This window comes from Streptomyces purpurogeneiscleroticus, assembly GCF_020024005.1.
In the GTDB taxonomy this organism is placed as follows: domain Bacteria; phylum Actinomycetota; class Actinomycetes; order Streptomycetales; family Streptomycetaceae; genus Streptomyces; species Streptomyces purpurogeneiscleroticus.
This window is the reverse complement of sequence record NZ_NHSG01000196.1, coordinates 1-47,485: the sequence shown is the minus strand read 5'-3', so window position 1 is coordinate 47,485 and position 47,485 is coordinate 1. Positions and strand designations below refer to the sequence as shown.

Annotated in this window: 44 protein-coding genes and 1 pseudogene; 21 read left to right on the top strand and 24 right to left on the bottom strand. The window is 70.3% G+C overall.

Annotation, left to right across the window (positions count from 1 at the left end):
* On the top strand, nucleotides 1–432 hold a 432-nt coding region (locus CCS38_RS12800; RefSeq protein ID WP_223733361.1), incomplete at its 5' end, for a zinc-binding dehydrogenase.
* 225 nt (nucleotides 433–657) lie between these two features.
* Here the strand turns inward: CCS38_RS12800 and CCS38_RS12795 are convergent.
* Nucleotides 658–1,101 (bottom strand): cytochrome P450, encoded by a 444-nt coding sequence (locus CCS38_RS12795; protein WP_223733363.1) that lies wholly within the window; start codon nucleotides 1,099–1,101, stop codon nucleotides 658–660.
* Between CCS38_RS12795 and CCS38_RS12790 the strand changes: the two are divergent.
* Nucleotides 1,084–1,254 (top strand): annotated as a pseudogene (locus CCS38_RS12790) (XdhC family protein); the annotation flags it as partial. The gene CCS38_RS12795 and the pseudogene CCS38_RS12790 overlap by 18 nt on opposite strands.
* A 60-nt stretch (nucleotides 1,255–1,314) precedes the next feature.
* Here the strand turns inward: CCS38_RS12790 and CCS38_RS12785 are convergent.
* The 11 genes from CCS38_RS12785 to CCS38_RS12735 form a co-directional block, all read right to left on the bottom strand.
* Nucleotides 1,315–2,286, bottom strand: coding sequence for a cyclase family protein (locus CCS38_RS12785; protein ID WP_223733360.1), 972 nt, complete (start codon nucleotides 2,284–2,286; stop codon nucleotides 1,315–1,317).
* A gap of 14 nt (nucleotides 2,287–2,300) precedes the next feature.
* Nucleotides 2,301–3,053, bottom strand: coding sequence for an IclR family transcriptional regulator (locus CCS38_RS12780; RefSeq protein ID WP_223733359.1), 753 nt, complete (start codon nucleotides 3,051–3,053; stop codon nucleotides 2,301–2,303).
* 125 nt (nucleotides 3,054–3,178) lie between these two features.
* A complete protein-coding gene (locus CCS38_RS12775; protein WP_223733358.1) occupies nucleotides 3,179–3,454 on the bottom strand; it encodes a hypothetical protein in 276 nt (91 codons plus the stop codon).
* Nucleotides 3,455–3,478: 24 nt separating this feature from the next.
* Nucleotides 3,479–4,816, bottom strand: a complete 1,338-nt coding sequence (locus tag CCS38_RS12770; protein WP_223733357.1) for a TRAP transporter large permease subunit — start codon at nucleotides 4,814–4,816, stop codon at nucleotides 3,479–3,481.
* Complete coding sequence (locus tag CCS38_RS12765) at nucleotides 4,813–6,201, bottom strand: RraA family protein (RefSeq protein ID WP_223733356.1); 1,389 nt, start codon at nucleotides 6,199–6,201, stop codon at nucleotides 4,813–4,815. Before CCS38_RS12765 ends, CCS38_RS12770 begins: the two co-directional genes overlap by 4 nt.
* 483 nt (nucleotides 6,202–6,684) lie before the next feature.
* Complete coding sequence (gene dgoD / locus CCS38_RS12760) at nucleotides 6,685–7,830, bottom strand: galactonate dehydratase (protein ID WP_223733355.1); 1,146 nt, start codon at nucleotides 7,828–7,830, stop codon at nucleotides 6,685–6,687.
* Nucleotides 7,827–8,456 carry a bifunctional 4-hydroxy-2-oxoglutarate aldolase/2-dehydro-3-deoxy-phosphogluconate aldolase gene (locus tag CCS38_RS12755; RefSeq protein ID WP_223733354.1) on the bottom strand — a complete coding sequence of 210 codons (630 nt, stop codon included), beginning with the start codon at nucleotides 8,454–8,456 and terminating at the stop codon, nucleotides 7,827–7,829. Before CCS38_RS12755 ends, dgoD begins: the two co-directional genes overlap by 4 nt.
* A gap of 56 nt (nucleotides 8,457–8,512) precedes the next feature.
* A complete protein-coding gene (locus CCS38_RS12750; protein WP_223733353.1) occupies nucleotides 8,513–9,256 on the bottom strand; it encodes an IclR family transcriptional regulator in 744 nt (247 codons plus the stop codon).
* Entirely contained in the window at nucleotides 9,253–10,179 is a 927-nt protein-coding gene (locus tag CCS38_RS12745) for a sugar kinase (protein WP_223733352.1), read from the bottom strand. Before CCS38_RS12745 ends, CCS38_RS12750 begins: the two co-directional genes overlap by 4 nt.
* A gap of 6 nt (nucleotides 10,180–10,185) precedes the next feature.
* Nucleotides 10,186–11,568 (bottom strand): MFS transporter, encoded by a 1,383-nt coding sequence (locus tag CCS38_RS12740; RefSeq protein WP_223733351.1) that lies wholly within the window; start codon nucleotides 11,566–11,568, stop codon nucleotides 10,186–10,188.
* Between the two features lie 192 nt (nucleotides 11,569–11,760).
* Nucleotides 11,761–12,927 carry an ROK family transcriptional regulator gene (locus CCS38_RS12735; protein ID WP_223733350.1) on the bottom strand — a complete coding sequence of 389 codons (1,167 nt, stop codon included), beginning with the start codon at nucleotides 12,925–12,927 and terminating at the stop codon, nucleotides 11,761–11,763.
* 247 nt (nucleotides 12,928–13,174) lie between these two features.
* On the opposite strand from CCS38_RS12735, the gene CCS38_RS12730 reads away from it, so the two are divergent.
* From CCS38_RS12730 to CCS38_RS12715, 4 genes are all read left to right on the top strand, one after another.
* A complete protein-coding gene (locus CCS38_RS12730) occupies nucleotides 13,175–15,373 on the top strand; it encodes an alpha-galactosidase (RefSeq protein ID WP_223733349.1) in 2,199 nt (732 codons plus the stop codon).
* 135 nt (nucleotides 15,374–15,508) lie between these two features.
* The gene (locus tag CCS38_RS12725) at nucleotides 15,509–16,657 is read left to right on the top strand and encodes an ABC transporter substrate-binding protein (protein ID WP_223733348.1); all 1,149 of its coding nucleotides are present in this window, start codon (nucleotides 15,509–15,511) and stop codon (nucleotides 16,655–16,657) included.
* 125 nt (nucleotides 16,658–16,782) lie between these two features.
* The gene (locus tag CCS38_RS12720) at nucleotides 16,783–17,616 is read left to right on the top strand and encodes a carbohydrate ABC transporter permease (protein WP_223733347.1); all 834 of its coding nucleotides are present in this window, start codon (nucleotides 16,783–16,785) and stop codon (nucleotides 17,614–17,616) included.
* Nucleotides 17,616–18,476, top strand: coding sequence for a carbohydrate ABC transporter permease (locus tag CCS38_RS12715; protein ID WP_223733346.1), 861 nt, complete (start codon nucleotides 17,616–17,618; stop codon nucleotides 18,474–18,476). The genes CCS38_RS12720 and CCS38_RS12715 overlap by 1 nt, the downstream gene beginning before the upstream one ends.
* 30 nt (nucleotides 18,477–18,506) lie before the next feature.
* Here the strand turns inward: CCS38_RS12715 and CCS38_RS12710 are convergent, their stop codons facing one another.
* Nucleotides 18,507–18,935: an ATP-binding protein gene (locus CCS38_RS12710; RefSeq protein ID WP_223733345.1), complete on the bottom strand. Its 429-nt coding sequence runs from the start codon at nucleotides 18,933–18,935 to the stop codon at nucleotides 18,507–18,509.
* Between the two features lie 337 nt (nucleotides 18,936–19,272).
* Nucleotides 19,273–19,965, bottom strand: a complete 693-nt coding sequence (locus CCS38_RS12705) for a GntR family transcriptional regulator (RefSeq protein ID WP_223733344.1) — start codon at nucleotides 19,963–19,965, stop codon at nucleotides 19,273–19,275.
* Nucleotides 19,966–20,126: 161 nt separating this feature from the next.
* Here CCS38_RS12705 and CCS38_RS12700 point away from each other — a divergent pair, with 161 nt between their 5' ends.
* Genes CCS38_RS12700 through CCS38_RS12690 form a run of 3 tightly spaced genes read left to right on the top strand, consistent with a single transcriptional unit; the run spans nucleotide 20,127 to nucleotide 23,594 of the window.
* A complete protein-coding gene (locus CCS38_RS12700) occupies nucleotides 20,127–21,455 on the top strand; it encodes an MFS transporter (RefSeq protein WP_223733343.1) in 1,329 nt (442 codons plus the stop codon).
* On the top strand, nucleotides 21,452–22,648 hold the full coding sequence (locus CCS38_RS12695; RefSeq protein WP_223733342.1) for a maleate cis-trans isomerase family protein: 1,197 nt from the start codon (nucleotides 21,452–21,454) through the stop codon (nucleotides 22,646–22,648). Before CCS38_RS12700 ends, CCS38_RS12695 begins: the two co-directional genes overlap by 4 nt.
* A gap of 22 nt (nucleotides 22,649–22,670) precedes the next feature.
* On the top strand, nucleotides 22,671–23,594 hold the full coding sequence (locus CCS38_RS12690; RefSeq protein WP_223733341.1) for a polysaccharide deacetylase family protein: 924 nt from the start codon (nucleotides 22,671–22,673) through the stop codon (nucleotides 23,592–23,594).
* Between the two features lie 113 nt (nucleotides 23,595–23,707).
* Here CCS38_RS12690 and CCS38_RS12685 read toward each other — a convergent pair whose 3' ends face one another.
* Nucleotides 23,708–24,313 (bottom strand): class I SAM-dependent methyltransferase, encoded by a 606-nt coding sequence (locus CCS38_RS12685; RefSeq protein ID WP_223733340.1) that lies wholly within the window; start codon nucleotides 24,311–24,313, stop codon nucleotides 23,708–23,710.
* 150 nt (nucleotides 24,314–24,463) lie between these two features.
* Here CCS38_RS12685 and CCS38_RS12680 point away from each other — a divergent pair, with 150 nt between their 5' ends.
* Nucleotides 24,464–24,682, top strand: a complete 219-nt coding sequence (locus CCS38_RS12680) for an EF-hand domain-containing protein (protein ID WP_223733339.1) — start codon at nucleotides 24,464–24,466, stop codon at nucleotides 24,680–24,682.
* Between the two features lie 81 nt (nucleotides 24,683–24,763).
* On the opposite strand, the gene CCS38_RS12675 is transcribed toward CCS38_RS12680, so the two are convergent.
* From CCS38_RS12675 to CCS38_RS12655, 5 genes are all read right to left on the bottom strand, one after another.
* Complete coding sequence (locus CCS38_RS12675; RefSeq protein WP_223733338.1) at nucleotides 24,764–25,255, bottom strand: hypothetical protein; 492 nt, start codon at nucleotides 25,253–25,255, stop codon at nucleotides 24,764–24,766.
* 171 nt (nucleotides 25,256–25,426) lie between these two features.
* Nucleotides 25,427–25,693 (bottom strand): hypothetical protein, encoded by a 267-nt coding sequence (locus CCS38_RS12670; protein ID WP_223733337.1) that lies wholly within the window; start codon nucleotides 25,691–25,693, stop codon nucleotides 25,427–25,429.
* Nucleotides 25,694–25,904: 211 nt separating this feature from the next.
* Nucleotides 25,905–26,801 (bottom strand): geranyl diphosphate 2-C-methyltransferase, encoded by an 897-nt coding sequence (locus tag CCS38_RS12665; RefSeq protein ID WP_223733336.1) that lies wholly within the window; start codon nucleotides 26,799–26,801, stop codon nucleotides 25,905–25,907.
* 5 nt (nucleotides 26,802–26,806) lie between these two features.
* The gene (locus CCS38_RS12660) at nucleotides 26,807–28,084 is read right to left on the bottom strand and encodes a family 2 encapsulin nanocompartment cargo protein terpene cyclase (protein WP_223733335.1); all 1,278 of its coding nucleotides are present in this window, start codon (nucleotides 28,082–28,084) and stop codon (nucleotides 26,807–26,809) included.
* 1,135 nt (nucleotides 28,085–29,219) lie between these two features.
* Nucleotides 29,220–30,464: an AfsR/SARP family transcriptional regulator gene (locus CCS38_RS12655; protein WP_223733334.1), complete on the bottom strand. Its 1,245-nt coding sequence runs from the start codon at nucleotides 30,462–30,464 to the stop codon at nucleotides 29,220–29,222.
* 329 nt (nucleotides 30,465–30,793) lie between these two features.
* Between CCS38_RS12655 and CCS38_RS12650 the strand changes: the two genes are divergently transcribed.
* The 3 genes from CCS38_RS12650 to CCS38_RS12640 are packed head-to-tail and all read left to right on the top strand — an operon-like array spanning nucleotide 30,794 to nucleotide 34,116.
* Nucleotides 30,794–32,044: an iron-containing alcohol dehydrogenase gene (locus CCS38_RS12650; protein WP_223733333.1), complete on the top strand. Its 1,251-nt coding sequence runs from the start codon at nucleotides 30,794–30,796 to the stop codon at nucleotides 32,042–32,044.
* Between the two features lie 19 nt (nucleotides 32,045–32,063).
* Nucleotides 32,064–33,443 (top strand): MadS family sensor histidine kinase, encoded by a 1,380-nt coding sequence (locus tag CCS38_RS12645; RefSeq protein WP_223733362.1) that lies wholly within the window; start codon nucleotides 32,064–32,066, stop codon nucleotides 33,441–33,443.
* Nucleotides 33,433–34,116 (top strand): MadR family response regulator transcription factor, encoded by a 684-nt coding sequence (locus tag CCS38_RS12640; protein WP_223733332.1) that lies wholly within the window; start codon nucleotides 33,433–33,435, stop codon nucleotides 34,114–34,116. Before CCS38_RS12645 ends, CCS38_RS12640 begins: the two co-directional genes overlap by 11 nt.
* Nucleotides 34,117–34,128: 12 nt before the next feature.
* On the opposite strand, the gene mftM is transcribed toward CCS38_RS12640, so the two are convergent.
* The 4 genes from mftM to mdo all read right to left on the bottom strand — a co-directional run bounded on the left by mftM (nucleotide 34,129) and on the right by mdo (nucleotide 39,243).
* Nucleotides 34,129–35,073 carry a mycofactocin oligosaccharide methyltransferase MftM gene (gene mftM, locus CCS38_RS12635; RefSeq protein WP_223733331.1) on the bottom strand — a complete coding sequence of 315 codons (945 nt, stop codon included), beginning with the start codon at nucleotides 35,071–35,073 and terminating at the stop codon, nucleotides 34,129–34,131.
* Nucleotides 35,070–36,617 carry a VWA domain-containing protein gene (locus CCS38_RS12630; protein ID WP_223733330.1) on the bottom strand — a complete coding sequence of 516 codons (1,548 nt, stop codon included), beginning with the start codon at nucleotides 36,615–36,617 and terminating at the stop codon, nucleotides 35,070–35,072. The genes mftM and CCS38_RS12630 overlap by 4 nt, the downstream gene beginning before the upstream one ends.
* A 15-nt stretch (nucleotides 36,618–36,632) precedes the next feature.
* Nucleotides 36,633–37,871 (bottom strand): AAA family ATPase, encoded by a 1,239-nt coding sequence (locus tag CCS38_RS12625; protein WP_308050794.1) that lies wholly within the window; start codon nucleotides 37,869–37,871, stop codon nucleotides 36,633–36,635.
* 79 nt (nucleotides 37,872–37,950) lie between these two features.
* On the bottom strand, nucleotides 37,951–39,243 hold the full coding sequence (gene mdo, locus CCS38_RS12620) for an NDMA-dependent methanol dehydrogenase (protein ID WP_223733329.1): 1,293 nt from the start codon (nucleotides 39,241–39,243) through the stop codon (nucleotides 37,951–37,953).
* A 252-nt stretch (nucleotides 39,244–39,495) separates the two neighbouring features.
* Between mdo and mftA the strand changes: the two genes are divergently transcribed.
* From mftA to acs, 8 genes are all read left to right on the top strand, one after another.
* On the top strand, nucleotides 39,496–39,618 hold the full coding sequence (gene mftA / locus CCS38_RS12615) for a mycofactocin precursor MftA (protein ID WP_223733328.1): 123 nt from the start codon (nucleotides 39,496–39,498) through the stop codon (nucleotides 39,616–39,618).
* A gap of 10 nt (nucleotides 39,619–39,628) precedes the next feature.
* Nucleotides 39,629–39,928 (top strand): mycofactocin biosynthesis chaperone MftB, encoded by a 300-nt coding sequence (gene mftB / locus CCS38_RS12610; RefSeq protein WP_223733327.1) that lies wholly within the window; start codon nucleotides 39,629–39,631, stop codon nucleotides 39,926–39,928.
* A 35-nt stretch (nucleotides 39,929–39,963) separates the two neighbouring features.
* Nucleotides 39,964–41,136 (top strand): mycofactocin radical SAM maturase, encoded by a 1,173-nt coding sequence (mftC, locus tag CCS38_RS12605; protein ID WP_223733326.1) that lies wholly within the window; start codon nucleotides 39,964–39,966, stop codon nucleotides 41,134–41,136.
* A 52-nt stretch (nucleotides 41,137–41,188) separates the two neighbouring features.
* Nucleotides 41,189–42,358, top strand: coding sequence for a pre-mycofactocin synthase MftD (gene mftD / locus CCS38_RS12600; protein WP_223733325.1), 1,170 nt, complete (start codon nucleotides 41,189–41,191; stop codon nucleotides 42,356–42,358).
* A gap of 53 nt (nucleotides 42,359–42,411) precedes the next feature.
* A complete protein-coding gene (gene mftE / locus CCS38_RS12595; protein ID WP_223733324.1) occupies nucleotides 42,412–43,140 on the top strand; it encodes a mycofactocin biosynthesis peptidyl-dipeptidase MftE in 729 nt (242 codons plus the stop codon).
* Nucleotides 43,137–43,922, top strand: coding sequence for a mycofactocin-coupled SDR family oxidoreductase (locus tag CCS38_RS12590; RefSeq protein WP_223733323.1), 786 nt, complete (start codon nucleotides 43,137–43,139; stop codon nucleotides 43,920–43,922). The genes mftE and CCS38_RS12590 overlap by 4 nt, the downstream gene beginning before the upstream one ends.
* Nucleotides 43,919–45,460, top strand: coding sequence for a mycofactocin biosynthesis glycosyltransferase MftF (mftF, locus tag CCS38_RS12585; RefSeq protein WP_223733322.1), 1,542 nt, complete (start codon nucleotides 43,919–43,921; stop codon nucleotides 45,458–45,460). The genes CCS38_RS12590 and mftF overlap by 4 nt, the downstream gene beginning before the upstream one ends.
* Before the next feature lie 69 nt (nucleotides 45,461–45,529).
* Nucleotides 45,530–47,449: an acetate--CoA ligase gene (acs, locus tag CCS38_RS12580; RefSeq protein ID WP_223733321.1), complete on the top strand. Its 1,920-nt coding sequence runs from the start codon at nucleotides 45,530–45,532 to the stop codon at nucleotides 47,447–47,449.
* Nucleotides 47,450–47,485: the final 36 nt, after the last annotated feature.

Sequence of the window (47,485 nt, the reverse complement as noted above, 5' to 3'; positions counted from 1 at the left end):
CGCCCCGCGAAACTGCCGCACGTACCCGACGCCGCCAAGGCCCAGCTCGCCTCCGACCTCACCGAAGAAACGCTCGGCGGCAAGGTCGACGTCCTGATCGACACGGTCGGCGGCACCATCCTGCGCACCGCCCTCACCCTCGTCCGCCCGCGCGGCCGGGCCGCCCTCCTCGGCTACACCGCCGGCCGCGAACTCACCCTCGACCTCACAGACTTCTTCCTCGCCGACGTCTCCCTCCTCCCGGTCAACATGATCTCCCGCGGCCAGGAAGTCGCCCCCGAGGTCCTACGCCTCCTGCCCGACCTGTCCTCCGGCGCACTGTCACTGCCCTACGAGCGCTACGCAATGAACGCCCTCGGCGAAGCGGTCGAGCACCTGCGCACGGGCACGGTGGTCGGCAAGATCGTCCTCGACATGGGCGACGCGGAGTAGCGAACCCAGGCCCTCGCAGGAACAGAGCCGGACCGGACTGCGCCGATGCCCGGTTGTTCCGTGACCGGGTCGTCGGCTCGTACTTGTCGACGGCGCCGTTGCCGTCGACAAATACGCCCCGGACGGCCGGCCACTCCGCGGCCCCCTGGCCGCCGGATCCGACACAGGCGGCCTGTGGCACCGCAAAGGTCGTGAAAGACCTCGACCGCTGCCTCTCGGGCTGAGTTAGAGGTCCGTGCGCATGCGGATGGGGAGAGACGCCCAGGAGCGCAGGGTGTTGTTGGGGTGGCGTTGCGGCTCTCCGGCGAGTTCGATGCCGGTGACGCGTCGGGCCAGGGCGGCCAGCAGCGTCTCGGCCTCGAGGCGGGCGACGTGCTGGCCGATGCACTGATGGATGCCCATCCCGAAGCCGACGTGCCCCGAGGGGTCACGTGTCAGGTCGAAGCGGTCGGGGTTCTCCCAGCGGTCGGGGTCCCGGTTGGCCGAGCCGAGGAACATCAGGATTTTGGTCTCCTTGGGGATGACCGTCCCGGCGATGTCGACGTCGGCGGTGGCCGTACGGAAGAAGGTCTGCACCGGCGACTGCCAGTCCACCGCCTCGTCGAACGCCGCCCGGGCCAGTTCCGGTCGTTCCCGCAGCCCCCACGGAACCCGGTCGACTGGCCCCACCGCTATCTGGAGCGCACGACGGTGGACGCCCGAACGGCGGTCTGCGTCCTCACCCACGGCACCGAATTCGACATACCCCTGCTGCGCCTCGCGCTCGACCTGTCCGTCGGCTACGTCGGTGCGATGGGCTCCCTCCGCACGCATCAGGCACGCGGCTGCCCCTGTCCCTGAGCACCGGCCCGATCCATCGGCTGGGCGCACCGGCCTCGGGGCTCAGCGGAGTGCGGTGGCGTTGGCCGGTGATCCCACGCCGCCGGTGAGGTGGAGCGGTTTCACTGTGACAAGGCTGTCCCAGCGGCCGGTGGACCGGCAGTCGGCGGCCAGGGCGGTCAGGTTCCACAACTCGCCCAGGGGGAGGCCGAGTTTGGCGATCAGCTCTTGGTGCATCATCCCGGCGTCCTCGGGAGCGCTGTCGTGGAAGGCGCTGTCGCGCAGGACGGGGAGTACTTCGACGGCGAAGGTGTCGGTGGCCATGAGGGCGATGCGGTGGTCCCAGCACCAGGCGGCGAACTCGCGGGTCTGGGCGAATCCGGTGGCGCGCCGTGCGGCCCGGACTTCGTTCTGCAGGGCGGTGTCCGCGTTGAGGTACCAGTGGGCCCAGCCGGTGTGGACGAGTACCAGGTCGCCCTCCTCGATATGGCACCCCTGCGCGGCCAGCGCCTCGTCGAGGTCCGCCGGGGTGAGGGCGGGGCCGGCGGCATGGTCGAGTGGGGTGCCGCGTTCGCGCAGGAGCCCTTCGACGTCGATGAGCAGTCCGCGCCCGGCCAGCGGCGTCTCGGCCCACAGCTGGACTCCCAGGCGTGGGCTGCGCGGTGTGATGTCGTCGTCGGGTACGCCGTTGTAGAAACCGTGGCCCGAGGCGCGCCGGTGGCGCAGCCCGTCGATCTGGGTGCTGGCCTGGAGGTGGAAGCCGTCCAGGACATCGTCGCGGGCCTGGGCGTGTTTGGCGGTGATGCGGTGTTGGGGAATGCCGCGTGCTCTGGACATGGGTGGGTCGAACGCATCGAGGGGGTAGTCCAGGTTCACGGCGTGGCCGTTGCGGACGCACTGTGCGGCGCGCAGGACCTGGCGCGGGCCGGCGAAGTTGGCCATGCCGCGTTCGGGCTCGTGGGGGAAGAGGTGCCAGCTGGATCCGGGCGGTGCGTCGGTGCGCTGGAGGAGTTCCCGGTAGGTGGGCAGGGGCACGGGCTGTCTTTCGGTCAGGCGCAGCGGACGGCGATGGCGTCCGCCGCGCGTCGGACTTCGGTGATGAGGTGGGGGTGTTCGGTCTCGGGAAGGTCGCTGCTGGGGCCGGCAACACTGAGTGCGCCGAGGAGCCTTTCGCCGTGGAGGATGGGAGCGCTGATCGAGGTGACGTCCAGGACGCGTTCGCCATGGGCGAGGGCGTAGCCGTCCTCCTTCACACGCCGCAGTTCGGCGGTCAGGCCGTCGGCGGTGGTCTGCTCGCCGGAGGCGAGGGTGAAGGGGGTCACGGTGTCGGTGTAGGCCGCTTGTTCCTCCTCGGGCAGCCAGGCCAGCAGGGCTTTGCCCGCGCCCAGGTGCAGCGGGAGCTTGTCGCCGATGGGCAGTTGGTAGCGCAGCGGGTTGCGGCCTTCGACGCGGGCGATCGGTACCCGTGCGCGGCCTACCCGTACGAACAGGGTCGGGGTGAGGCCGGTGGTGGCTGCCAGCTCCTGGAGGATCGGCAGGGCGACCTGGCTGAGTCGGTTGTTGACCAGGAAGGCGTGGGCGGTGGCGACAGCCGCGGGCCCGGCGACGTATCCGGCCTCCTCCTTGGCCGCGTAGCCGCGGTCGATGAGGACGTTCAGGATGCGCTGTGCGGTGGCCACGTGCAGTTCCGCGCGGCGGGCGACGTCGCTCAGACGCAGCGGTTGGCGGGCGTCTTCGAGGACGCCCAGGACGTCGAAGGCCCTGTCGAGCGAGCGCATGGGGGTGGCGGAGGAAGTGGCCATGAGCAGTGGACTCCTGGAGGTTCGGCGTGGCACGCGGTTGTTCCGTACTCCGATAAGAGTTATCAGAACGCGCGCGCCTGGGGGATCACCCGATCGCCGAATGCGTCCAGGCTGCCGGCCCTCTCCTACTGCGGCCCGGGTCCTGCGGCCGATTGCGGCGCGGGATGCGCGGCGGGCGCGCCGGTCTTCTCGTCCTTGAGGTAGGAGAGGACGAAGGCGAGCAGTCCGCTGATGCCGGCGGAGATGAAGGTCGACGGGCCGGCGTCCTCCTCGACGGCCGCGACCCAGCCGGCGTCGCCCAGGGCGATACCCAGAGCCTGACCGGTGACGATGACCAAGCCTCCGGCCAAGAAGGCGATGATGCTGAGGCGGAAGAGGAACTGAAGGGATCGGACGGGCATGGTGGGGCCTTTCGGTCGGCCGGGTCAGACGGGCAGGACGCCGGTGGCCACGGCGGCCCCGATGAACAGGATGGGGATGCAGTAGTAGGTGAGCAGTGGCACGAAGGTGCGGGAGGGGTCGACGCCCGCGATGCCGCTGGCGACGAAGATCGGTGCTCCCGAGGGAGGCGAGGCACCCTCGGTGGAGGCGAAGATCAGTACGGCGACGCAGGCGGTGGCCGGGGAGACTCCGGCGCCGATCAGTGCGGAGACCGCGACGGGGCCGATGGCGGCCATGGTCGCACTGGCGGTGAGCGGGACGGCGACGCCGACGACGAGGACACCGACGACCAGAGCCATGGCCCACAGCGGTGCTTCGACCCCGGCGAGCAGATCGGTCAGTTGCCGGGGCAGGCCGAGTTCGCCCAGGGCGTTGGCGGCGGAGAAGGCGGCGATGATGGTGACGCCGAGGACACCGAATTGCGGCGCGGCGCCACCGAGCAGCTCCCACCAGGCACGTCCGGTGTGCGGCAGATGCCGTCGGCCGAGCAGCAGCACGATGGCGATCATGAGGACCGGTATCCAGGTGATCAGGCTGATCGCGTCCGACATCGTGGCCCCCACATAGCGGCCGAGGTCGCCGGCGAGCGGCCCGCGGGTCAGCAGCAGGGGGATCGCGATACCGCCGAACAGGAGCAGGCTGGTCCAGCCCGCGCCCAGTGTGCGGCGCAGCGGCTGCAGCTCGGAGGTGTCCACCGGCCGGATGCCGTAGCGACGGACCATGACGAACGCCGCGAGCAGGCGGTATCCCAGGCACCACAGGCCGCCGAGGAACAGCGGGAGCACGATCTCGTCGGTGGATACGACCGAGGCGACGCCTGCCGAGCCCATGAGGATGAACATGGTGGAGCTGAACGGGAAAGTGACGCCCATGCCGGCGCCGCCCGCCGCGACGGTGGCCGCGATCTCGCCGCTCACGTTCGAGCGCTTCATCCACGGAATGGTCACCGAACCGACCGCCGCGGTGATCGCGGCGCCCACGTGGGCAATGGCGCCGAAGACGCCGGAGGCGACGGTGGAGGTGTAGATGGGGCCGCCGCGCAACCGTCCGAGCAGTGAGTTGAGGATGTCCAGGAGGTGGTCCAGGACCGGAGTGCGGGCCAGCAGGTAGCTCATGAAGACGAAGGCGAGGGCGGCGAAGGTGACCTCTTCCTGCATTGCCTCGGCGAAGCTGCTCCACATCACGTGGCCGATGTCGCCGCCCGCGAACAGACCGGTGACCAGGAACCCCACGAGCAGCGCCTCGCCGATGTTCCGTCTGAGGACTGAGTTCCACACGATGATGGCTGCGATGTAGCAGCCCAGCGCCCATACTGCGATCACGATGCGCCTCCTGTTCCGGCCGCGGCGGCACGGATGGAGGCGCGGCGTCCTGCTTCGTCGGCCTCGACCGCGCGGGCGGCAGCGAGCACCGACTCTGCCCGGTCGGCGGGGACGACGGCGACTCCGTCGCTGTCCGCCACGACCAGATCCCCCGGTCGGCAGACGAGCCCGCCCACCGCGACGGGCACATTGACGTGCCCGGGACCGAACTTGTACGGGCCTGCCGGAGTCACCGCGCGCGCCCAGACGGGGAAGCCGATCTCGGCGAGCACGTCGATGTCACGGGCCGCGCCGTCCAGGACCATGCCCACCACGCCGCGGGACTTGGCGCGTTCGGCGATCAGCTCGCCGATCAGCGCTCGGGAGGTGTCGCCCTCCCCGTTGACGACGATGAAGTCACCGGGCACCGCGGCCTTGACGGCCTCGTGGATGGCACGGTTGTCACCCGCGCGGGTCCACACGGTCAGCGCCCGCCCGATGGCCCGCGCCCCCTGCCACATCGGCCGGATCCCCGAGTCCAGCAGGCCGAGCCGGTCCACCGCGTCACCGATGTTGGCGGTGGCGATGTCGCGATGCGCGGCGAGCAGCTCGTCGGAGACAAGCGGCATGTCGTGCAGCCGCTCTGGGCGGGCCGCCAACGTGTGCACGCGACCGACCGCGCGGGCGAGCTCGGCATCCAGGTCGAGGTCGGCCAGCAGATCCGCGGCGGCGGAGAGCTCGAACGCCCGGCGCAGGCCGTGCTTGGTGGTACCCGCGTACAGCCGCTGCAGAGTGTTCTCACCACCGGCGAGTTCCGCGGCAATCTGCTCCCGTACCCAGGGCTCGTCACCAGCTGCCCGGCCCGCCTCCACAGCCTGCACGATGACTGCGCCCAAGCCCTTCATGAACACACTGCGCAGCAGCTTGCGGGCCGAGGCCGCCCCCGGCTCCCCGCCCAGGTCCTCCACCGGGGCTCCCAACGCGCCGAAGTAGTCGGCGACCACCGTGGCGCCGGGACCACTGGTCACCAGGGCGGTGCGGTGGCGGTTGGCGGGAACCGAGCCGATGACCGACACGTCCGCGAAGACGGCCCCCGACGAGGCACTCACCACCTCCGCGATGCGCTGCTTCAGTCCCGGAGCGCCTGCGTTCATGTCCGCGTACACGGCGGCGGCACCCAAATGCGGGGCGGCCTGCTGAGCCACCTCAAGGGCCACCCTCGCGCCGGTCAGTCCGAGTACCAAGTCACATCCCCGCACCGCGGCCTCGACGCTCCCGGCACGCTCCACCCCGTTGGGAGTGGGCACCTCCCCCGGGTCGTATCCCACCACCGACCAGCCGCTCTCCAGGAACCCCGTCGCATACAGGGCTCCCGCCTCGCCCAGTCCGAGCACTCCGACACGCATGAGTGGCCTCCTCGCCATCCATCAGGGATTATCATTGCGTGATAAGGTTTATCGCTTAGTGATGATGGATGTTGCCCTTGCGTGAAGCGCGCGTCAAGAGCCGGAGAATGATCGATCAAACGAGCCCGCCACTGATGAGCGAGGGGGCATCGCGCTCAGAGCTTGGAGGATCCTCGACGCAATCGGCGTCGAGGGCGACTTGAGCGGCTTTTCTTCTGCTGCGGCAGACTCACCGCATGCGGTGACGTCCCGTGGGCACGCTGTGGCGGAAGAGCCGTTGCCAGGTGAGGCGACGACGACGGCGCGGTCCTGGTGCGCGCCGTGTCGTCGGTCGGCAGAGAGGTCGAGCGATTCGCCCGGACCGTCGGGCACGTAAGGGAGTTGGCCTTCGACGGTATCCACGACGTGCCGGGCCCCCGCCTCAGGAGCCCGGCCTGCGGGCCCGGAAGAGCAGACCCGAAAGAGTAGAGGAGAGTGCAGGTCCTACCACTCGGCCAAGGAGCCGTCGGCCTGGCGCCATACCGGGTTGCGCCAGCGCTGGCCTGCCTCGGCGGCCCGGCGTACGGCGGCTTCGTCGATCTCGATGCCCAGGCCGGGGCCGGTGGGCCGGGCGATGTGGCTGTCGGTGAAGTCGAAGACGCTGGTGTCGACGAGGTAGTCCAGCAGGTCGTTGTCGGCGTTGTAATGGATGCCGAGGCTCGTCTCCTGAATGAGGGCGTTGGGAGTGGCGAAGTCGATCTGCAGGGAGGCCGCGAAGGCGATCGGCCCGAGCGGGCAGTGCGGGGCGAGGGAGACGCCGTGCGCCTCGGCCATCGCTGCGATCCTGCGGACCTCCGAGATGCCGCCCGCGTGGGACAGGTCGGGCTGGGCGACGGCGATGCCGGAGCGGAGCACCTCGCGGAAGTCCCAGCGCGAGTACAGCCGTTCACCGGTGGCGATCGGGACGACGGTGGAGGCGCAGATGCGCTCGAAGTCGCCGGTCAGCTCGGGCACGATCGGCTCTTCGACGAAGAGCGGGTGCAGCGGCTCCAGCAGACGGCATGCCTCGCGGGCCAGGGCCGGGGAAACGCGCCCGTGGAAGTCGATGGCGATGTCGGCCTCGTCACCGATGGCCTCGCGCACGGCGGCGACGCGGCCCACCAGCATGTCGAGTTCGGCCTTGGACTCCAGGGCGCGAACCCTGCCGGTGCCGTTCATCTTGACAGCGTCGAAGCCCTGCGCCATCCGCTCGCGGGCGTGCTCGGCGACCCGGTCCGGCTCGTCGCCGGCGATCCAGGAGTAGGTCCGCATGCGGTCGCGCACCGCACCGCCCAGCAACTCGTAAACGGGCACGCCGAGGGCCTTGCCCTTGATGTCCCACAGTGCCTGGTCGATGCCGGCCACCGCGCTGGAGAGGATCGGACCGCCGCGGTAGAAGCCGCCCTTGGTGAGTACCTGCCAGTGGTCTTCGATGCGGTACGGGTCCTCGCCGACGAGGTAGTCCGAGAGCTCTTCGACGGCGGCCGCGACGGTGGCCGAGCGGCCTTCGATCACCGGTTCGCCCCAGCCGGTGATTCCCTCATCGGTACGGATGGCCAGGAACAGCCAGCGCGGTGCGACGGAGAACGTCTCCAGTGCTGTGATCTTCATCGGTGTCCCTTTCGGTTGAGTTCTTCCATCAGCTCGGGGAGCCGCTCGAACTGGGCGGGATCGGCCAGAGCCGACCCCAGGGAGACGGCGGCGGCTCCGGCGTCGAGGAATTCCACAGTGTTGTGCAGGCCCATGCCACCGGTCGCCACGAAGCGCGCCTCGGGGAACGGCCCCGCCATCGCGGTGATCCAGCCGGACCCGAGATCGGCTGCGGGGAAGGCTTTGAGCCAGGTCAGGCCGAGTGCCTGGGCCTGCTGGATCTCGGTGGCGGTCGCCACGCCCGGCAGATGCGGCAGGCCCGCGGCGAGCGAAGCCTCCGCGACCTCGCGGGAGAACCCGGGGGCAACGGTGAAGCGTGCCCCCGCTGCCACGGCCTGCTCCACGCGTTCGAGGGTGGTTACCGTGCCGGCGCCCACCACGGCGCCGCGCTCCTCACCGGCTGCCACCGCCGCCCGCAGCGCCGTCACCGCGGCATCGCTCTGGACGGGTACTTCGACGAGCCGGATGCCGACATCCCAGGCCCGGCGGCTCACCTCCACGGTGCGTTGCGGGTCGAAGCCGCGCAGAATCGCCATGAGGGGGAGGTCGTCGAACGCCTCCTGGAACAGTCGGTCGTGTTCGGTCATGTGGCGCGTCACCGTTGGGTCCGTCGTCATTGGGTCCGGCGTCATTGGGTCCGGCGTCATTGGGTCCAGCCAAGTGCTCGGGAGATGGTGTGGGCGGTGGTCCGGATCGTCGGCAGCAACTCTTGCAGCCGGGCGAGGTCCACCTGTGCCTTGAGCGCCGTGACGGACAGGGCGGTGCGCACCGCGCCCGTGCCGTCCCGGACCGGAACGGCAACGCAGTTGATGAAGTGCTCGTACTCTCCGTCGTCCGCCGCCCAGCCGCGCTCGCGGATCTCGCTCAACTGCGCGGCGAAGTCGTCGGCAGTCGTCACCGTCGCGTCGGTGAACCGCTCGTAGGAGTAGCCCGCCAGGACTTGGGCGCGCTCCTCCGGAGACATATAGGCCAGGATCACCTTGCCGACGCCGGAGGTGTGCAGCACGACTGCCTTGCCGATCTGCGAGTACAGCCGTACTCCACCCTGCGGGTCGATCTTGTCGACGTAGAAGACGCGGCCTTCCTCGACGGTGGCGATGTGCACGGTGAGGCGGAGCTTGCGCCCCAGTTCCAGCAGGTACGGGTGGGCAATGGTGCGCAGGTCGAACTGTTCCAGTGCGGACTGCGCCAGGCCGGCCAGTCGGTAGCCGACGGCGAACGAGCCGTCCTCCCGCTTGCGGGCGAGCCCGCCTCGGCACAGGTCCTGCAACAAACGCAACGCCGTGGTCCGGTGGACGCCCAGGCTTTCGGCGACGTCCGTCGGATGCTGGGGGCTCTCGCTGATCATTTCCAGGACACAGATGGCGCGTTCCACGGTCTGGCTCATCGGGCGGCCTCCGTCGTACGCAGAACGGTGGCATCCGCGTGGTCCTCGACCGCGCCCAGGGCGAAGGCGGCCAGCCGGTGGCCGAGCCGCAGTCGGTCGGCCGGCTCGGCGCCGCGCAGCCAGGCGGAGAGGTAACCGGCCGCGAAGGCGTCCCCCGCGCCGACGGGTTCGACCACCTCGACCGGGTTCGCGGGGACGAAGACGGCCGGGCCGTCCCCGGGCGGGAAGTGCGTAGCGCCGACATCCGCGTTTTTCACCACGAGGTGCCTTTCGGGCCCGACCAGCTCACGAACCTGTTCCGCGGTCTCGGCCCCCCAGACGTGCTGGGCCTCGTCGAGGCCGACGAAGACGACGTCCGCCTGGCGTGCCAGGGCGAGGAGCGGTCCGGCGGCTTGCTGCGTACTCCACAGGGCGGAGCGGTAGTTGACGTCGAACGAGCAGATCTTCCCGGCCGCACGTGCGCGTTCGAAGAGAGCCGTCGATGTCGCAGCACAGCCGTCCGAGAGGGCAGGTGTCACTCCGGACAGGTGCACCAGGCGCGCCGTGGAGAGCGGGAGGCCGTCGAGGTAGGCAGGCGTCATCCTGGAGGCGGCCGAGCCGGCCCGGTAGTAGTGCACCCGTGTGCCCTCCGGGCCGGGGTCCTTGAAGTACACACCGGTCGGTGCCGAGCGGTCCCGCTCGACGTGGCCGACATCGACGCCCGTGCGCGCGATCGCGGCCAGTACCTGCTCCCCCAGCGGGTCGGCGCCCACTCGGCTCGCCCACGCGGTCCGGTGGCCGAGGTCGCTGAGGTACTGCGCGACCGTCGACTCGGCTCCGGCGACCCGGATGGCCGCACTGCGTGCGGTGGCGAGACGCTCGCCCGGCGCGGGGGCCACCAGGACCATCGCCTCACCGAGGCACAGCACTTCGGGTTCTGACACTCTTCCTCACACCTCTGCGTATTCGATGTCGTTCTGCGTGCGGCCGTCGCCGGCGCCGCCCTTGAGCTCCTTGCGGCGCAGCACACGAGGCGCGGTCTCCGGCAGCAGCAGCACCGACACGGCGGTGACGATCCCCGACAGGGCCATGTACCCGGCGAGCAGCCACGGACTTCCGCCGCCCGCGTGTACCAGCAGGGTGGCGATGAACGGCGCCGTGCCGGAGAACAGTACGGCGGTGGTTTCGCGGGCCAGGACCAGACCGGTGTAGCGCACCTCGGTGGGCAGCAGCTCGGAGAAGAACGAACCCGCCGGGCCGAAGATCATCGAATTGAGCATGACGGCGAACCCGAGGGTCACGGCCATCACGATCAGTGGCGTCGACTTCGTGCCCACCAGGAGCCAGAACGGTCCGGCGAACACGGCGATGGCCAGACCGCCCGCGATCATCAGCGGGCGTCGGCCGATCCGGTCGCACAGCCAGCCGCAGACCGGCACGCCGAAGATGGAGACGGCGGAGGCCACGGTGATGGCGATGACGGCCACGTTGTCCGGCAGCCCGAGCTGCTGGGTGGTGTAGGCGGGCAGATAGCCCTGGATCGAGTACGAGGCGATCGCGGTGGCACAGCCCGCGCCGATCATGAGCAGAATCCGCCGGCCGTGGTGGCGGACCGCCTTCACCAGTGGGGCCTTCTCCGTCCTGCCCTCGGCCACGGCGTCCTTGAAGCTCTCGCTCTCCTCGGAGGTGTACCGCAGGACGATGCCGCCGATCACCACGAGCACCGAGGCGAGGTAGGGCAGCCGCCATCCCCAGCTGAGGAACTGTTCCTGCGGCAGCGAGGAGACCACTGCCATGGATCCGGACGCGCACAACACGCCCAGGAACTCGCCGGCGCCGGGCAGCGACGCGTAGAAGCCGCGATTGCCGGGCTTGGCGCTCTCGGTGGTCCACACATAGGCGCCACCGAGTTCGGCACCGACACCGAGACCCTGCAGGATCCGGCAGACGACAAGCAGCGCCGGCGCCCACAGACCTATCTGTTCATAGGTCGGCAGCACACCGATGGCCAGGGTGCCGAAGCCCATCATCAGCAGCGTCACCATCAGCACCGGTTTGCGTCCCCAACGGTCACCGAAGTGCGCCAGGATCAGCCCGCCCACGGGACGTGCGGCGAAACCGACGGCGAAGGTGGCGAACGAGGCGAGAGTGGCGGCGAACTCGGATTCACCCGAGAAGTAGATCTTGTTGAACACCAGCGCCGCGGAGGTGCTGAACAAAAAGAAGTCGTACCACTCCAGGACGGATCCGACCACTGCGGCCATGGCATTGCGACGCCGTGTTCTGCGCTGGGGATCATGACCGGCCGTCTCGGCCACAGGGCTGTCCGGCATGCGTGCTCCTTTGCACGGCAGGTGTGCTGCCACGAGGTTTCGGCCCAGTTAACCTCCCGTTGAGCGATGTACACACGAGGTGTGCGCATGTTGCACAGCCGGACGCGACAGGTGTCCCCCACCCGAGTCGCGCCTCTTTTCCCTGATCAGTCGTACGGCCGTGGTCACCGGCGGCAGCCGGGACGGGCGGCCTCAGTCCGCCGCGGGTGTCTCCTCCAGGACGTACGACTGGATGGCGGTGGCCGCGGCGCCACGGGCCCAGTACGTGAAGTCGCTGTGCTGCACGTCGAGTTCGAGCGGGGCGGTACTGGGGTCGCGGTCGGCTCGTACGGCCTCGTCGACTGCACTACGGGCCACCTCGGCCAGGCGCACCCCCTCCCCCGTGAGCACGACCTTCTCCACCAGGGTGAAGTTGGCGACCGCGGCGAGGAGGCGGCCGAGGGCACGGCCGGCCGCGGTGATGACTGGTGCGGCGACCGGGTCACCGTACGCGGCGAGGTCGAGGCACTCGTCGTACGTCACCGGACGGCGCAGTCCGACGGAGACAGCGGCGCAGATGGAGGGCCGCGACAGCATGGCCGTGGCGCAGCCCCGGTGCCCGCTCGGGCAGAGCGGGCCCATCGGGTCGAGGGGACAGTGCTCCAGCAGTCCGACGCCGACGTCCGGGCTGTCGACGATGGTGTCGTGCATGACCAGGCCGTAACCCACGCCGGCGCCGATGGTGAGGACCGCGAAGCGGTCGTGGCCGCGGGCGGTGCCGAACCAGTGCTCGGCCCGGGTCAGTGCCAGCAGGTCGTTGTCGACGGTGACGGGCAGGCCGAGGGCGTCGGCGAGGAGGCTGCCGAGGGGGACGTCCTCGGACCACTCCAGGAACGGCGCGGCCGTGACTGTCGTGTGATGCGCGACGCGCCCGCCGAGGCTGACTCCTACTCTGCTGATCCGCGGGCCCCCGGCGGTGAGTTCGCCGGTCAGTTCGGCGATGGTCGCCACGACGGAGGCCGGATCGCGGCCGGGCAGCGGCTTGCGGGCGGAGCCGACGACCTCCGCACGCAGCGTCGTGAGGACGGCGTGGACATCATCGCCGGTCACCTTGGCGCCGATGAAGTGGTGCGCTGCGGGGTTGATGTCCAGCGGCCGGGACCGGCGTCCCGTCCGGGCCTCGTGTCCGGGATCGGCGTCCACCTCCACGAGCAGTCCACTGTCGACGAGGGGGCTGGCGAGCCGGGTGAGACTGCCGGCCGACATGGACAGGCGGCGCGCTATCTCGCTGCGGGTGACCGGCCCGCGCAGCAGCACTTCCAGGGCCACGGCGCGGCTGGTTCCGGCGAGCGGGGTCGACGGCGCAGACGTGGCATCCACCGGGTGGCCTCCGCGGGGAGTGTAGAGACGGGCGTCATGTGGAGTTCATCGTCCCACGCACCCGTCGATTATTCCATTACAAAAACAAGCGGTAGTGAGCCTGACTGTTTCGCCCGCAAAAAGAGGGCGTTTCTCAGGGGTTGACGAAGTAAGACTTCTACAATGAAAGTAACTGCCGAGTCAGCGACTCACTCGCCCGCCCTGTCAACGGCCCTGGGCGTCCTCACTCCTCTCCAAGGGATCTCGTATGTCCGAGCGTCTCCACGACGACTGCCTCGACGACTACCTCCACTTCCGCGCTGCCGGCATGAGCCTCGTCCTGGACTGCACCGGCGGTCTGCTGCCCCGGGTCGTCCACTGGGGCGCGGATCTCGGTGAACTCACCGGCGACGCGCTGGCCACACTGGCCCGCACCGAAGCGGCACAGGTCATGTCGAGCTCACTCGACGAACCGGTACCGGTCAGCGTGCTGCCGCAGCAGTCCGCCGGCTGGCTCGGCACGCCCGGCCTCACGGGGCACCGGGACGGTGAGGACTTCTCCACCGCCTTCACCGTCCGGTCTGTACGGCGCGGCACCAACGACGGCAACTGCAACGGCCACGACGACGGCGACGGCCCGGTACGGCACCGCCTGGTCGTGGACGCCGCCGATGACCGGGCGGAACTCGCGTTGCGCCTGGAGATCGAGGTCACCGGGTCGGGACTCCTACGGCAGCGGGCCACGCTCACCAACGACGGCGAGCGCCCGTACACCGTGGACGGGCTGCTGCTCGCCTTCCCCGTCCCCGGCCAGGCCACGGAACTGCTCGATCTCGCCGGCCGGCATCTGCGCGAACGCGCCCCGCAGCGGCACGAGTTCACCATCGGCACGCATCTGCGGGAGAACCGGCGGGGCCGCACCGGACTCGATGCGACGCTCGTGCACGTCGCGGGCGAGGGCGGGTTCGGATTCCGCACCGGCGAGGTGTGGGGACTGCACGTCGCCTGGAGCGGAAACCACCGCTCGCTGGCCGAGCGCACCCTCGCGGGCGTGAGCCTGCTCGGTGGGGGCGAAGCGCTGCTGCCCGGTGAGGTCCGGCTGGCCGCGGGTGAGTGCTACGCCTCCCCGTGGGTCTACGGTTCGTACGGACACGGGCTCGATCAGCTGGCCGGGCGCTTCCACAGCTACCTGCGGGACCGCGCGCACCATCCCCGCACGCCGCGCCCGGTCACCCTCAACACCTGGGAAGCCGTCTACTTCCAGCAGGACCTGGGCAAGCTGAAGGCCCTCGCCGACGCCGCGTCCGAGGTCGGTGCGGAACGCTTCGTCCTCGACGACGGATGGTTCCAGGGACGCCGGGACGACACCGCAGGGCTCGGCGACTGGTACGTGGACAAGGGTGTCTGGCCCGACGGGCTGCATCCGCTGGTGAACCATGTGCACGCGCTGGGCATGGAGTTCGGCCTCTGGTTCGAGCCGGAGATGGTCAACCCCGACTCCGACCTCGCCCGCAGCCACCCCGAGTGGGTCATGGCCACCGGCGGGCGCATCCCGCCGACCGCCCGCAACCAGCAGGTCCTCGACCTCGGCCATCCGGAGGCGTACGGCTACCTTCTGGAGCGCCTGGACGCCCTGGTCGCCGAGTACCGCATCGGCTACATCAAGTGGGACCACAACCGGGACCTGGTCGATGCCGGACACAGCCCGCGCGGGACGGCAGGGGTCCACGCCCAGACCGGTGCGGTGTACCGGCTGATCGACGAACTGCGCACGCGCCACCCCGGCCTGGAGATCGAGTCCTGCTCCTCCGGCGGCGGACGCGTCGACCTGGGCATCCTGGAACGCACCGACCGGGTGTGGACCAGCGACTGCATCGACGCCCTGGAACGCCAGCAGATCCAACGTTGGACCGGCCTCCTGCTGCCGCCCGAACTCCTCGGCGCTCATGTCGCCTCCCCCGTCGCCCATACGACCGGCCGCGCCCACACCCTCGACTTCCGCGCCGGAACGGCCCTGTTCGGCCACTTCGGTATCGAGTGGGACCTCACCCTCGCCTCCGCCGAGGAGCGCGTCCGCCTCGCGGAGTGGGTCTCGGCGTACAAGCGGCTGCGGCCCCTGTTGCATTCGGGCACCGTCGTCCACGCCGACCACCCGGACCCGGCCCTGTGGCTGCACGGCGTCGTGGCGCCCGACCGGTCCCGTGCCGTCTATGCCGTGGTGCAGACGGCCACCGGCGTGCAGTCGCCTCCCGGGCGCGTCCGCCTGCCCGGCCTCGACCCCGAAGCGGTCTACCGCCTCTCCCCGCTTCCGCCCGGAGACCGCCCCGAGGGTCCCACCGACTCCAAGCTTTCCTGGTGGCACGGCGACAAGGTGGAGCTGTCCGGACGAGTGCTGAGCACCGCCGGCGTCCAGGCCCCCGCGCTGTACCCGGAGCGGCTGGTCCTCATCGAAGCCCGCCGGGCCTGACGACACCCACCCCGTCAGCTGGAGAGAACCATGACTCGTGCAAGAGGCAGAGCCTGCACATCCGTATCCGTCTGCCTGGCCGCCGTGCTGCTGAGCGCGTGCGGCAGCCCCCCTTCCTCGCACCGGGACGCACCGGTGACCTTGGATTTCTTCCAGTTCAAGCCCGAAGCCGTCGGCACGTTCGACAAGCTGATCGCCGACTTCGAGGCCCAGCATCCGGGCATCAAGGTGAAGCAGCACCACGCTCCGGACCCGGACACCGCCATCCGCGCCCGGCTGGTGAAGGACGACGTTCCCGACGTCATCACCCTCAACGGGGCCAGTACGTTCGGCGAGCTGGCGTCGGCCGGGGTGTTCTACGACTTCTCCGGAAAGAAGGTGACGGGCGAGGTCGTTCCCGGGGTGAAGAAGGTGCTGGGTGACCTCGGCACCGCCGGCAAGGGCGAGGTCAACGGACTGCCCTTCGCCTCCAACGCCAGCGGCGTCCTCTACAACAAGGAACTGTTCGCCAAGTACGGGGTCGAGGTCCCCAGAACCTGGGACGACCTCATCGAAGCGGCGAAGACCTTCAAGAAGGCCGGAGTCACCCCCTTCTACGGGGCCTTGAAGGACGCCTGGACCTCGCTGCCGCCGTTCAACCAGCTCGCCGCCAACATCGTCCCGCCCGATGGCTTCTGGGACGCCCGCAGACAGGGCCGAACCAGTTTCGGCAAGGACTACCCCGAGGTCGCACGCAAGCTGACGGAGATCTACCGCTATACCCAGAAGGGCGCCCTCTCGCGGGACTACGACACCGCGAATCAGGCGTTCGCCAAGGGAGAGGCAGCAATGTACGTGCAGGGCAGTTACGCCCTGCCGCCCGTCAAGACGTTCAAGCCGAAGTTCGGCATCGGCTTCTTCCCCCTTCCGGCGGGGAACGACCCCGCGGCGGCCCGCCTGGTGTCGGGTGTGGACGTGGCGCTCACCATGGGCCGCCACCCTCGTCACCCCAAGGAGTCGATGGCGTTCATCAACTACCTGATGCGGCCCGAGGTGGTGAGCGCGTACTCCAAGGAGCAGAGCGCCATTCCTCCGCTGAAGGGCACGGCCCCCTCCGACCCGGCGCTCAAGCCGCTGACGCCGTACATCGCCGACGGCCGGATCACCGGATTCGTAGATCACCGGATACCGCGGGCCGTCAATCTGGAGGCGATTGCGCAGCAATTCCTCATCGACGGCAACCGGACCGCGTTCCTGCGGACCCTCGACAGCGAGTACACGAAGGCCATCGAGCGCCGGTCGTGACAGCCGGTAGAGGAGGAAAGACGATGACAGCGCTCACCGCTCCACCCCGCACCGCATCCACAGATCCCGGCGCACCGCGGCGCACCGGCCGAAGCTCCCGATTCGCCGGCCGGGCCTACTACCTGATGGTGCTTCCCGCACTCGCCCTGTTTCTGCTCTTCCACACCTTCCCGGTGGTGCAGGGCATGTACTACAGCCTCACCAACTACGCAGGCTACGGCCGCTACACCTTCGTGGGGCCGGACAACTACCTCAATCTCTTCCAGGACAGCCGCATCTGGGACAGCTACCTCTTCACGTTCCGGTTCGCCGCCGTCGCCACCGTGCTGACCAACCTCATCGCGCTGGCCATCGCTCTGGGCCTCAACGGCAGGATCCGCTTCCGCAACACCCTGCGTGGTGTGTTCTTCGTGCCGAACCTGCTGGCGATCCTCATCGTCGGCTACATCTTCAACTACCTCTTCTCCGACTCCCTCCCCTACATCGCCGAGAAGCTGGGCATCGGGGCGCTGAGCACCAGCGTCCTCGCCGACCCGGATCTGGCCTGGGTGGGAGTGGCGGTCCTCGCCGTGTGGCAGGCCGTGGCGTTCAACGTCATCATCTTCCTGGCCGGGCTGCAGACCGTTCCGGAGGATCTGTACGAGGCCGCCACCCTGGACGGGGCCGGCGCCTGGCAACGGTTCCGGTCCGTCACCCTCCCGCTCATCGGACCGTTCGTGACCATCAACATGGTCCTGGCACTGCGCAACTTCCTGCAGGTCTTCGACCACATCGCCGCTCTGACGGGCGGCGGCCCGGGGACGTCCACCACCTCCGTCGCCTACCTCATTTACAACGGCGGCCTCAACGGCGGCGAGTACGCCTACCAGACGGCCAACGCCGTGGTGTTCTTCCTCTGCATCGTCGTGATCTCAATCTTCCAGCTGCGCGTACTGCAGCGCCGCGAGGGGAGCGTCTGATGTCCGCCACCATCCCCCGTCAACCAGGGTTCCTCCGGCCGAGCAGGCCGCGCATCAACTGGTGGCTGACGGCCCTGATGGCCGTGCTGTCCCTGACGGTCATCGTGCCGCTGTACTTCACCGTTGTCACCGCGCTGAAAACCCCCGACCAGCTGGGCGGCTCCGGCTTCGGCCTGCCGACGGACATCCGCTGGAGCAACTTCTCCGACGCCTGGAAGCTGACGCACTTCCCCTCGGCGCTGCTGAACAGCGCACTGATCACCGTGGGCGCGGTGGTACTGACGCTGCTGACCAACTCCCTGGTCGCCTACGCCATCGCCCGCAACATGCATCGCAGATTTTTCAAGGGGCTGTACTACTACTTCGTCTCGGCCCTGTTCGTCCCGTTCCCGATCATCATGCTGCCGGTCGTCAAGCAGACCGCCCTGCTGGGCCTGGACAACCAGGCCGGACTGATCCTGCTGTACATCGTTTACGGGCTGGCGTTCAACATCTTCCTCTACGTCGGCTTCCTGCGGTCGGTGCCCAAGGAACTCGAAGAGGCGGCCCGCACCGACGGCGCCGGCACCTGGACGATCTTCTGGCGCATCATCTTCCCCCTGCTCATGCCGATGAACGCCACCGTCGGCATCCTCACCTGCCTGTGGGCGTGGAACGACTTCCTTCTGCCGCTGGTCGTCCTCTCCGACCCCGGCACACAGACGCTGCCCTTGGCGCAGTACGTCTTCCAGAGCCAGTTCAACACCAACTACACCGTGGCCTTCGCCTCCTATCTCATGGCGCTGGCACCCGTACTCCTCGTGTACGTCTTCGCCCAGCGCTGGGTGATCTCCGGGGTCATGCGTGGGGCCGTCAAATGACCACGGCCTGCAGGCCACGCACGTCGTCGTTCATTCTTCCGCGGTGGTCGCGCGGAGGACCACGTCGACCCGTCGGCCCAGGGGGCCTTCGTTCACCCGGACCTCGTCGGCCAGTAGCGCGACGATGGCGAGTCCTCGGCCGTGTTCGTCGGGGTCGGTGTCCCGGGGCGGCCGCGGTCCGGCCGGGGCTCCGGAGTCCGTCACCGAGATCCGCAGGTCTCCGGCGTGCAAGGACAGGTGGACGGTCATGTCGCGGTGTCCGTGCTCGGCGGCATTCGCGGCGAGCTCATCGATGACGAGCTCGGCAGAATCACGGCCGGCGGCCGGGAACCGCCATTGGGCCAGGACGGCCGCGACGCAGTGGCGTGCCGTCGGAACCCAGCGGACTTCCGCCGGCAGCGCCAGGACGGCCTGGCGACCAGCGGACGGCCGGGAGCGGGGATGAGCGAGGAGCGGCATCGTCCGGCCGTGAGCGCGGACCGGCTGAGGCGTGGGCCGCTGAGGCATGGGCCGCTGAGCCCTGCGCGGCCCAGTGGGCGGCTGCTTCGTCTCGAGGAGGCTTGTGGTGCTCATGATCGGCCCCGAATCTGGCGGGAGGGGGACGGGGGTATCAGCGGTTCTGCGGGTGGTCCGGCCGTGCGGACCACCGGCTCACCGGGCCACTTCTGACGCTACGCACGTACTCGACGCTCCATAGCTGGGCGATGGGGTGCACTCACCCCCTCCGTCCGGAGGGGGCGTTTGTACGCGGCGGCGAGCCGTAACCGGGACAGACACCCCACCTGCCTCATGTGTTCTACGACCGTGGCCCCGGCGCGTCCTGGGCCCCGAACAGCATCCGCATCGCCACATCCCGGTAGTGCCGCACATGGCTCAATGCGGCGGCCGCCGCGGCCTCCGCGTCGTGTGCCGCGATGGCCTCGTGGAGCCGGCGGTGCTCCTCCCACAGCGTGCCCGGCTCGTCGATCTGCTGGAAGAGCCAGCGCAGCCGGCCCTCCAGGGGTTCCACGGTGGTGGCGAGGAGCTCGTTGTCGGCGAGTTCCATGATCTTGTGGTGGAAAGCGGCGTTGGCGCGGGAGATGCGTTCCGGTTTGCCGGAGAGGGTGGCGCGGCGGGCTTTCTCCAGCAGGCCGGCCAGCGCGGCGAGTCCGGTGGCGTCGGCGCGCTCGGCGGCTCGCCGTACGGCCAGGACCTCCAGCGCCTCGCGCAGGTCGAACAGGTTCTCCACGTCCTTGCGGTCGTAGCTCTTGACGACGATGCGGCGCGGCGAGGCGGCGGTGAGGAAGCCCTCGCTGAGCAGAATGCGAATGGCCTCGCGCACGGGCACCCGCGAAACACCGAACTCCTCGGCCAGATCGCGTTCGACGAGCCGGTCGCCCGGTGCCAGGCGTCCGGTGATGATGCGGTCGCGCAGGTCCTCGCAGACCTGGTCGCGCAACCACGCCGTTCCGGTGAGCGAGGCGGCGGGCTGCGGTGTGCTCCGGCTCATGTGTCCCCTCCACAAAGATCCGATTACGGTATACCAAACCCTTGACGGCCCTCCGCGGCGTCCCCATCATTTGGTATGCCATAGCGCGGAACGCCGAGGTCGCGCGCATGGCGAATCTACCTGAACTGCTGTACCCCGCCATGCCGAATCGAGGGTCCACCATGAGTTCACCCGCGGCCGGACAGGCCGCCGTTTCTTCCGGCAGAGACACCGGCGAAGGCCGGCCCACCCGGGTCCGCTGGAAGATGTTCCTGCTCCTCCTCGGAGTCGTCGCACTCAACTACATCGACCGCGGTTCGGTCTCGGTGGCCCTGCCCCTCATCACCGAGGACCTGGGGCTGAGCAAGGAGACCACCGGTTTCGTACTGAGCGCGTTCTTCTGGACGTACGCCCTGATGCAGATTCCCAGCGGCTGGCTCATCGACCGGTTCGGCCCGCGCGTCATGGCCTCCGGTGCCTGCGTCGGCTGGGGCGTCGCCCAGGCCGTCACCGCCGCCGCCACCGGGGCCGGTTCGCTGCTCGGCTACCGACTGCTGCTCGGCGCCGTCGAGGCCCCGGTGATGCCGGCGGGCGGCAAGCTCAACGCCCAGTGGCTGCCCCCCAAGGAGCGCGGCCGCGGCGCTGTGCTCCTTGACGGCGGCGCACCGCTCGGCGCGGCCCTCGGCGGCATCATCATCTCCGCCCTCATCGCCTGGACCGGAAGCTGGCGGACCAGTTTCGTCATCGCGGGCGTCGCCACCGTGGTCGTGGGCCTCCTCGCCCACTGGTACGTACGCAACACCCCGCGCGACCACCCCGGCGTCAACGAGGCGGAGGCCGCGTACATCGAGCGCGCACACGCCGAGGAGGACGCCGAAGCGCCCGGCAGCGACGAGCGCACCGGTCTGCGCCCCTACCTCAAGTACCGCTCCTTCTGGGCGATGTGCCTGGGCTGGATGGGCTTCAACGGTGTCTTCTACGGCCTGCTCACCTGGGGCCCGCTCTACCTTTCGGAGTCCAAGGGCTTCGACATCAAGACCATCGGCTGGTCGACCCTGGCCATCTTCGGCTCGGGCTTCGTCGGCGAACTCATCGGCGGCTGGCTCGCCGACCACTGGCGGTCCAGGGGCGCGGGCGCCAACAAGGTCATGCGTACGCTCATGGGGATCGCCGGAGCCGCGGTCGTCGCCGGACTGCTCGGCGTGGTGCTCGTCCCCGACGCCCTGACCGCCGTACTCCTGCTGTCCGGCGTGCTGTTCTTCCTCCGCTGGGCCGGTCTCTTCTGGTCGCTGCCGTCCATCCTCGGCGGGCGTGCCAACGCCGGCGTCATGGGCGGTGCGATGAACCTCGCCGGGAACATCGCGGGCATCGTCACCCCCATCGTCGTCGGCTTCATCGTCGGCGGCACCGGCTCCTACACCTGGGCGCTCCTCTACTTCGTCGGCGCCGGGATCCTCTTCACGGCCTCGTCCCTCGTTCTCGACTACAGCAGGAGGCTGTCCGTCCGATGAGCACGGAACGCATGAGTACGGAACGCGAGAGCACGGAACGCGAGAGCACGGTACGCATCGGGATGCTCACCCCGTCCTCCAACACCTGCCTGGAGCCGGTCACTTACGACCTGCTGCACGACAGCGGCGCGGCCACCGCGCACTTCGCACGCGTCCCCGTCACCCGGATCGCCCTCGACTCGGGCTCCGACGCCCAGTTCGATCCCGCGCCCATGCTCGCCGCGGCCCGGCAGCTCGCCGACGCGCGCGTCGACGTGATCGCCTGGAACGGCACCTCCGGCTCCTGGCTCGGCGTCGACCGCGACCGTGCGCTGTGCGAGACGATCACCGCGGAGACCGGCGTCCCCGCCACCACGTCCACGCTTGCGCTCCTCGACGCCTGTGCCGCGTACGGCGTGACCCGCCTCGGGCTCGCCCTGCCGTACACGGCGGACGTCGCCGAGCGGATCGTGCAGACGTACGCCAAGGAAGGCATCGCCTGCGAGCTCGCCGAACCACTCGGCATCAGCGAGAACGAGGCGTTCGCCCGCGTCCCGCAGCCCGAGGTCGCCCGCCAGATCGAGGCCGCGGCCCGGGACGTGCACGCCGTCGCCGTCGTCTGCACCAATGTGTACGGCGCCCGGCCCGCCGCCGCCCTCGAAGGAGCCCTGGGCATACCGGTGTTCGACTCGGTCGCCGCCACTCTGTGGAAGGCGCTCGACCTGGCGGACGCCCACCCGGCGTTGCCCGGCCACGGTGACCTGCTGCGCTCCGGCAGCCTGCGCGCCCGCTTCCAGGAAACCCTCACCGACCTGCTCGCGGCCACCGGCGCCGACCGCACCACCTTCCGCATCGATCTGCCGGGCCACGGCCTCGAAGTCGACCTCACCGCGGGCGAGGCCCTGGGCGAGGGCGTCCGGTCCATCCGCCGCGACGCCTCCCTCGACCAGCGCCGCCTCAACACCGTCGAGTGGCTGGAGCGCCACCGCGCCCCGCTGGTCCAGCCCCACTTCCGTGCCGACCCGCATCCGCCGCAGGCGCTCATCGACGTCTACGGGGTCAACGCCCAGCTGCTGGCGCCCGTGGAACGCGACGGCGCCATGGCCGGCTGGATCTCCGTACACAGCATGGCCGAACGCGACTGGAGCGACCACGACACCGCGGCCGTGGCCGACGCCGTCGCCCGTATGCAGACCGCCCTCGACACCCACTGACCGACCGAACGAAAGACGGCTCATGACCAAGGACATCAAAAACACCAAGGACATCAAGATCGCACTCGGCGTGGACGTGGACGCCGTCGCCGGCTGGCTCGGCTCCTACGGGGGCGAGGACTCCCCCAACGACATCCAGCGCGGCGTCTTCGCCGGCGAGATCGGCACCCCGCGCCTGCTCAAGCTCTTCGAGCGGTACGGCATCCGCACCTCCTGGTTCATTCCGGGGCACTCCATCGAGACCTTCCCCAAGCAGACCGAGATGATCGTCGCGGCGGGCCACGAGGTCGGCGCGCACGGCTACTCGCACGAGAACCCCATCGCGATGACGCCGGAGCAGGAGGAGGACGTCCTCGCCAAGAGCGTCGAGCTCATCGAGTCCTGGACCGGCCGCAAGCCGCGCGGCTACGTCGCCCCTTGGTGGGAGATGTCCGCCCACACCGCTGCCCTGCTCCACAAGTACGGCTTCTCCTACGACCACTCCCAGAACTACCGGGACTTCACCCCCTTCTACGCCCGCGTCGGCGACAGCTGGACGAAGATCGATTACACCGCGGACGCCAAGGACTGGATGAAGCCGCTCGTCCACGGTCACGAGGTGGACCTCGTCGAGTTCTGCGGCAACTGGTACGTCGACGACCTGCCACCCATGATGTTCAACAAGCACTCCCACAACAGCCACGGCTACGTCAGCCCGCGCGCCCTGGAGCAGGACTGGAGAGACCAGTTCGACTGGGTGCACCGGGAGCTGGACTACGCCGTCATACCCGTCACCCTGCACCCCGACGTCAGCGGCCGCCCCCAGGTCCTGCTGATGCTGGAACGCTTCATCGAGTACGTCTCCCGGCACGAGGGCGTCAGCTTCTGCACCCTCGAGGACGCGGCCGACGACTTCCGCCGCCGCTTCCCCTTCGAGAGCACGGAACGCCCCGCCGACATGCGGTGATACGCGCTTCCGGGACGGTGGACGGAGGCAGCGGTGTCACATACCGAGTCGCAAGGGACTCGGATCGCCGAGACCTCCATGGCCGTCCCGGGGCCGCATTCCGCGGGCGGTCCTCACCGCCGGTGGACGCTGACGGCGTAGCCGCCGTTGTCGTAAGGGGCGGCGTCCCAGGTGGCGAAGCGGTCGATGAGGGTGAGGCCGGCTGCGGCGCAGTAGGCGTCGTATTCGGGCAGTGTGATGCTGGGCGGCACAGGCAGGTGGGCCGCGTCCAGGCCGAAGCCGGCGACCATCAGACCGCCCGGTCGCAGGGCCGCTGCCAAGCGCTCGACCACCGTGGCCTCGGTGCCGGCGGCGAGCAGCGGGAAAATGTTCCCTGCGGCGACCACGAGGTCGAAGTCCGCCGCGATGCCGAGCCGGTCCGGCTCGAACTCGGTCAGATCGGCCTGGAACCAGGGCAGGTCCGACGCCTGCTCCCGCGCCACTGCCAGCATCGACGCATCGAGATCCACTCCGACGCAGTCGTACCCGAGCTCCGTCAGCCGGATCATGACCCGGCCCGTACCGCATCCGGCGTCCAGCACCCGCGCTCCGGCAGGCACGAGAGCCGCGCAGAACCGTGCCTCGCCGTGCACGTCCTTCCCGCTACGGGCCAGCGCCGCGAAACGTGCGGCGTAGTCATTGCCGGACGTCTCTCCGGTCAGCTCCTGCCAACGGCTCATGAGATCAACTATAGGCGTCCCGGGCGTCTCCGCCGTCACCACCGCCGCAGCGTCCGCGACCCCGTACGCAGGTGGGGCGCCACCACCGTCCCGCTCCGGGCGGACGGATAGCCTGGGCACGTCAGCGAAGATCACTGAAGGGTGGAGCACATGGCAGACATCGTGGAGACAGCGGCGCGGAAGGTCTTCGCGCAGTACGACGTCGACGGGGACGGCCTGATCACCGTGGACGAGTACCGCAAGGTCGTGACCGAGCTGGAGGGTTCGGAGATCACCGAGTCGCAGGCCCAGGGACTGGTCGACCAGCTCGACACCGACGGCGACCGCCAGGTGTCCTTCGAGGAGTTCTGGGCAGCCATGAATGGCTGACACTGTCGGGTCCGGCACGTGAGCGTGCCGGACCCGACCAGTCATTGCACCGGGTCTCGGGGACGTCCGGCCGCGGCAGCGCTACTTCTTGAAGCTCTTCGCCCATTTACGCGACTGGAAAGCACCCATCGCCAGGATCACCAGTCCGATGCAGAACCACACAACGGATTCCAGGACCGCTCCAACACCGATTTCCCGGAAGGTCCACTCGCTCCCCACCCAGGACTCGACCGCATCAAGTTTCGCACCGGCCGAATAGTCGTCCGCGTTCTCCAGCGTCCCACTCCACTCGTCGGCGGCGGTTCCGCCCCGAGGGACAAAATCGCCATCGCACTCGTAATCGGAATTCTTCCTGCTGAGATCGGTGTCGGCGCAGTAGGACACCGTGAACGTACCGCGTGTGCCCGCGAGACCGGTGGCTTGTACTCCCTGGATACCGTTGACCAGGACGGCTCCGGCTCCGACCAGCGTGAGCGCGATGCCGAGCAGCAGCCCGGCCACCCGCCAGCCCCATGCCGGCTTCGGCTCTCCCTGGCGCTTCTTGCTCGACTCACGCGATATCGCACTGCTCATCCCAGCACCCTAATGGCCAGGTGGTACGGGGTTCGCCCCACCGACGGCGGCACCGGCGGCGACAAAACGACGGCGACAACGACGACGGCGCTGCACTGGGAGTGCAGCGCCGTTGAGTGGTTCGTGCGGGCCTGTTGAGCGCCCGGAGGCGGTCAGGCCGTCATCGCGGGGTCACGATGCGTCGTTCACCCAGAGCTGGTACTTCCCGTTGACCGGCTTGCAGTGCCACTGGGAGTAGGCGGTGTTCTTCCCGTCCGCGTAGCACTCGGCGTGCGTGCGGTACGTACCGACGTAGATCCACGAGTAGGCGCCCGATGCCACGGCCGTCGTCGTGCTCGTGTCGGAGGACACCGGAGCGGCCTGCGCGGTGGCGACGGAAGCACCGGTCAGCAGGACCGTCCCCAGCGCGGCCCCGGCGAGCGCGAGTCGAGTACGCATGTCGTTCCCTTCGTGAGGTCGAGGTGGCTGTCGGGACGATCCTTGGGCAAGGCGGGAGCAGCGGGAACGGAGAGTGGGTGTCCCGGACACCCGACTCGTGTCCACGCTGGTCAGCCGCCTGTCCCGGACAGTGTCCGACACCGTTCACGACCCCGGCCCGGGAGGTCTTGCCCCCGACGGCTGCCCGGCCGGGACGAGCCGAGGCGAGCGGTCAGACGCGGTCGGCCGCAATCAGGAGGTACTGGAAGGAGCCGTCCTTGTAGGAGTTGATGAACGCCTCTTCGATGCCGGTGACCAGCGAAGACGTGGCGCGCAACTCCCAGTAGGGCAGGGTCGCGGCAGTCAGGTCGATGACGGCCTGTGGTACGAGGCGGTTGTCGGCCATGGCGCGCAGGTACTCACGGCGGGAGTGGATGTTGCACTCGAAGTGCGCGTTGATCTGGGACACCCACTTCGAGGGCTGGCCGTAACGCGGGTTCCAGCAGCCGGTGATGGTCACGTACCGGCCGCCGACCTCAAGGATGCGGGAGTGCTCGGCGAAGAGGTCGTGCAGGTCGACGTACATGGTCGACTCGTTGTTCCACGAGGCCGCGGCCTGCCCCGTCCTGAACGGTGTGTCGAGCATGTTGCACACACGGGCGTGGACGTGGTCCTCGATGCCGAGTTCGCGGGCGCGCTGGTTGGCGAAGTCGGCCTGCTTGGACGACAGGGTGACGCCCTCGACGTTGCATCCGAAGCGCTGGTGGGCCATGACCATCGAACCGCCCCGGCCGCAGCCGGCGTCCACGAGCGTGTCGTCGCGCCCGATGGAGCCGAGATGGTCCAGGAGGTACTCGGCCTGCGCCGACTCCAGGCGGTGCAGCTCGGCGATCAGCTTCTTCTCGTAGTCGCTGTCGTTGACATCTCCGAGGGCGGCGTGGTCGATGTCGCCGATGCCGTAGTGGTGGTGGTAGAGCCCGTCGACGTCGCCGAGACGCAGGTTGACGGGCCTGGCCTCCTGATCCCAGTAACGGGCGATCTCACCCTGGTAGGGCGACGCAGGAGCGGGGACGAACGCGGAGGTGCCGTTGATGGTGCTGAACTCGGTGCTGGTCACAGGTAAATCCATTTCTCTTACCAGAAGTCGGGCAGGCTGTAGCGGTAGGTGTTGGTCTGGTGCCAGTAGTGGTTGCCGTCGACCCATACGGCCACGCCGCGCAGGAAGCGCAGCACGGTCGGGACGGGGCAGTCGGTGGCCAGGGCGGCGGCCTCGGCCTCGAAGCGGTGCATGAGGTCGTTGTGGACCTCGACCGCCTTCAAGTAGGCGTCCTTTTCGGAGAGGCCCTCACGTTCGGCGATCACCACCGGAAGGTTCAGGTGCGTGCCGGGGCTCTTGAGTTCCTTGGTGTATGAGTACAGGTCGTTGACGATGGTGGTGGCGTTGCCCGCGAGCGCGATGACCCGCTGCATGGCGGGCTGCGCGTGCAGGTCCGCCGGCAGTTCGTAGCCGCCGACGGTGTCGGTGATGGTCGGGCAGGGGCGGAAGTTGTTGAACTGGCGCATGGCCAGGTACTCCCACACCTCGGGAATGTGGTCCGTCTGGGCCCAGGCGGCCTCCGCGAGATATCCCAGGTGCAGACGGCCCATGTCGTGCCGGTACCGGTCGGCCTGGGAGGGGGTGGCCGTGTCCAGGAAGTACGCCATGGCGGAGCGGTAGGCGCGCCGCGGGGCGTCCGACTGGAGCGACTCCAGCCACGCCGGTTCGTACTCCTCCGTCGTGTGCAGCGGGTCGAGAGCCGTGTGCGCCAGCAGGAGTCGGCTGCCGAGACCGATGGGCGAGCCGCCGTGGTCCTCGCAGTAGCAGTCGTCGACCGCGTTCTCGGCGACCATCAGCCGTGTGGCGATCATCAGGTGGTCGACGGTGGGGGCGTCCGGATGGCAGGCGACCATGTAGCGACCGACGGAGAAGCCGTCGAACTGGTCCTCCCACTCCGGGGGGTACACCTGAGCCTCGTCCACCGCCCATGCCTTGATCCTGCGGCTGACCTCCTCGACCCGCGCCGGGTCGGGCTCCGGGACCGGGTGGTAGTAGAGGCCCGGGATCGGGTTGCCCTCCGCCGGCGGCTCGGGCTCCGCTGCCTCGGGCTCCGCCGGGGCCGGAGGCTCCTCGTGCCGGGCCAGGTGCAGGCTCGCCGTGCCCAGACCGCTGGGGCCACGGAGGATCCGTTCCAGGGCAGGGTTCGCTTGCTGCACCGCGGCGGCACCCTCGTCCGCGTGCTGAGCGATCAGTTCGCCGTCCGGGCCGGCGTCGGGTACGGACGTGTCCACGGGAACGGCCCTCGCGGCAGGGACCGGGGCGGAGGGCGGGCCGGGCAGGCTCGACTGCAGGGGAGGAATCCCGGGTTCGGGCATCCTTAGCTCCTTGGTGAGGTAGGTGTGCTGGCCCGGACTCCGGGCGTGCTGCCCGGCTCGGGAGGGTTCGGGCCGTGGCTCAGCCGCCGGACGGGGCCTCTGGTCGCGTCCGCGAGCGAAGCGCACCGACAGGGCCGGCTCGTACTCCTCCGGCGGGCCCGAGCGCAGGGACCGATGAGCCCCCGACTGTCCTCGCCGATTCGCCTGGCAAGCACCGAGCTGCTGCGCGTCATGCCGATAGGACCCACGCCGGCCCGCCCACGCCGGGGCGGTCGCAACGGTCGGGCGTGAGCTCGGCGTTGTTGCTCAGCGCGTGCTCGTCTCCGCGCCGGAGGGTACGCCGTAACGGTTCTGCCTTAGGAAGGAAGGGCAGTTGAACTGCTGTACGTGGCACCGGAGGCCCGTCCTGGCCGAACCCGATGTGCCCGTGGCCGACGGTGCGGCTCGGCCGGCGCCTCACCCGGCTGGTCTGCCGAGGTGGCTCCAGCAGCGCATACGGGCTGGTCTCAACGGCCATCGGGCTGGCTCTCCTTCGTGAGGTCGGTGGTCGGCGTACCCGCCGTCAAGTAGCGAAAGAGGAGAAGGGCTTTGGATATCCGGTAAGCGAGACCGAATATCCGAGAATCTGTCCGGACACCAGGAACAGTAACGACCGGCGCACCAACTCGCCTGCGCGGCCGTAGGAGTTACTTCGATGCAGTGACCTTGCTCCGCATGGGGTTTATCCGGATGACCGATGGCATTCGGACTACGTGACGGAGAGCACGTTTCGCGCACGCCAAAGCCACTCAGTCCGGCACTCACCTTTGGTGCCCGGAGCTGATTGAACAGTCCACGAATCACGCATCAGGCCCGAGGAGGCCACAGCCCATGCCGCTGCGGCGGAAGCCCTCGCACCGACCCCGGGGCCGCCGTCAACCGCGGTTGCCTCTACCGCCGTCCGCGACGGCGGAAACGCCCTCCGCAACGCCCGGACAGTGGCGGATCCAGCCAATTTCGCTGCCGAGACACGGGAAAAGATGTTCGATGAGGCGAAGCTCGTCTGCTGACCGGGCGAGCCGTTCGCTGCGTTCGGTACCCCTGCGGAAATGAGACAACATCGCCGCCGACGGTGCCGTGCCGTGGCCTGCGGCTGTCAGGCCCGCAGCGCCGTTCGCAGACGGCCGGCGGCGATGCCGCGGCGGATGTCGTGTGTGCCCAGTACGGTCAGCGCGTGCTCGTGCACCTCCGCGTCGTACGGTGCGTACTCGCCGAAGCGCAGCGCGTGTTCGGGACGGGTGCTGGCCAGTACGGCCTCCCGTACCGCGACCTCCAGGTGCTCGCGCCACGCGAGGATGCCCGGGGCCTCGGAGTCGGGCAGCAGCGGGCCGCGGTAGTGCCGTACGGCCGTCTCGGTGTCACCGCGCTCCAGCGCCCGCAGGACCTCGACGGCATCGCAGGTGACGGCGGTGGTCAGGGCGTACCTGCGGGTGGCGACGGCGCCGCCGAGCGCGCGCCGCAGGTGGGAGACCTCCGCCTTGAATGTGGAGGCGGTGACCGGCCGGTCGCCGTAGAGCGCCTCGCGCAGCCGGTCCGGCGAGTAGCCGTCGGGCTCCAGCGCGAGCAGAGTCAGGATCTCCAGCTGGCGGGGGCGCAGCCGCAAGGGTGCGCCGTCCCGTACGACCTCTTCGCTGCCCAGGCAGGTGAGCCGCATCTGCGAGGCGGGGCTGCTCTGCCGGGGCAGCGCCCCGGGGGCGGTCCGCAGGCCGGCCTCGATGCTGTTCGCCAGGGTCCGTACGGTCGACATGGCCAGCGGGTGCGAGCGGTCCCAGGTGGTGGACAGGTCCAGCACGCCCAGGATGCGGCCGTCCGGGGCGTGGATCGGCGCGCAGTAGCAGACCCAGCCGTGCAGCGCGGCGACCAGGTGCTCGGCGGAGAAGACGGTGGCCGGGCGGCCGGTGCGCAGTGCCAGGGAGAGGGCGTTGGTGCCCATGGCGGGCTCGTCCCAGCGGCCGCCGGGCGCGAAGTTGACCTGCTCGGCGCGGCGCCGCATGACGCGGCCGCCGCAGGTCCACAAAATCGTGCCGGACTCATCGGTGACCGCGGCAACGAATCCCGCGTCGTCGGCGATGCTGCGCATCTCGTCGGCCAGCGCAGTCACCGGGCCCCGCAGCAGCGACCCCGACCAGCGGGGATCCACCGCGCCGCCCTCGGCGGCCGGCGCGCTGTCCCGCTGCGGATCGACGGAGTCCAGCGAGCGGACCCAGGACTCGGTGACCTCACGGCGCAGCGCCGCGCCGCCGGGCAGGACCCGGCGGACCGTCTTGAGCTCCGGCACCCGGCGGGCCCACTCGTCCTCCAGCACGGCCCGTCGCTGCCGCAGTCCCACATGCTCTGACATCGCAGTTCCCGAGGACATGGCAGTTCCGGCGACGTCGCGGGTTCCCGACGACATCGCGGTCCTGACTTCTTCATCGTCGGCGTGCCCGTCGGCACGCGCCTGCGATCATTGTCCGGCGCACTGGCCTGAAGTGCACCTGACCGATCGGACAGGTCGGCGCGCCATAATGGAGAGTGCTGGGCGCGACTGTGCATGCCTAACTTGTTTACCGCACGTCACGGCTCTGTTAAGTCTATGGAGGTCGCGCAACCCCTGGCGATGCCTTGTGCCCTGCGTAATTGACTCCGCAGTCTGGAGGTCCCGTGCCCCTTCTGCCGGGAGGCCCCGCAATGACCGAGAGCAACCGGTCAGCCGGCGACTGGTACGGCGATGCACGCCCCGGGGAACTGGCCGGTCCGCAGCGGATCGCACCAGGTACCGGACGCGAACCGTCTCATCTCGCCAAGTTCCACGCGCCGGAAATCGTTTTCGGGCCCGGGTCGCTGGCCGAGCTGGGGCACTGTGTGGTGCGGGTCGGCGGGCGGCGGCCGTTCCTGATCACCGATCCCGGGCTGATCGAGGCGGGCTGGGCGGACGAGGCCCTGGGGCATTTGCGGGCGGCCGGGCTGCGCCCCACTGTGTGGCACGGGGTGACACCCAACCCGAAGGACCACGAGATCGCGGACGCCTTCGAGCACTACGCGGCGAGCGGCTGCGATGTGGTCGTGGGGCTGGGCGGCGGCTCGTGCATCGACGCGGCCAAGGGCGTGGCGATCCTGTCCGGCAACGGCGGGCGCATTCTCGGGTACGAGGGCGTGGACCGGGTCGTGCATCCGATCCCGCCCACGGTGATGGTGCCGTCCACCTCGGGCACCGGCGCCGATGTCTCGCAGTTCGCGGTGATCACCGATACCGCGGCGCACATCAAGATCACCATCATCAGCCGCACGCTGGTGCCGGAGATCTCGGTGATCGACCCGCGGCTGCTGACCACCATGCCGGAGTGGCTGAACGCTGCCACCGGCCTGGACGCGCTGACCCACGCCATCGAGGCGTTCGTCTCCCGGGCGCACAACCCGCTGACCGACAACCACGCCCTGCACGCGGTGCAGTTGATCACCGGCCATCTGCTGGGTACCCAGGAGCGGCCCCGGGAGGTCAGTCCGCGGCTGGCGATGGCACAGGGGTCGCTGGAGGCGGGCATGGCGTTCACCAACGCGATCCTCGGGGCGACGCACGCCATGAGCCACCAGGTCGGCGGCCTGCTCGACGCGCCGCACGGCGTGGTCAACGGCGTCCTGCTGCCGCATGTCATCCGGTTCAACGCCGATGTGCTGCCGCAGCGTTACCAGGCGCTGGCCACGGCCGCGGGGCTGTCGCACGAGGGCGCGCCGTCGGACGAACTGGCCTACGCCCTGGCCGAGAAGGTCCGCGAGCTGGCGGACGCGGTGGGGGTACCGAGGACGCTCTCCTCCCTGGGTGTCACCGAGGCCGATGTGCCCCAGCTGGCCCGCACCACCTTGAAGGACGCCTGCCTGGCCACCAACCCCAGGGACGTGGACGTGGCGGACATCGAGGCGCTGTTCCGCGCGGCCCTGTGAGGTGACCTTCGTGACCGCCATGAACGAACCGGACCGGGATCCGCCGGCCACCGCCGACCTCGGGATGCTCACCGGCCTGCGCTCGGGCAAGCGCTCGTACTACCCGGCCTACATCCGCTCCACCGAACGCCTGGAGCGGGCCGTCGAAGCGCTGGACGGCATCTCGCGCGCCCTGGTCCGGACGGCCGAGGGCCCGCGGGCCCTGGTCGAGGCAGTGGTACGGGCGGCGGCCGAGCATCTGCAGGCACGCTGGCTGCTGCTGGCCGTGGCGGACGGCGCGCTGCGGGCCGCACGGCCGCGGTTCCTGCTGTACGCCGACGACGTACTGATCGACGACGAGTCCCGGCTGCCCGCCGAGGTGCGGACGCATCTGGAGGTACTGCGCACCCGGCCCTGGGAGGCCGAGTCCACGCCGGGCGGCGAGGGCTGGGTGCGGGCGCCGATGACACTGGACGACGAGCCGGTGGGCGGCATCGTGGCCCGGCCCGGCGCCGGCCTCGAAGTGGCCGCCACCGACCTGGCCATCCTCCGCGTGCTCGCCAACCAGGCCGCGGTGGCCCTGCACAACTCCTTCCTCTTCCATGCCGCCACCCGGCTGCGCGGCCGCACCGAGCAGCTGTCCGAGGCGGCCCAACGGCAGGCCAGGGACCTGGCCGCGCGCAGCGCCGAGCTGGCCGAGACCCAGCAGCGGCTGCTGGGGGCGATGCAGCGGCAGGCGCTGGACGACGAACGTCACCGGATCGCCCGGGAGTTGCACGACAGCGTCACGCAGTACGTGCTCAGCGCGGGCATGACGATCGAGGTGTGCCGGGCGGAGCTGGCCGCGATGGGCGGCCCGGCCGAGGACATCGCGCTGCGGCTGACCTCGGCCAAGGATCTGAACCGGCAGGCCGTGGAACGGCTGCGCAATGCGATCTACGCCCTGCACCACACCTCTGAGGAACCGTCAGGTCCGCTGCCGGTGATGCTGGAGCGGCTCTCCACGGTCCATCAGACCACCGACCTGGAAGTGCGGGTACGGGTGGAGGGCGGCCCGGTGCCGCTGCCACCGCAGGCCGAGCAGTCGATCCTGCGGCTGGCGGGCGAGGCGCTGTTCAACTCCGCCACGCACGGCAAGGCCGACCGGGCGCTGGTACGGCTGCGCTACCGGCCCGACGCGGTCACCTTGAGCGTCTCCGACGACGGCAGCGGCGATCCGGCCCAACTGCGCCGGGCACTGCGGCTGTCCCGGGCCGGTGACACCTCGGGCCGCCACCGCGGACTGACGAACATGGTGACCAGGGCCGAGGAGCTGGGCGGCATCTTGTCCATCCGCCGCTCACGGATGGGCGGCATCCTGCTGCGGGTGGACATCCCCCTGCCGGTGGGCATCGAACAGGAGGACTCCGATGATTACTGAAGCGCAGGCGCCGGCCGTGCCGCTGACCTCTCCCGTACGGATCATTCTGGTCGACGACCACGCGATCGTCCGGCACGGGCTGCGCTCGATCCTGGAGCGCGAGGAGGACCTGGAGGTGGTGGGCGAGGCGAGTACGGCGGCCGAGGCCATGGCCGTCATCGAACGCACCCGGCCCGCGATCGCACTGCTGGACCTGAAACTGTCAACGGCCGCCGACACCGAGGGCCTGGACCTGTGTGCCGAGCTCACCGAGCGCCACCCGGACCTGGCGGTCCTCGTCCTCACCACCTTCCTGGACGACTCCCTGGTGGCGGCGGCCATCCAGCACGGCGCGCGGGGCTATGTCGTCAAGGACGTGGACACCACCGAACTGCTGCGCGCCATCCGGGCGGTGGCCCGCAACGAGAGCGCCTTCGACTCCCGGTCCGCGGCCGCGATGGTCCGCTCGATGCGCGTCAAGACCGACCCGCAGCCGGCGAAGGCCACCTTCACCGAGCGCGAGCTGCGGGTACTGGAGCTGCTCGCCCACGGGCTGAGCAACCGCGTCATCGGCGCGAAGCTGTACATCTCCGAGACCACGGTGAAGTTCCACGTACGCAACATCATGCGCAAGCTGGACGCCAGCAGCCGCGCGGAGGCGGTGTACGAGGCGAGCAAGATGGGCGTCATCTGACACCCCTCGGACTCAGCCGGCGTCCAGGACCAGCCAGCCGCCGTGGTACGACGAAGCGGTGAAGGGGCGGCCCGTGCGGCGGCCCAGGCGGTGCAACTGCTTCTCGTCGAAGCACTGGATGTGGCCGTACGCGGAGGTCGGTTCGTCCTCGTACGGCACGGCGACCACCACCCGCCGCCGGGCGAGCCGCAGCGCCTCGTCCAGTACCGCGTCGCCGTGCTGGGGGTCGAGGTGTTCGAGTACGTGGATGACGGTGACGGTGTCCACCGACGCGTCCGGCAGCGGCACCCGCGACGCGTCGCAGGCCAGCGTGGAGAGGTGCTGGCCGAGCGCCTCGGCCACGGCCCCGAGCAGCCGCATGGTGCCGCGCGAGAGGTCGGAGGCGATCACGGTGTGCCCGGGGCGGCGGGCGAGCATCAGCGGCAGGAAACCGAAGCAGGAGCCCATGTCCAGGACCGTGCCCGCCTCCACCAGGTCCAGCGTGCGGCGGTAGACGGGCGCGAACCCCGCGATGGAGGAGTGGTCGTCGTGGGCCGTCGCGGGATCCTGCCAGCACTCCTGGATCCGGGCCAGCGTGTTCTCGTAGAACGTGGTCCAGGCGGTCAGCGGCCCGTCCACGCAGGAGCGCACCACGCCGGTGAAGACCCGCTCGAAGATGTCGGGACCGGACAGCCAGCCGGGCGCGAACAGCTCCTCCGCCAGCAGCCCCGCCAGGTCGTTGTCCAGTTGGCCGGGGCGCAGCCAGTGACCCACTTCCACCCGGCGGCCGCGCCGTCGCAGGCAGAAGTGCTCGGTCCGTACGATCGGCGCAGGACCCGGGTCGTGACCTCCCGGGTCACGGTCCTGGGGCGGGCTCTCCCGGATCACGGCGACCACGTCGTCCGCGTACCGGCCGGGCGGATTCGGCGCCAGCGGATCGATACGCTGCGCCGCGCGGCGGAGATCGGGAACGCTCATCGTCCGGTCACCTCCGCCGCCATCCGGTGGGCCGTGCGCTGCAGCCCGGCGAGGTCGGCGACCACTTGGACGCGGTCGCAGAACTCCGCGTAACGCGGCAGGTCGCAGGCGCCCAGGCCCCAGGAGTACCGGGGTTCCGGGGTCAGCCAGATCGTCTGCCGGACCCGGCGGGTGATCTCCTCGAAGGTGCCGGTCCGCGGGTCGTTGCCGTTGCCGCGTCCGTCGCCCAGCACGATCAGGGTGGTGCGGCGGCCCAGGGCCGCGGCGTGGTCGGCCAGCAGCCGGTCGAAGGTCCGGCCGTAATCGGAGTTGGCGTCGGTGTCGAGCAGGCCGCCGCCCTGCAGCCCGTCGAAGACCAGGCCGAGGGCCCGCTCCAGCGGATGCTCGGTGAACAGCTCGGTGATCTCGGTGGGTTCGTCGACGAAGGCGAAGGAGCGGACCTGCCCGAAGAGCGACTGCAGGCCGTGGACGAGGTGCAGGGTGAACCGCGAGGTGGCCCGTACCGACAGCGAGACATCGGCCAGCACCACCACCCGCGGCCTGTCCTCGGCCCGGACCGTGGTGACCGGGCGGAACGGGATGCCGTCGTAGCGCATGTTCCGGCGCATGGTGCGTCCCGCGTCCACCCGGCCGCGCGGGCTGACCCGGCGGCGGCTGGTCAGCGCGCCGCGCACGGAGCGCCCCACCCGGCGCAGCGCCTCCTCCAGTTGGGCCCGCTCGTCCTCGTCGACCGTTTCGAGGCGGGCGCGCTCGGCGGGCTGTGCGGCCTCCTGAGCCACCGTCTCCATGCCTGCCAGCCGCTCCAGGTGCCGTTTCAGCAGCTCGGGCAGGTTCTCGATGACTCCGGTGAGCTGCCGGCGGAGCGCGGCGAGGGCTTCCTCGTCGGCGTCGTCGGCGTCGTCATCGGGTTCCCGGTCGAGCCATCCGAAGAGGGCGTCCTGCTGGGCGACGGTCAGTTCGGTGTCGATCCGCTGACCGGTCGCCGTGGCGAGCTGCCCGGGAATGCCGGCGCCGTGCAGCCGTTCGGTCTCCAGCTGGACGGAGGGGGCCGCGTCCGTGGCCCCGGTCGCCCGGTCCTTGGACAGCACGATCTCGTCGGTCATCGAGGCCATGTCGATCTTGTTGGCCTCCTGGTGCAGGTTGTACTGCTGGGCCAGGTCCCGCTGGTCGAAGTAGTCGCGGATGTCGGCGGGCTTGTCGTGGCTGTGGCCCTGCTGCGGCAGCTCCGAGGGCTCCTCGGAGACGGTGAAGGACTCCAGTGCGCCGGTGTCGGTGAGGTCGTCGTGCTCATGGCTGTGGCCGTGCCCGCCGTCCCCGCCGCCCACCGGGAGCAGCGAGAAGTACGCCGTGAACAGCTCGTCGAAGACCTCGTCGTCGCGCCGGTCCTTCACCAGCGTCATCCGCAGCGCCTCGCGCAGCGTCTCCCGCCGGCCGAGCACTCCGGGCTGGGCGGCCCCGCGCATGGCGTCCATCGCCTCCGACACCGACACCCGCAGCCCGAAGAGGCGCAGCAGGCGGACGAACCGGTGCACGCTGCTCTGCATGCCCTCGCCCCCGGCTCAGTCGGTCCGGCGCCGGGCGATGGCGGCGAAGGCACGGGCACCCTGGCCGCCGCCCGGCTTGGGGCGGCTGATCGGTCCCGCTCCTGGCGCGCCGTAATAGCCCTCGTCGTGGCGGCCCTGCTGGTCCATGGCGGACCGTACGGCGGTTCCGTCGGGCCCGGCGTCGTGACCGTCGTGGCTGTCGTGGCCGTCATGGGGGCCGTGATCGTGGCTGTGGCCCGGGCCGTGGTGGTGCCCGTGGTGATGTCCGTGCCCGTCGTGGTGATGCCCCGGTTCGGGCAGCTCACGGTTGGGGTCGACCAGCCGGGGCAGCACGCCCAGCGCGCGGTGCATGTCCCGCTCGTACTTGAGGACCACGTTGGCGGTCTCGGCGAGGATCTCCGGGTCCAGTTCGTCGACGCCGAGTACGGCGAGGGTGCGGGCCCAGTCGATGGTCTCCGAGATGCTGGGGCTCTTCCGCAGGTCCAGCTCGCGCAGGCCGCGTACGACCGCCACCAGCAGCTGGGCGGCGGCCTCCGGCAGCCCGGTGTCCTTCGCGCGCAGGATCTCCAGCTCGCGGTCCGCGTCCGGGTAGTCCAGGAACAGATGCAGACAGCGCCGTTTGAGCGCGGCGGACAGATCACGGGTGTTGTTGGAAGTGAGCACGATGTACGGCGGGACCTTCGCGGTGTACGTGCCGATCTCGGGCACCGAGACCTGGTACTCGGCCAGGCACTCCAGCAGTACCGCCTCCAGGGCCTCGTCGGCGCGGTCGACCTCGTCGATCAGCAGGACGGCCGGCTGCTCGCCGCGGATCGCGTCCAGCAGCGGGCGCGGCGCGAGGAAGCGGTCGGAGAAGAACACACTGTCCTGTTCGCCGATCCGGTGCACGGCGGTGGCCAGGTCGGGGGCGTCGGCGGTGAGCTCGCCGATCTTGTCCCGCAGCATCTGCGTGTACAGCAGCTGCTTGCCGTAGTCCCATTCGTAGAGCGCCTTGCTCTCGTCCTGGCCTTCGTAGCACTGCAGGCGCAGCAGCCGGCGGCCCGATGCCGCGGCCAGTGCCTTGGCCAGTTCGGTCTTGCCGACCCCGGCCGGGCCTTCCAGCAGCACCGGCTTCTCCAGCCTGGCGAGCAGGAACACGGTTGTGGCGAGCCGGCGGTCGGCGATGTAGCCGTGTGCGGCGAACCGCTCGATCACATCGTCGACCGAGTCGAATTCCGGGGCCGGGGTGTCATGGGAATGAGCTGTGTCGAGCACGGTTACTCCGTCCGGGATCCGGGGCGGGGGTGGTGCCCCCGCCCCGTGCCGATGTCGCTCGCTGGTCGCTCGGGGCGACTCAGCCGAGCAGGTCGTCCAGGTCGCCGTTCATGCAGTGCTCGACGACCGGGCGGACGGTGTCGAACGTGCACTCCTTGGCGTTGCCCGGGGTACAGGCGTCGCCGAGGACGTGGTGGGTGATCCGGTCGATGTCCGCGTCGTCGCCCTTGATGACCGATGCCTGCTCGTAGAACTTCGTCGGGCCCTGGCCCAGCCGGTTCTTGGAGTAGGAGTCCTGGGTGACATCGGTGAACTTCTCCGGGATACCGACGTCCCGCAGCAGCCGGATTCCGGCCGCCAGCGCCGCCTCGGCGGCCTTGACCTTGGTCATGCCGTGCGTGTCGACGCCCATCGCCTCGGCGATGTCCGCGAACCGCTCGTACATCGCGGGCATGTTGAACGCCCAGACCCGGGGCAGCGCGATGGCGTTGTTGAGCCCGTGGTGGGTGTCGTAGAAGGCGCTGATCGCGTGCGAGATGGAGTGGATGATGCCCAGGCCGCCGGAGTTGAACGCCTGCGCGGCGATGTACTGCGCGTACATCATCCCCTCGCGCCCGGCCAGGTCCTGGCCGTTCCACACCGCCTGCCGCAGATGCTGCGCGGTCAGCTTGATCGCGTGCAGTGAATTGCCCAGCGAGGGCTGGAAGTTGAGCCGCGAAACATAGGGCTCGGAGGCGTGTGCGAGCACGTCGAAGCCGCACTGCGCGGTGTAGTCCAGCGGGCAGTCGTAGTACAGCGTCGGGTCGTCGATGGCGAGACTGGCCACCGAAGCGTCATCGAACGCAACGTACTTGTGCGGGTTGTCGGGGTCGGTCGTGGTGTCCGTGATGACGTACGCCCACGACGTCTCCGAGCCGGTGCCGGCGGTGGTGGACACCGCGATGTGCGGCGGGTTCTTGGGGTTCTCGGACTTGTTGAAGCCCTCGAACTCATTCACACTGCGGCCGTCGTGCGCGACCGAGATGCGGGCGCCCTTGCAGGCGTCGTGCGAGGACCCGCCGCCGATGGAGACGAACGAGTCGCACTTGTTCTCCTGGTACATCGCCACGGCGTCCATGACGTTGTAGTCCTTGGGATTCGACTCGACCTTGTCGTACACGACGACCTCGAGGCCGTGGTACTTCATCGACTCGACGATCTTGTGCACGGTGTCGCTGCCCCGCAGACCCGTGGTCATCACCAGCGTGCGGCGGAAGCCGAGCTTCTTGGCCTCGGGGCCGATCAGTTCGTGTGCGCCCGGGCCCATCATCGCCCGCGGGAAGGGATGGAATTCCTTGATCGGAAACGGCTTGAGAAGTTCATCGACCTGCATGATCTCCGGTTCCTCTCTGCTCGACGAGTGGCGTGATTCACCTTCCGGGAGCGGGCCGCGACGGGGGTACCGGCCAGGCGGACGGCAGCCGGGCGCGAACGGACGGGAGGGTGCCCGTCCGATCGGACGGGGCGCGCGTACGCCCCTCCGATCGGACAGGTCGACGGGGCCCGGTCGCATGGTGGGGCGGTCCCGGAGCCGCGCCTAACGTCGAATCCGTTCCCACCCGCCCCTCTCTCCAGGAGGTTCGCCATGCAGGACGAATTCAGCACGGTCGAGCAGGACAACGACGCGACCGCCTTCGCGCCCGAGGACGTGACCGAGGAGCTCCTCGTCGAAGAGGTCTCCATCGACGGCATGTGCGGCGTGTACTAGGCCGGCCGCGATGTCCTCCCCCTCCAATGCGCCCGCGCCCGCGCCCGCCGCCTCCTTCAGCCCGGACCGGGGCTACCGGCTCAGTCCCAGCGTCGCGCTGCGCCCCGAGCCGTTCGGGGCGCTCGCGTACCACTTCGGCACCCGCCGGCTGTCGTTCCTGAAGGACCCGGCGCTGGTGAGGCTCGTCGAGCACCTCGGCGAGCACACCAGCGCCCGGGAGGCACTGGCCGCACTGCCGGCGGCGCGGCACGAGCCGACGCTGCGCGCGCTGGCCGCGCTCGCCGCCACCGACATGATCGTCCCCCTTTAGAGAGCCCTAGAGAGCCTCAGAGAGCTGGAGCCGCCATGCTCGTCGATCAGTTCAAGCACGGACTGAACGCCCCTATCTGTCTGACCTGGGAGTGGACCTACGCGTGCAACCTCTCCTGCGCGCACTGCCTGTCCTCCTCCGGGCGGCGCGACCCGATGGAGCTGTCCACCGATGAGATCAAGTCGGTGATCGACGAGCTGCAGCGGATGCAGGTGTTCTACGTCAACGTCGGCGGCGGCGAGCCGACCGTACGCGCCGATTTCTGGGAGCTGCTGGATTACGCGATCGCCCACCAGGTGGGCGTGAAGTTCTCCACCAACGGGCTGCGGATCACGCCCGAGCGCGCCCGGCGGCTGGCCGCGACCGACTACGTCGACGTACAGATCTCGCTGGACGGCGCGACCCGCGAGGTCAACGACGCGGTCCGCGGCCCCGGTTCGTACGACATGGCGATCCGGGCCATGGAGAACCTCGCCGAGGCCGGCTTCGAGAACTTCAAGATCTCGGTGGTCATGACCCGGCAGAACGTGTCGCAGCTGGACGACTTCGCCGCGATCGCCGACCGGTACGGCGCCCAGCTGCGCATCACCCGGCTGCGGCCGTCCGGGCGCGGCGCGGACGTCTGGGACGAGCTGCACCCGACGGACCGGCAGCAGCTGGAGCTGTACGAATGGCTGGTCGCGCACGGCGACCGGGTCCTCACCGGCGACTCGTTCTTCCACCTCAACGCGCTTGGTACGGAGCCGATCCCGGGCCTGAACCTGTGCGGCGCCGGGCGGGTGGTCTGTCTGATCGACCCGGTCGGGGACGTGTACGCCTGTCCGTTCGCCATCCACGACACCTTCAAGGCGGGCAATGTGCGCTCGCCCGGCGGCTTCGCCGAGGTGTGGCAGTCCTCCTCGCTCTTCCAGGAGCTGCGCGGCGAGCAGAGCGGCGGCGCGTGCCGGTCCTGCTCGGCGTACGACGTCTGCCAGGGCGGCTGCATGGCCGCGAAGTTCTTCACCGGGCTGCCGCTGGACGGCCCGGACCCCGAGTGCGTCAAGGGCCACGGCGCCGCAGCGCTGGCCGCCGTCGACCGTGCGGCGCTGCCCCCGCAGGGCACCGACCACTCGCACCGCAAGGTCTCGCTGGGCATGCCCGCGCTGCGGACCGGTCGCCCGGACCGCTTCTGTGACGAGAGCCCGCTGGCCGGCATGGAAGCGCGCTGAACCGTCACGCAGTCGCGCGACCGAACAGAGACGACGAAAGAGGAAAAGAATCATGAGCGGTTGGTTCGAGACAGTGACGGAGGCCCAGCGGCGGGCCCGGAAGCGGCTGCCGAAATCCGTCTACAGCGCATTGCTCGCCGGCTCCGAGAAGGGCGTCTCCTACGACGACAACACCGCGGCCTTCGCGCAGCTCGGGTTCGCCCCGCACGTCGCCGGGCTGTCGGCCAAGCGCGAGATGGCGACGACGGTCATGGGGCAGGAGATCTCGCTGCCGGTGATCATCTCCCCGACGGGCGTACAGGCCGTACACCCCGACGGGGAGGTGGCCGTGGCCCGCGCGGCGGCGGCCCGCGGCACGGCGATGGGCCTGAGCTCCTTCGCCAGCAAGCCGCTGGCGGACGTCGTCGCGGCCAACCCGCAGACGTTCTTCCAGGTGTACTGGATGGGCACCCGGGACGTCATGCTCCAGCGGATGGAGCGGGCCCGCGCGGCCGGGGCCAAGGGGCTGATCGTCACCCTCGACTGGTCCTTCTCGCACGGCCGGGACTGGGGCAGCCCCAAGATCCCCGAGCGGCTGGACCTCAAGGCGATGCTCCGGTTCGCCCCCGAGACGCTGGCCCGCCCCGGCTGGCTGCTCGACTTCCTCAAGAGCCGGAGCATCCCGGACCTCACCGCGCCGAACATCGCCGAGCCCGGCAGTCCGGCACCGACGTTCTTCGGGGCCTACGGCGAGTGGATGCAGACGCCGCCCCCGTCGTGGGAGGACGTCGCCTGGCTGCGCGAGCAGTGGGGAGGCCCGTTCCTGCTCAAGGGGATCTGCCGGGTCGACGACGCCAAGCGGGCCGTGGACGCGGGCGTGACCGCGATCTCCGTGTCCAACCACGGGGGCAACAACCTGGACGCCACCCCGGCGCCGATCCGCGTCCTGCCGTCCATCGCCGAGGCCGTGGGCGACCAGGTCGAGGTCCTGCTCGACGGAGGGATCCGCCGCGGCAGCGACGTGGTCAAGGCGGTCGCGCTCGGCGCGCGGGCGGTGATGATCGGGCGCGCCTACCTGTGGGGCCTGGCTGCGGGCGGCCAGGCCGGAGTGGAGAACGTGCTCGACGTCCTGCGCGGCGGCATCGACTCGGCGCTGCTCGGGCTGGGGCGTTCCGGCATCCACGAACTGAGCGCCGACGACGTGGTGATCCCGCAGGGGTTCACCCGCGCGCTGGGCGTCTGAGATGCGACCGCGGCACCGGGAGAACACGCCATTCGGTACCGGGAGAACACGCCATGAGTAACCACCTCGCGGACCTGGCCTGGCCGAATCTGACGGGCCGTCGCCCGCTCGTGCTGCTGCCGCTCGGCTCCTGCGAGCAGCACGGTCCGCACCTCCCGCTGGACACCGATGCCGCGGTGGCCTCGGCGGTCGCCGAGCGGGCCGCCGCCCGGCTGCGCGGCGAGCTGGACCTCGTGATCGCACCGGTACAGCCCTACGGGGCCAGCGGCGAGCACGAGGGCTTCGCCGGCACGGTGTCCATCGGACATGTCGCGCTGCGGATGCTGGTCACCGAGATCGGCCGCTCGATGCTGCGCTGGGCGGGCCGGCTGCTGGTGGTCAACGGGCACGGCGGCAATCTGACGAGCCTGGCCGACGCGGTGACCGGGCTGCGCGGGGAGAGCCGGGACGTGGCCTGGTGGCCGTGCGTCCCGCGCGGCTCCGACGCGCACGCGGGCCGCACCGAGACGTCGATGATGCTGCGGATGCGGCCCGAGGCCGTACGCCGGGAGCGGGCCGTCGCCGGGCCGACCGAGCCGATCCATCTGCTGATGGAGCGGCTGGTACGCGACTCCGTGCGCGGTGTCAGCCCCTCCGGCGTCCTCGGCGACCCGGAAGGGGCCGGTGCGAGCGAAGGGGAGCGGCTGCTGGAGCGGATGGCGGCGGGCCTCGCCGACGCCGTCCGCGGCTGGCAGGTGTCCGACCGGGGCCGGCTGGGCGTCTCCCAGGGAGCCGCCCGATGACCGGCCGCCGGGTCGCCGTCGTGACCGGGGCCGCCCGGGGCATCGGGGCCGCGACCGTGACGCGGCTGGCGGAGAACGGCTGGGCGGTGGTCGCGGTGGACCGCTGCGCGGACGACCCCGACGTCCCGTACCCACTGGCGGGGCCCGGCCAACTGGACGCACTGGCGCGTGAGTTCGCGATGGTGCGGGCGGTCCACGCGGATGTGCGGGACGCGGCCGCGCTGCGGGCGGCCGTGGAGCTCGCCGAGACGGAGTTCGGCGGGCTGGACGCGGCCGTGGCCGGCGCGGCCGTACTGCTCGGCGGCGGCCCGGTGTGGGAGCACTCCGACGCGCACTGGCGGACCCTGCTGGACGTGGACGTGCTGGGCGTCGCGCATCTCGCCCGCGCCGCCGTCCCCGCCCTGCTGCGCCGGCCGCGGCCGCGCACCGGCCGGTTCGTCGCCCTCGCCTCGGCCGCCGCGCACCGCGGGCTGTGGGGCCTGGGCTCGTACTGCGCGGCCAAACACGCCGTACTCGGGCTGATCCGGTCCCTCGCCTGCGACCTTCAGGGCACCGGCGTGAACGCGGTCGCCGTATCGCCGGGATCCACCCGCACGGACATGCTGCGCGCCACCGCCGACCTGTACGGCCTGGCCGACGCGCAGGAGCTGGCCGAACACCAGTTGCTGCAACGGCTGCTGGAGCCCGAGGAGGTTGCCTCCGTCGTCGCCTTCGCGTGCTCGGAGGCGGCCGCCGCGGTCACCGGAACCGTGCTGCACGCCGATGGGGGGTTCGCCGGATGACCGCCGCACCGGACCCTTCACCGCACCATGGACCACACCTGGAACCACCGCCCGCGACCGGGCTGCCGTACGGCTTCGGCGTGGAACTCGACGCCCAGGTGCACCGGTCGCGCGACGGCCGCCTGCTGCTCGGCGGCTCCCCGCCACGGCTGCTGCGGCTGAGCGCCACGGCGGCCCGGCTGCTGGCCGACGGCCGGTTCGGCGTCACCGACCGGGCGACCGCGGCGCTCGCCCGGCGGCTGCTGGACGCCGGTGCGGCGCATCCGCGCCCGCCCGCGCACGCGCCGGGCCGGACCACGGTCGTCGTCCCCGTACGGGACCGGGCCGACCTGCTGGACCGGTTGCTGACCGCTCTGCGCAGTGACCCGCAGACCGCGGATCTGCCGCTGCTGGTGGTGGACGACGGCTCCCGGAACCCGGCCCCCGTGGCCGACGCGGCCCGCAGGCACGGCGCCCGGCTGCTCGTCCACCCGCACAACCTGGGCCCGGCGGCCGCCCGCAACACCGGCCTGCGGCACGCCCGTACCCCGTACGTGGCGTTCTGCGACTCCGACGTGCGGCCCGAGGCGGGCTGGCTCGCGCCGTTGCTGGCACAGTTCGCCGACCCCGCGGTGGCGCTCGCCGCGCCCCGGATCGTCGCGGTACCCGTGGCCGGCGCCGGCCGGCTGGACCGGTACGAGGAGGTCCGCTCCCCGCTGGACATGGGCGCGCGGGAGGGCCCGGTCGTCCCGCTGTCCGCGCTCGCGTACGTGCCCAGCGCCACCATCGTGGTCCGCAGGTCCGCCGTCGGTACGGGCTTCGCCCCGGCGATGCGGGTCGCCGAGGACGTGGACCTGTGCCACCGGCTGCACGCCGCCGGCTGGCGGCTGCGCTACGTACCGCGGTCCCGGGTCGGCCACCAGCACCGCACCGACCTGCGCAGCTGGCTCGCCCAGCGCGCCGGGTACGGCACCGGCGCCGCGGACCTGGCGCTGCGCCACCCCGGCCAGGTGCCACCGCTGTACAGCTCCCCCTGGTCGCTGGCCGCCTGCGCGCTGCTGCTGCGCGGCGGCCCCGGCCCGACCGCCGCGGCGGCGGCACTGACCGCGGCATCCGCCGTGCGCCTGGTACGGCGGATGCCCGACGCCGACGCCCCCGTCCGCGCGGGGACGCTGCTCTCGCTCGCCGCACTGCGCGGCACCGCGGAACAGTTGCTGCGCTGCGCGACCCGGCATCACTGGCCGCTCGCCGTGGCCGCCGCGGCGTACAGCGGCCGTGCCCGGTACCTGCTGCTCGCGGCCGCCGTGGCCGAAGGGCTCGCCGACCACCGGCGGTCCGGCGCGGCGCTGGACCCGCTCACGTACACGGCGGTCCGGCGGCTGGACGATCTCGCGTACGGGTGGGGCGTGTGGCAGGGCGCCTGGCGCCGCCGCACCGCCGCACCGCTGGTGCCACGCATCGCCCGGTCGCGGTCGGCCAAGGGCCACCGCGGCATCGACCGGACACCGGCCGCAGCGCCCTCCCGCCAACCTCGCGCCAACCTTGCCCGGCAACAGTGACCCGCACCTGACCCATACCTGTTGCTTCACCCTCACTCATCATCACGCTCATCCACCGGAGGCCCCCGCATGACCCGGCGAACGGACCGACACACTGCTGCCGAGGATCTGATCCCCGCCCCCGCCCCGGCGGACGACCGGGACGCGTTCTGGGCGGAGCAGGCCGCCCGGCTGCACTGGGACACTCCGTGGACGCAGGTACTGGACTGGTCGGACGCACCGTTCGCGCGGTGGTTCGCCGACGGCCGGCTGAACGTGGCGTACAACTGCGTGGACCGGCACGTCGAGGCGGGCCACGGTGAACAGGTCGCCATCCACTGGGAGGGCGAGCCGGGCGACACCCGGACCATCACCTATGCCGACCTGCAACGCGAGGTGAGCAGGACCGCCAACGCCCTGCTCTCCCTCGGCCTGACCACCGGCGACCGGGTCGCCATCCAGCTGCCGATGATCCCCGAAGCGGTGTTCGCGATGCTGGCCTGCGCCCGCCTCGGCCTGCCGCACAGCGTCGTCTTCGGCGGCTTCTCCCCCGCCGCACTGCAGTCCCGGATCGCGGACGCCGAGGCGAAGCTGCTGATCACCGCGGACGGCCAGTACCGCAGGGGCCAGGCGGTGGCGATGAAGGACGGCACGGACGAGGCGGTGGCGCACGCGCCGAGCATCGAACACGTCCTGGTCGTCCGCCGTACGGGCTCGGCCGTGGCCTGGACCGAGGGCCGGGACCTGTGGTGGCACGACCTGGTGGACGCCCAGGCCGATACGCACACCCCCGAGGCATTCGACGCCGAACACCCGCTCTTCATCCTCTACACCTCCGGCACCACCGGTAAGCCCAAGGGCATCCTGCACACCTCCGGCGGCTATCTCACCCAGGCCGCGTACTCCCACCGCGCGGCCTTCGACCACCGGGCCGGGGACGACGTGTACTGGTGCACGGCCGACATCGGCTGGATCACCGGGCACTCGTACATCGTGTACGGGCCGTTGGCCAACCGCGCCACCTCTGTCATGTACGAGGGCACACCCAACACCCCTCACGAGGGGCGGCACTTCGAGATCATCCAGAAGTACGGGGTGTCGCTCTACTACACCGCGCCCACCCTCATTCGCACCTTCATGAAGTGGGGGGAAGGCATTCCCGCGCGGTACGACCTGTCCTCGCTGCGGGTGCTGGGCAGCGTCGGCGAGCCGATCAACCCGCAGGCGTGGCTGTGGTACCGGGAGCACATCGGCGGCAACCGCACACCGGTAGTCGACACCTGGTGGCAGACCGAGACCGGCGCGATCATGATCGCCCCACTGCCGGGGAACGGCCTGGTCCCCAAGCCTGGTTCGGCGCAGACCCCGCTGCCCGGCATCTCCGCCAAGGTCGTCGACGACCAGGGCATCGAGGTCGGCAAGGGCGAGTCCGGCTACCTGGTGCTGGACCGCCCCTGGCCCGCCATGCTGCGCGGCGTCTGGGGCGACGAGGAGCGGTACCGGGAGACGTACTGGTCCCGCTTCGCCCAGCAGGGTTACTACTTCGCCGGTGACGGCGCGCGGTACGACGAGGACGGCGACATCTGGCTGCTGGGCCGCGTGGACGACGTCATGAACGTCTCCGGACACCGGATCTCCACCGCCGAGGTGGAATCGGCGCTGGTCTCCCACCCCGCCGTGGCGGAGGCCGCGGTGGTCGGCGCGACGGACGCCACCACCGGGCAGGCCATCGTCGCGTTCGTCATCCTGCGCGGCAGCGCCACGGAGGGGTCGGACACGATCACGGCGCTGCGGAACCACGTGGCGCGGGAGATCGGCCCGATCGCCAAGCCCCGGCAGGTCATGGTCGTACCGGAACTTCCCAAGACCCGCTCGGGCAAGATCATGCGCCGGCTGCTGCGGGACGTGGCGGAGCAGCGGGAGATCGGGGATGTCACCACACTCGCCGACGCGTCCGTCATGAGCCTGATCAACAACAACCTCGGCGGCGCAGCCGCGCACAACGACTGACTCCCCTCCTGCTCCTTCCTTCCCACTCCCTCCTCC

Excerpts from the sequence above, each read along its gene's own strand:
- mftA (WP_223733328.1), top strand. The coding sequence starts at position 39,496 with ATGCAGGACGAATTCAGCACGGTCGAGCAGGACAACGACGCGACCGCC.
- dgoD (WP_223733355.1), bottom strand. The coding sequence starts at position 7,830 with ATGAAGATCACAGCACTGGAGACGTTCTCCGTCGCACCGCGCTGGCTG.
- CCS38_RS12645 (WP_223733362.1), top strand. The coding sequence starts at position 32,064 with ATGAACGAACCGGACCGGGATCCGCCGGCCACCGCCGACCTCGGGATG.
- CCS38_RS12730 (WP_223733349.1), top strand. The coding sequence starts at position 13,175 with ATGTCCGAGCGTCTCCACGACGACTGCCTCGACGACTACCTCCACTTC.
- CCS38_RS12640 (WP_223733332.1), top strand. The coding sequence starts at position 33,433 with ATGATTACTGAAGCGCAGGCGCCGGCCGTGCCGCTGACCTCTCCCGTA.
- CCS38_RS12780 (WP_223733359.1), bottom strand. The coding sequence starts at position 3,053 with ATGGCCACTTCCTCCGCCACCCCCATGCGCTCGCTCGACAGGGCCTTC.
- CCS38_RS12590 (WP_223733323.1), top strand. The coding sequence starts at position 43,137 with ATGACCGGCCGCCGGGTCGCCGTCGTGACCGGGGCCGCCCGGGGCATC.
- CCS38_RS12710 (WP_223733345.1), bottom strand. The coding sequence starts at position 18,935 with ATGCCGCTCCTCGCTCATCCCCGCTCCCGGCCGTCCGCTGGTCGCCAG.
- acs (WP_223733321.1), top strand. The coding sequence starts at position 45,530 with ATGACCCGGCGAACGGACCGACACACTGCTGCCGAGGATCTGATCCCC.
- CCS38_RS12690 (WP_223733341.1), top strand. The coding sequence starts at position 22,671 with ATGACCAAGGACATCAAAAACACCAAGGACATCAAGATCGCACTCGGC.
- CCS38_RS12750 (WP_223733353.1), bottom strand. The coding sequence starts at position 9,256 with ATGAGCCAGACCGTGGAACGCGCCATCTGTGTCCTGGAAATGATCAGC.
- CCS38_RS12695 (WP_223733342.1), top strand. The coding sequence starts at position 21,452 with ATGAGCACGGAACGCATGAGTACGGAACGCGAGAGCACGGAACGCGAG.
- mftD (WP_223733325.1), top strand. The coding sequence starts at position 41,189 with ATGAGCGGTTGGTTCGAGACAGTGACGGAGGCCCAGCGGCGGGCCCGG.
- CCS38_RS12700 (WP_223733343.1), top strand. The coding sequence starts at position 20,127 with ATGAGTTCACCCGCGGCCGGACAGGCCGCCGTTTCTTCCGGCAGAGAC.
- CCS38_RS12720 (WP_223733347.1), top strand. The coding sequence starts at position 16,783 with ATGGTGCTTCCCGCACTCGCCCTGTTTCTGCTCTTCCACACCTTCCCG.
- mftE (WP_223733324.1), top strand. The coding sequence starts at position 42,412 with ATGAGTAACCACCTCGCGGACCTGGCCTGGCCGAATCTGACGGGCCGT.
- mftC (WP_223733326.1), top strand. The coding sequence starts at position 39,964 with ATGCTCGTCGATCAGTTCAAGCACGGACTGAACGCCCCTATCTGTCTG.
- mftB (WP_223733327.1), top strand. The coding sequence starts at position 39,629 with ATGTCCTCCCCCTCCAATGCGCCCGCGCCCGCGCCCGCCGCCTCCTTC.
- CCS38_RS12630 (WP_223733330.1), bottom strand. The coding sequence starts at position 36,617 with ATGCAGAGCAGCGTGCACCGGTTCGTCCGCCTGCTGCGCCTCTTCGGG.
- mftM (WP_223733331.1), bottom strand. The coding sequence starts at position 35,073 with ATGAGCGTTCCCGATCTCCGCCGCGCGGCGCAGCGTATCGATCCGCTG.
- mftF (WP_223733322.1), top strand. The coding sequence starts at position 43,919 with ATGACCGCCGCACCGGACCCTTCACCGCACCATGGACCACACCTGGAA.
- CCS38_RS12675 (WP_223733338.1), bottom strand. The coding sequence starts at position 25,255 with ATGAGCAGTGCGATATCGCGTGAGTCGAGCAAGAAGCGCCAGGGAGAG.
- CCS38_RS12685 (WP_223733340.1), bottom strand. The coding sequence starts at position 24,313 with ATGAGCCGTTGGCAGGAGCTGACCGGAGAGACGTCCGGCAATGACTAC.
- CCS38_RS12775 (WP_223733358.1), bottom strand. The coding sequence starts at position 3,454 with ATGCCCGTCCGATCCCTTCAGTTCCTCTTCCGCCTCAGCATCATCGCC.
- CCS38_RS12655 (WP_223733334.1), bottom strand. The coding sequence starts at position 30,464 with ATGTCAGAGCATGTGGGACTGCGGCAGCGACGGGCCGTGCTGGAGGAC.
- CCS38_RS12660 (WP_223733335.1), bottom strand. The coding sequence starts at position 28,084 with ATGCCCGAACCCGGGATTCCTCCCCTGCAGTCGAGCCTGCCCGGCCCG.
- CCS38_RS12705 (WP_223733344.1), bottom strand. The coding sequence starts at position 19,965 with ATGAGCCGGAGCACACCGCAGCCCGCCGCCTCGCTCACCGGAACGGCG.
- CCS38_RS12715 (WP_223733346.1), top strand. The coding sequence starts at position 17,616 with ATGTCCGCCACCATCCCCCGTCAACCAGGGTTCCTCCGGCCGAGCAGG.
- CCS38_RS12650 (WP_223733333.1), top strand. The coding sequence starts at position 30,794 with ATGACCGAGAGCAACCGGTCAGCCGGCGACTGGTACGGCGATGCACGC.
- CCS38_RS12665 (WP_223733336.1), bottom strand. The coding sequence starts at position 26,801 with ATGGATTTACCTGTGACCAGCACCGAGTTCAGCACCATCAACGGCACC.
- CCS38_RS12680 (WP_223733339.1), top strand. The coding sequence starts at position 24,464 with ATGGCAGACATCGTGGAGACAGCGGCGCGGAAGGTCTTCGCGCAGTAC.
- mdo (WP_223733329.1), bottom strand. The coding sequence starts at position 39,243 with ATGCAGGTCGATGAACTTCTCAAGCCGTTTCCGATCAAGGAATTCCAT.
- CCS38_RS12755 (WP_223733354.1), bottom strand. The coding sequence starts at position 8,456 with ATGACCGAACACGACCGACTGTTCCAGGAGGCGTTCGACGACCTCCCC.
- CCS38_RS12765 (WP_223733356.1), bottom strand. The coding sequence starts at position 6,201 with ATGCGTGTCGGAGTGCTCGGACTGGGCGAGGCGGGAGCCCTGTATGCG.
- CCS38_RS12670 (WP_223733337.1), bottom strand. The coding sequence starts at position 25,693 with ATGCGTACTCGACTCGCGCTCGCCGGGGCCGCGCTGGGGACGGTCCTG.
- CCS38_RS12740 (WP_223733351.1), bottom strand. The coding sequence starts at position 11,568 with ATGCCGGACAGCCCTGTGGCCGAGACGGCCGGTCATGATCCCCAGCGC.